Below are 55,815 nucleotides of genomic sequence, written 5' to 3'. Positions count from 1 at the left end.
CCGATGTCCACGCCGATCCGACCGACTGCCGACTTGGTCATCTCAACCCCTCGTCACCAACTTGCGCGACACCAACTTTGACGGGACGCGCTTGCGCGCGGCCCGGATGGCACAATGGCGGAATATCGCGGCGGCGTCACCGGTTTCGGCGCTTGAGAGTGCCCCGGCGGCGTGCCAAAATGACGCGCTATTGTTTCACATATTGGAACGCGCGCACGCCGCCGCGCGGCGAGGAGGCCCGCAGGATGACCGGCAAGCTGAAGATGGGCGTGAAGGAGATGCTGGAGGAGGCGCGCGCCGCCATCACCGAGGTCGAGCCGGCGGAGGCCATCGCGCTCTCGGCCGATCCGGACTGGCTGGTGGTGGACATCCGCGACGTGCGCGAGCGCCAGCGCGAGGGCTTCATCCCCGGCGCCTTCCACTGCCCGCGCGGCATGGTGGAGTTCTGGATCGATCCCGAAAGCCCCTATTTCAAGAAGGAGTTCGGGCAGGGCAGGAAGCTGCTGTTCCACTGCGCACTCGACTGGCGCTCGGCGCTCACCGTGCACCTGCTCCAGCGCATGGGGGTGGAAGACGTGGCCCACATCAAGGGCGGCTTCAAGGCCTGGAAGGAGGCCGGCGGCGCGGTCGCGACCGATCCGCCGCGCTGAGCCTGCCCCACCGCGCGCTCGCTAATTTATTGGTAGAGAACGCGTTGTCCGGCCAGCTTCCATTGCAAGCTGGCCGGCGCGTGCTCTAAAGAGCCGGCGGATTCCCTCCACCACGGACCTTGAGATGCTGAACGAGATCGATCACGTCACCATCGGCGCCGCCGATCTGGCGAGCGGCGCCGAAGACATGCGCCGCCTCGTCGGCATCGACATGCCGCTCGGCGGCAAGCACGCCGACATGAGCACCCACAACCGGGTGATGCGCACCACGGACGGCGAGTTCCTGGAGTTGATCGCCATCGACCCCGAGGCGCCCACGCCCGGCCGGCCGCGCTGGTTCGGGCTCGATCTGCCCGCGCGCCGCGCCCGCCTCGCGCAGGGGCCGGCGCCGGTCGGCTGGGTGATCCGCACCGACGACCTCGACGGCGTGGTGGCGCGGAGCCCGGTGGACCTCGGCCCGGTGAAGGCCATGTCGCGCGGCACCCGCTCCTGGCGCCTCACGGTGCCGGACGACGGCGTCGGCGCGCTCGGCGGCATCGTGCCGGGCTTCATCGAATGGGACGGGCCGCCCCATCCCTCAGCCGGCATGCAGCCCTCCGGCCTGGTGCTTGAGGCGGTGATCGTGCGCCATCCCGACCCCGCGGCGGTGGCGGATTTCCTGGCCGCCGTAGGCATCGCGCCGCTCGCGGCGGTGGAGGAAGCAGCCGCCCCCGGCCTTGCCTTCATCCTGCGCCGGCCCGACGGCACCCGCCGCGTCCTCGCCTGAGGCTCACCGGGCGACGACGGCCAAGAGCGCGGCGAGCGCGATCAGCGCCGTCGCCGCCACCGGCCAGCGGCGCAATCGGGCGTCCGCCGCCACCGCGAGATCCAGCGTGTGCCGCCAGAGCGCGGCAAGCGGGCCCATGGCGTGCAGGATGTCGCCCGCCGGCACCTCCGGCAGCGGCCAGCGCCGCCAGGCGAGGAGCCCGGCGAGCGCGAGGCCGAGCGCCACCGGCCACACCCCCTTGGCGAGCGCATCGCCCGAGAAGGCGGCGGCGAGCGGCAGCCCCGTGACCGGCGCGAACAGCGCGAACGGCACGGCGAGCGCCAGCGCCGCAAGCGCCAGCGCGGGCAGGAGGATGCCGCCGGGCGGCGTCTGCCTTTCCTTGCCGCTGGCCGTCACCAGCACCGCATAGCGCGCCATCAGCAGCGCCGAGCCGACGGCCGACAGGGTCAGAAGAAACCCGGCGATGCCGTCCGGCACCACGATCTTGATGGCGTATTTCGCCAGCGCGCCGCCGGTGAAGGGCAGCCCGGCGAGGGAGAGGCCGAGCACGCCGGCGATCAGCGCCGCCTGCCGCGCCCGCGCCGGCGCCGAAGCCATGGCGAGGCCGGCGACCAGGAACATGGCGCCCTTCAGCAGCATGTGGTTCACCGCATAGAAGGCGGCGATGGGGAAGGCGCCGGGCAGGCCGGAGGCCAGAGCCGCGCCGATCACCGCGCCCACCACGCCCATCTGGCTCACGGTGGAATAAGCGAGCGCGCGCTTGGGGTGGGTCTGCGTCACGCCGAGTGCGACGCCGTAGAAGGCGGTGAAGATGCCCACGGCGGTCAGCGCCTCGCCCCAGCCCGGCAGCGCGACACCGTCCGGCAGGAAGCGCAGGAGGCCGATCACGCCCGCCTTCACCACCACGCCGGACAGCGCCGCCGAGCCCGGCACCGGCGCCACCGCGTGGGCGAGCGGCATCCACACATGCAGCGGGAACAGGCCCATCTTCAGGGTGAAGCCGGCGAGCAGCAGGAGCACGATTGCGCTCCGGAAGGGCGAAGTGGGCAGCGCCGCAACCGCGTCGCGGATCAGCGGATTCGCCTCACTTGTGCCCGACGCCAGCATGACGAAGGCGGCGATCAGGAACGCCTCGCCCAGCACCGTCAGCGCCAGATAGAGGTTGCCGGCGCGCCGCGCCTCCGGCGTGTCGTCGTGGGTCACGAGGCCGAAGGCGGAGAAGCTGACAAGGGCATAAGCGAGGTAGAAGCTCGCCACGTCCGCCACCAGGAATACCGCGAACGATCCCGCCATGGTGAGCGCCCACCACGTGGCGAAGGCGCCGCGCGCCGGGTCCTTGCGCATGTAGGCGCAGGCATAGGCGCCGGCCGCCATCCACAAGAGCGCCGCTCCGCCCAGCAGCAGCGCGCCGGAGCCGTCGAGCGCCAGGGTGAAACGGAAGGGATAGGGCGCGACCAGCACCGACATGCCGCGCGGCACCGCCACCGCCGCCACCAGCGCGGGCAGCGGAGCGAGGATCAGCAGCCGCGGCACCAGGCGGCGCAGCCCCGGCGCCAGCATTGCGAGCGCCAAGGCGAGCGGCGCGGCGATGGCGAGCAGCAGCAGCGCCTCCGGCGCGACGGAGATGGGCAAAGGCGGCGTGGTCAGGAACCCGCTCATGGCGCGAGCCCCTCCCAGGCGATGGGCCGGCCGATGGAGAGGAAGCCGAGCGGCGCCAGCGGCAGGAAGCCCAGCGCCACCGCGCCGAAGGCCAAAGCGAGCGCGATGCCCGCGCGCCAGCCGCACTCCCGCGCCGCCGGAAGCGTCCCGTCCTCCGGCCGCTGGAGCGCCAGCACGAGGAGCCGCAGCACATAGCCGCCCGCCAGCAGTCCGCCCGCCAGCACCACCACGCCGATCCACCAGGCGCCCTGCTGGAGCGCGGAAGTCAGCAGCATCACCTTGGCCGTGAAGCCGCCGGAGGGCGGCAGCCCGAGCAGCGAGAGCCCGCCGATGCCGAAGGCGGCGATGGAGAGCGGCGCGACCCGCGCGGCCCCCTTCAGACCGGCGAGCCGGTCATGCCCGAACACTTCGGCAATGAGCCCGGCGGCCATGAACATGGCGGCCTTCGAGAAAGCGTGCGAGACGAGGTGCAGCGTGCCCCCGGTCCAGGCGAGCGCGCTCCAATAGGCGTCCGCGCCCGCCGCGAGCGGGAACATGAGGCCGAGATAGCCGATCTGCGCGGCGGTGGAATAGGCGATCAGCAGCTTCAGCCGCACCTGCGCCAGCGCCACCACGCCGCACACCAGGATCGCGCCCGCCCCGCAGATGGCCAGAACCGGCGCGGCCGCCTGCGCCATGGGCACGGGCGCGAGGTCGGCCCACAGGCGCACCAGCAGGAACAGCGGCGCCTTGATGACCACCGCCGAGAGCACCGCGCTCGCCGCGGGCGGCGCGCCGGCATGGGCCGGCGGCAGCCACAGATGCAGCGGGAACAGCGCCGCCTTCGCCATCAGCCCCGCGCTCATGAGCGCGAGCGCGGCGCCGAAGCTCCAGCCCGGCGGCGCCAGCGCCAGCGCGGCCGAGAGGCGGGCGAAATCGAGCGTGCCGAACTGGCCGTAGACCAGCACCACGCCGAGCAGATAGAGCACCGAGCCGAACAGGGCGAACATCAGGTAGGTCATCGCCGCTCGGAGCTGGCCCGGCTTGCCGTCGAGGCACACGAGCGGCACGGCGGCGAAGGTGAGCAGCTCCAGCGCCACGTAGAGCGTGAACAGGTCCTGCGCCAGGAAGGCGAGGTTCAGCGCGCTGGCGAGCGCCAGCAGCAGCATGAAGAAGGCGGGCGGCATGCGGGGCGCGCCGGCGCCCGGCGCGCGCATGGCGTAGAAGGCGGTCAGCGCCAGCACCAGCGCGCTCATGCCCATCATGGCCGCCGAGAAGCCGTCCGCCCGCAGGCCGATGCCGAGCGGCGGCGCGAGGCCGGCGACGAAATACTGGAGCGCCCGGCCGCTCAGGGCCACCGCGACGCCTACGGCGACGCAAAGGCCGGCGCCGATGGCGAGCACGGCGAGGGCCGCGCGCTCGCCCACGCGCGGCCCCGCGAGCAGCAAAGGCACGAGGCCGAGGAGCGGCACCGTCAAGGCGAGCACGAGGAGGGCGCTCACGGCTCCTCCTCCCCCGCGCCGTCCGCCGCCTTGAGGCGCAGCAGCAGGGCGACCGCGAGAGCGGTGGCGCAGAAGGCGACGACGATGCCGGTGATGACCAGCGCCTGCGGCACCGGGTCGGCCGCGAGCCCGGCGCCGGCGCCGCGCCGCGCCACCGCGCCGAAGATCAGGAACACGCCGCCGCCGAGGATGTTGAAGCCGAGAATGCGGCCGAGCGCCCCGCCGGCGGTCAGGAGGCCATAGGTGCCGCAGCCGGCCAGCATGGCTCCGGCGAGGGCGTAGAGCATGGCGTCGCTCATGAGGGGGCTCCGCGCCGCGCCATCAGGGGCGCTCCTCGCCCGCGGGCGGGCCGAGCACCACCAGGATCAGCGTCAGCGCGATGGAGGCGGTGATGGCGATTTCCACGATCTTGATGACCGGCTTCTCGAAGCCGGGCGGGAAGGCGAGGAAGGCGCCCGCCGTCGCCCAGCCGAGGAAGCCGGCCGCCAGTAGGCCGAACGGCCCGGCGAGCAGCACCAGGCGCAGCCGGCGGTCGTCCGCCCGCGGCAGCGGCGCGAGACCGGCCATGAGCGCCAGGAGGCCCATGGCGGCGAGCGTCGCCCCGCTCTGGAAAGCGCCGCCCGGCGCATCGGCGCCGGCCCACAGGAGATAGGCGCCCACCAGGACGCCGATGGGCACCAGCACGCGGGCGAGGAAGGCGGAGGGGGCAGGGGCGGCGCCTGCGAACAGCGGCTCCGGCCGCCCGCGCCACAGCGGATCGCGCGCCAGCGCCCACACGCCCACCAGCGCCAGCAGGAGCACGATCTTCTCCAAAAGCGTGTCGAGCGCGCGGAACGCCAGCAGCACGCCGGTGACGGGATTGCCGAGCCCGGTGGCCGGCAGCGCGGCGGCGGCATCGGCGGCGCGCGAGGGCGCCGGCTCCGGCAAGGCGAGCACGAGCGCGGCGAGGCCCAAGGCGACGGCGACGGAGATTGCGGCGGCGAGCGCCCGGTTCGCTGCGGGCGGGACAGCGGGCAGGCCCGCCGCCGCGCGCAGCAGCACGATGCCGGAGATGCCGCTGCCGATGGCGATCTCGGTGAGCGCCACGTCCGGCGCCGCGAGCCGCGCCCAGGCGAGGCCCAGGAGCACGCCATAGCCCATGAAGGCGATCACCGCCGCGCGCGGCGCCGCTGCGGTGACGGCCGCCAGCGCGGCGCCGGCGACCAGCAGGCCGGCGAGGGCGTCGAAGACGAGGCTCACGGCCGTTTCTCCCGCGCCGTTGCCTCGATCTGCGCCTCAAGCGTCGCCGCCTCGGCCAGCACCTGCGAGACTGCGCCGGAGGCGATCTGGGCGAGCGCCCAGACGGCGATCATCTTCACGCCCGCCATCACGCTTCCCGCCTGCGGGAGAAGGCCGAGCACGATCAAGGCGAGGCCCACATTGTCGGCCTTGGTGAGGGCATGAATGCGCGTCAGCGGGTCCGGCAGGCGCAGGAGGCCGAGGGTTCCGGCGGCGAAGAACAGGACGCCGGCGGAGACGAGGAGGAGCGTCACGGCATCGAGCAGAAGGCTCATGGCTGCCGCTCCGGCGCGTCGGGGGCGGGCGGCGTCCGGCCGCCCAGGGCCGCGCGATAGGCGCAGGCGGCCAGCGCCGCGAGCAGCGCCGTCAGCAGCGCCGCATCGAGCAGCGCGGGCTCGCTCATGGCGGGGGCGATGAGCAGCAGCACGGCGATGGCGCCCGATCCCAGGAGCTGGAAGGCCAGCATGCGGTCGATATCGCCTTCGCCGCGCCAAAGCGCCGCGAGACCGGCGCCGCAGATGAGAAGCACCAGCGCGCCGGCGGCGAACAGGAGGTCAGCCATGGTGGCGCCCGTCGGTCGCCAAGGGGGTGTCGAAGGCGGGCGCGCGCATGGCGAGAAAGGCGGCGGCGTCGGCTTCCACCGCCTGCGCCACCGGGGCGGTCACGTCGAGGCAGTGGAGCGTGAGACCGGCGCCGGGCGCGACCAGCGGCAGCGTGCCCGGCTGGAGGCTGGCGAGCGCCCGGAAGGCATCGCGCGGCACGCCCTCCGGCACCGCGCAGGGAACCGTGAGGATGCCGGGCGCGATCCGCGGCGGCGTGGCTGTGACCCGGCGCGCCACGTCCCAGCCGGCGATCAGCGCGCCGGCGGAAAACCGCGCGCCGTAGGCGATCACGCCGGCGGGGCGCCAGCGCCCGGGGGCAGGCGGCAGCAGCCGCAGGCTGAGGAGCGCGGCAAGGGCGGCGATAAGGATGCCGGCGGCAAGGTCGGACGGGCCGACGCGGCCGAGCATGACCCAGCCGGCGAAGAAAGCGAGCCATCGCGCCGAACCGTGCGCCGTGAAGAGTTGCCCCATTGCTTCCTTGTCCGCAGCTCCTTGCCCGCGTGAGGCGTCGGCGCGCGTTCGGCCGCGACGCGCCTCATCTTAGCCGCCGGACGGGGCCGGCGAAAGCTTCAGCCGAACGGTCGGGGCAGGAGGGCCGGGCGCCGCCCGGCCCCTGTGTCAACGGTTGGGCGCCGGCCGGGCCCGCTGGGCCGGCCGGACGTTCTGCTGCGGTCGCGCCCGCTGCTGGGGGCGCACGTTCTGCCGCTGCTGCGGACGTACCTGCTGGGGCCGCGCCCGCTGCTGCGGCCGCACCTGGCGGTTCGGCTGCACCTGCCGGTTGGGCCGCGTCTGCTGGGGGCGGACATTGCGCTGCGGCTGCACGTTGCGCTGCGGCCGCTGGCGCGCTCCCTCCCGGTTGCCCTGGCCGGGCCGCGCGGCCGGGCGATCCGGACGCGTCGCCGGACGATCCGGACGGGCGGCCGGGCGATCGGGCCGGGCGCCGGGACGGTCGGGACGATCCGGACGCGCCCCCGGACGGTCGGGACGCCCCGGACGGTCGGGACCAGCGCCGGGACGATCGGGACGACCGGGACGATCCGGCCGCACGCCGGGACGGTCCGGGCGCATCCCGGGTCGATCGGGATTTAGACCGGGTCGTCCGGGACCAACGCCCGGTCTACCGGGACCGATGCCCGGTCGGTCGGGACCGAGGCCCGGACGTCCTGGACGGTTCGGCGGCGGCACGTTGGGGCGGCCCGGACGCCAGGGTCCCGGCCCCCAGGCCGGCGGCCGCGTTCCCGGACCCCAGCCCCAGTGGGGCGGACGGCGCCAGGCCGGCGGCACCACCCAGACGGTGTTCCAGCCACGGTTGTTCCAGCCCCAGCGGTTGTTCCAGTAGGAGCCGACCGCCACCCCGGTGCCGAACAGCAGCGCCCCGGTGGCGAAGGTGGTGAAGGCGCTGGAGCTGTCATAGACCGGCACATAGATGCGCTCGGGATTGGCGGGGGCGATGTAGATCACCTCCCGCCCGCCGCTCTGCCGGGTCGACACCACCTGCTGCTCGTTGGTCTTCAGGTTCCCCACCTTCTCCGCCTTGGCGCGCAGCATCTGGATGACGTTGGAGACGTCCTGCGGCTGGTTCACGAAGGCGAAGCCGATGGATTCGGCCCACTCCATGTGATCGGCGAGCTGGGCGATGACGTCCGGAAACCGCGCCAGCGCCTTCACCGACGAATCCCAGGGCTTCTTGTCGACCGCCGCGAAGTTGCCCGCCGCCACCGTCCGCGGATTGCCTTCGATCCACTTGTCGGCGGCGACGATCTGGTCGGGGAAGGCGGCGGCCGGCATCAGGATCGCCAGCAGCGGATCGGGATAAAGCGCGATCGGCGCGAAGATGTATTCGAGGTCGGTCATGGAATAGAGCTGGGCATTGGCCGCCGCCTCGGGCGGCTGCGGCGGCACCGGTGCGCTCGGCGGCGGGGGCGGCGGCGCGGGAGGTTGCGCCTGCGGCTCGGCCGGCGGCGTCTGCGCCCCGGCGGCGATGGGGAAGGCGGCCGTGGACCAGGCGAACACGCTCGCCATGAGGACCCGGCCGAACTTGCCCGCACGAATCGGCGAGCAGCGCTTATTGCCTGTGACGGCCACGATTACCTCCAGACTTCCAGTCCCGGCCACCGAGCACGGCGGGCAGGAGACACAACGCTTGGGACGGCAAAAGGTGCCCAGCGCCGTGCAGGCCACGGCGAAGTCTCGCCATGGCAACGGCTCGGACAGGTCCTGCCGGAGCGCCCGCGGGGGATCGGGCGCCCCGGCAGGCGCCGCCTCATTTGGCGGGCGGCGTGGTATCCGGGTCGGGAATTTCGCCCGGCTTGTAGTCCGGAAGGCGCCCGGCCGGAATGATCGAGAGCAATGCGATGCCGGCCATGAGCAGCAGGCCGATCTTCAGCGCCCTGAGGCGGGCTTCGGCGTTCACCGCCACCGCCGCCGTCACCTGCTCCTGCGTGGCGCCGGCGGTCTCCAGCGTCGTCCGCAGGCGGTCGTTGGAGACGAAGTTGATGCTGTCGAGGTTCACCATGGCCTGCACCTCGGGGGTGAGGGTCGGCGTCGCCGCCACCCGCCCGAGGACGATGGTGGAGAGCAGCCCCACCAGCAGCGCCCCGGCCACCGCCGTGCCCACCGCCGCGGCGAGGTTGTTGGTGGTGCCGCGCAGCGAGCCGACATCGCCCGCCAGTTCCTTGGGCGAGGCCGTGACCAGCACGTTGAACACCAGCGTCACCAGCGAGCCCTGGCCGATGCCGAACAGGACGAGGCCGATCAGCACCGGCCCGGCGCTCCAGTCGTTGCGCACCACGAAGGCGAGCCACACCAGCGCCACCGTGCACAGCATGAAGCCGTAGCGGCCGATCTGGCGCGGGGTGAGCCGGTCGTAGAAGCGCACGATCAGCATCGCCGAGAAGAAGACCGTGAGGTTGAACGGCATCATGGCGATGGCGGTCGCGAGCGGCGAGCGGCCCTGGACGATCTGGATGTAGAGAGGCACCGAGAAGTTCAGCATCGCCTCCAGCGCCACCACGGCGAACATCGCCATCACCGCGGCCCGCTCCTTGGCCGAGGTGATGACCTCGAGCGCCAGCAGCGGCGTCTTGCCCGCCTCCTGGCGCCGCTTGGTCCAGCGCACGAACAGCTGGCCGAGCACGATGCCCACCACGATGAACACCGGCGCGGGCGAAAGGCCGGCGATGTTGAACGGGGCGGCCGGCGTCGCCACCGCGAGGCCCCAGCGGTTGAGATTGTTGAAGCCGAACGAGATCAGCACGATGGCGGCGGCGGCGAGCACCACGCCCACGAGGTCGATCTGCACCTCCGGGCGGCCGTGGTCCTGCTTCAGGCGGAAGCTGAGCACGAACACGATCGCCGAGAGCGCGATCAGGATGCCGAAGGCCGGACGCCAGCCGATGAAGGTGCCGAGCACGCCGCCGATCAGGAAGGCGGCGACGCCCGCCGCAGCGCGCGCCGAGCCGAGCGCGCCGAGCGCGGTCGCCTGCTGGGTGCCGCGATAATTCTCGGCGATCAGCGCCACCAGCGAGGGCACGATGGCCGCCGCAGCGGCGCCGGACAGGCCCTGGGCGGTGATCATGAACGTGGCGCTGGGGGCGAAGGTCATCAGCACCTGCGCACCGCCGAACAGCAGCACCGTGGCGCGGAACACCCGGACCGCGCCGAAGCGCTGGTTGAGCTTGGCGCCCAGCATGACGAAGCCGGCCACCAGCATGGAATACATGACGATGCCGGTGGCGATGGTGGTGGGCGGAACGTTGAAGCTCTTCACCATGCCGCCGAGCGCCACCGGCAGCGAGGCGACGTTGAACGACATGAGCACCTGGCCGAGCGCGATGGCGATCATCGGCACCCAGGAATCCTTGACCTCCTGGCCCGTGTGCGGGCCGGCCGCCGTGGTGTTGGACATTGGCGTTTTCCTTCTGAAATCAAGTTCTTGTTGTGCTGGAAAGGCGCCGTCGGCGGTCAGTCCTCGGGGCGGGAGACGAACAGGTCCATGCCGAGGTGCTGGGAGAGGTAGCGCGCGGCGAGCTGGCCCTTGACGCTGTTGCCGGCGCCATCGAGCGGCGGCGCGAAGGTGCCGAGGCCGCCCTTCCCCGGCGAGACGGTGACGATGCCGCCGCCGATGCCGCTCTTGCCCGGCAGGCCGATCTCGTAGAGCCAGTCGCCGGAGGTCTCGTAGAGGCCGGCGGTGGCCATCACGGCGAGCGCGTAATGGCACACGTCCGGCTCCACCACGCGCTCGCGCGTCACCGGGTTCACGCCGCCGTCCGCGAGCGTCGCGCCCATCACCGCGAGGTCGCGGGCGCTGACGTTGAGCGAGCACTGGCGCGTGTAGAGCTCGGTCGCCTCCTCGGGGTCGCAATAGATGGCGCCGACGCTCTGGAGCATGCGCGAGATGGCGCGGTTGCGGAAATTGGTGGCGATGGCGGAGGCGTAGACCTCCTCGTTCAGCGGCAGTGAGCGGCCGGCGAAGCGCGAGAGCCCGCCATGGATGAACGCCCACTTCTCGTCGGAATCGGCGCCCGGAACGAGGCTGGTGGTGGCGATGGCGCCGGGATTGACCATGGGGTTGGTGACGCCGCCGGGCATCGCCTCGATGGCGGCGAGCGAGTTGAAGGCCCGCCCGGTGGCGTTGGCGCCGAGCTTCGCGCGCGCCTCGGCAGGGCCGATCAGGCCGCACACAAGCGCGAAGATGAAGGGCTTCGACACACTCATGATGGAGAATTCGTAGTCCACGTCCCCGGCGGCGTAGATGCGCCCGCTGGTGCCGGCGACGCAGATGCCGAACAGGTCGCGCGGAACGCGCTCCATGGCCGGATAGACCTTCGAGTTCTCGCCCTCCTGGTGATCCTTGAACCGCGCATAGGCGCGCTGGATCAGCCGGTCGATCTCCGCCGGGTCCGGCAGGCGGCCCGTGGAGATGTAGGCGGGGGAGGGCAGATCCTCGTCTCGGAACATGGGCGGCTTCCTGCTCTTGCGTCTCACATTCGGAGGAGACTTGCGTTACGCGACTATCTGTCCTGCTGGGCGCGGGCCGCTGAGGGCGCCCAACATATTGCGCACAAGCCTAAGGCTTGAGGCGCCAAGTCTCAAGAAAATCATCGGGTGAAATCTTGGGCCATTCGCGGTTTATGCTGCAGTGCAATAGAATATCCGGTAAGGCACGAAATTGGCTGGGACGACGGCAAGTCGAAAGCGCGCTTACATCCAATTTATACTATGATACCGCCATGCGCCTCGCCGCCCAGACGTCCGGTTCGCGGGTTCGGTCCCCCACGTTCCATCGCCCGGTTCTCTCTCCCGGCGCGCCGCCCGGGAGGGCAGCGGTTAGAGGGTTGCTAAAATGGACGAATCGGCTGGAGCGCCGCGCCGTCCGTGTTTCGCTCGCGGCCGAAAGATGCCAATGTGAAGCTGAGCCGTAAACGCTGAATTTGCCTCAGCTCGGCGATGAATTCCAATCATAGGCCGTCGGCATGTCGCTGAAGCGAGTTGATCTGAACTTGTTCCGTGTATTCGAGGCGATCATGCAGTCCCGTAGCGTCAGCGGCGCCAGCAAGGACCTTGGCGTGACGGCGTCGGCGGTCAGCCATGCGCTGGCGCGGTTGCGCCTCGCGGTGGGAGACGATCTGTTCGTCTATGGCGAAGACGGCATGGTGCCGACGCCGCGGGCGCTGGCGATCGCTCCCGCCATCCGCGAGGGGCTGGGACGGATCGAGGACGCCATCGTCGCGCGGCCGTTCGTGCCCGCCGAGGCGGCGCGCACGTTCCGAATCGCCGCCAGCGAGTACGGCACGAGCGAGGTGCTCACCGGCCTCATCGCGCGCCTGGCGCGCAGCGCGCCGCAGATCGAATTGTGCATCTTCCCCTACAGCCGCCTCGACGTGGTGCAGCAGCTCGACGAGGGCCGGCTCGACCTCGTGGTGGGATGGTTCGCCGATCTGCCGGAGCGGGTGCGGCGCATGCCCCTTCTCACCGACCACGAGGCCCTGGTGGTGCGCCGCGGACATCCGCTCGCGGGCCGGCCGGTGACGCGCGAGGCGCTGTTCGCCTATCCCTTCGTGGTGGTCGAGCTGCTCGGCGCCGGGGACCAGGCCTTGGGCGGCTTCGTCGACGATCGCGGCGTCTGGCGCCGGGTCTGGATCGACCGCCTGCTCATGGAGGCGGACGCCGACGGCGCGCCGGTGGCGCACGTGGCGGTGTCGCTGCCCCATTATGCTTCGGTCGGGGACATTCTCGCGCGCACGGACATGGTGGCCACGCTGCCGGAGCGCGTGGCGCGGCGCCTCGTGGCCGCGGGCGCGCACGCGGCGCTGGATATGCCGCATGCGCCGCTAGAGGCGACGGTGGAGGCGATCTGGCACCAGCGTGCCGAGCGCGATGGCGGCCTTCAGTGGCTGCTCGGCGAACTGGCCGAGACAGTCAGGGCCGAGGCCAAGGCCTGAGCGCGGCGCGCCGTCAGTCGGCGCAGGATTGCGGCGCGTCGAGGCGCGCGCGCATCTCGTCCACCCGCGCCTGGAGCCGGGCGACCTCGACCACGCCGCGCTGGTGGGCGACCGTGCCGATGATGGCGCCTTCCGTCCGCACCACCGCCTCGAACGAAACCCGCCGCCCGTCGACGCCGGTGATCTCCGCCTCCACGTCGACTTCGGCGCCCATCAAAGCGGGGCCGGAATGGACCAGGCGGACCTGGGCACCGACGCTGTCATGTCCGGTTTCGAGCATGGGCAGCAGCATGTCGCGGCACACCATCTCCACGTCGTAGAGCATGTTGGGGGTGCCGTAGACCCGCAGTGTGGGACCCATGAAGGTGATTGCGCGCGCATCGTCCACCACGACGCGGCGCCGGGTGCGGGCGCCTACCACGATCATTCCGCATGCCTCCGGAGCGTCAGCCTGCCGTGAGGATGGCAATTTCAGTTCACTAATGCAAGTAAGTCTTCGCGCGCGGCTGCCGGTCCATTTGTACCGCACTGCCTTGACGTCGCGGGAAGCGGAGCCCTAGTCTGCCCGCGAGCAATGACGCGCCCCCATCGCCATGCCCCGTGAGGGCTGGTCTTCTGCAGTGGAAACCTGCAGGCGTCACAGGCGGCCGTCGGCTCCTTATCCCATTGATAGAACGACAGAAGCGGAACCGTGCGCGGCGCCCCTGCGGGCCCGTGCCGACTGCGGGACGGAAGGTCATGGCCGAGCGCGATGGGCGCGCCGATCGTTTCGGCGCGAGCGACGAGTGGGACGCCGCCGACATGGGCTGCGGCGAGCTGGTCATCTTCCTGCGGCAGCGCCTCAAGGCCATGCCGGGCGCGGTGCTGCGCCTCACCGCCCGCGATTCCGGCGCCCCGGAGGACCTGCCGGCCTGGTGCCGCATGACCCGCAACCCTTTGATTCATCACGATCCTGACACCCACCAATTCTGGATCCGCTCCCGCACCGACTGGAGCTGACGCCACCCAAAGAGGGAGAGAAGAAAGATGCCCGGAAAGTTCGTCGTCTCCATCAGCTGCGCCAAGAACGATACCGACAAGGCGACCGTCGGCTTCGTCATCGCCAACGCCGCCGTCGCCTCCGACAAGGAGACCGTGGTGTTCCTCTCCATCGAGGGGACCCGCTTGTCGCAAAAGGGTTATTCCGACGACATCCACGAGGAGGGGTTCGCCGCGCTGAAGGATCTCATGAGCGCCTTCGCCGAGGCCGGCGGCACCATCTATGTCTGCTCGCCCTGCTTCAAGAAGCGGGGGCTCGACGAGAACAACCTGGTGGCGGGCGCCAAGATCGTCGGCGGCGCGAAGCTGGTGGAGTTCATGGGCGAGGGCGCCCCCTCCATCTCCTACTGACTCGCCGCGGCGGGACGGACCGGCCTGATCCCGCCGCTTCCGCGCCGGTCGTCCCGGCGTGATCCCGGCCTGGTCCCGGGACGTCCCGCTTAATCCCGCGCAATCTCCCCGGTCCCGGCCTGGTCCCGGTGCCGGGTGTCGCGAACGGAGCTCCGCCGCATGATTCCCTACCGCACCATGATCGCGGTCTTCCTCGCCGCCGCCCTCGGCTACGTGGCGCTGAGCTACGCTGTGTTCGAGATGCCGCAGACCGCGGCGGCGGCGGAGGAGTGCGGCTTCCTTGCCGACGAATTCGTCTCCGCCGGCACCCTGACCTATGAGCGCAGCCAGGCGTTCGCGGTCAGCTTCATGCGCAAGCAGGAATACTTCACCGCCGCGACGGTCGGCCTCGCCTTCGCCTTCCTCGCCTTCGCGCTCGTCGCCGGGCGCCGGGGCGGGGCGGCGGGGGCCGGCATGGCGGCGGGCGGCGGGGTGCTGGCGCTCTCCGCTTTGTGCATCTCGTGCCTTGCCCCCGTGCTCTCGCTGGTGGGGCTCGGCATCGCCGGCAGCGTCCTGGCGGACGTGCCGAAATGGCTGCTGACGCTCAATACCGCGCTGCTCACCTTCTGGGGCACGCTCTACCTCTCGCGGCGCCTTGCCACCTGCCCGCTGCCGGCGCGGCGGGCGGACGGGGCGCTCGCCCATAACCAAAGCTAGATCCGGAGGAACACCCTTATGCCCCGTTTGCTCCCGACCCTGTTATGCGGCGCCGCGCTCGCCGTCGCCCTCGCCTCTCCCGCGGCCGCCGACGACGCGGCGCTGCTCACGCCGGCCAAGCCCGGCTGGCCGCTCGCCCATCCGATCGCCGACAAGGACATCCCCCCGCCGCCCTTCTCGCTGCTGGCGGACCGGCCGGTGAAGCCGGCCTATGTGCCGGGCCTGCCCGGCCTGCCCCAGGCGCGCGTTGTGACCGACGATTTCGGCCGCAAGCCGCCGAAGTTCGACGCCGTCTTCATCCGCAAGAGCCGGGTGGAGAACGGCGAGGTGGTGATCCCCGCCGGCGGCCTCGTCTTCATGGAGGACACCTGGGGCGGCGAGGTGGCGCTGCGCGGCGAGCCGCTGCCCGTGCTCTCGCGCCTGCCGACCTATGTCGACTACGACATGACCATCGTGGTGAAGAAGGACGTGACCATCCCCGCCGGCGGCAGCGTCGCGGTGGGCGGGCAGGTCTACAATTACTACGCCACGGTCGGCCACGAGAAGATGGCCAACCACACCGTCCATGTGCGCACCATCGCCGGCACGGACTGGGAATGGGCGTTCGGCGCCCCGGCCTTCTCCGCCACCGAGACCGGCTGGTTCGGCGACCGCTTCGCCCAGCTCTACAACCAGGGCAAGGCGCGCGAGATCACGCCGAAGCAGATCACCTTCGACTGGCTGAGCGGGGTGCGCATGGACCGTATCCTGCTGGCGCAGGACAAGGTGTTTGCCGGCCTCGCCGGCGCCGGCGAGAGCTGGAAGGTGGGCAACCGCACGGTGCGCGTCGCCGCGGTCGATCCCTCCGCCGGAACGGTGACGCTCGAACTGCTCTCCGGCGACACGGTGACGGGCACCCGCACCCTCGGCCCGGTGAAGAACGAACTGCTGATCGAGGACACCGCCGCCCGCAAGGCGCTGGTGTTCGAGGACGCGGACATGGTGGCGTTCCTGTCGCCCTGGCCCAGCGCCTTCGAGGGCGACAAGGCGAACCTCAAGGTCTATGGCGGCGCCTACAGCCTGAAGTACGGCGACGACTTCGCCGGCGACCCGCGCTTCGCGGTCTATCCCGTGGGCTGCCCCACCGGGCACAATTTCGGGTTCATGCTGGTCAACAAGGAGGAGATCCGCCTCAAGCCCGGCACCAAGGTGGATGGCCCGGAGGGCTATTTCCGCGTGGTGGTGGACAAGGTGGAGGGCGACAACGTCCTCTCCTGGCGCATCGAGGATGCCAAGGGCAACCGCTCGGTGGACCTCGGCGGGCCGAGCGTGACCAATGTCGACCTCGTGCTCGGCCAGGGCCGCGTCGCCGGCCAGGCGATCCTGAAGGACGTGGGCCGCGCCATGCTGGCGCGCAACTACGACGCCATGGTGCGGATGGAAACCGCCGCTGCCGCCGCCGCGCCGAAGGACGGCGCCCCGGCCCAGCCGGCCGCCGCCGCGCCGGCCCCGGCCCCTGCCCCGCATCCGCCGGTGGCGGCGGTGGCGAAGCCCGCCGAGGCGTCGTTCTCGCCGACCCTGATCCTGGCCGTTGGTGTCATGGCCATCGGCGCCGGCGCCATCGGCTTCGAGATCGGCCGCCGCCGCAAGGCCGGCTGAGCGCGGCTTGGGGAAGGGGGTTCGGGACCGCCCCAAGCCGTCCCGAACCCTGGTGCAAAGGCCACCCCTCCCCCTTGAGGGGAGGGGCAGGGGTGGGGGTGTTCGGACCGTGCGGGCGTGCTTCCGCGACCATCTCCAAGGGGACGCGGCCCCCGCCCCCTCACCCTTCCCCACAAGGGGGAGGGGAGCCGGTCCGGGCCTCTGGCGGGCCGGCGCGTGGACACAGGAGGGAAGCTGTTCCCGGCCTTTGGGCGGGGCCGGCGCGCGCCTCCCTGCCTCGGGGAGGCCGGACGCACGGCGGGCAGTCGCGCCGCCATCAACCGCCCGATCGGGCCAATGCCAAAGGGGAGGGGACCATGAGCCAGACACGCCGCACCTTCATCGCCGCCGGAACCGGCCTTATCGCCACGACGCTGTTCACGCCCGCCATCGCCCAGCCGAAGAAGACGCTGCGCTTCGGGGTCGGGCCGCTGCTGCCCAATCCCACCGACACCAAGAAGGCCTACATGCCGCTGTTCGCCCATCTCGCGAAGGAGCTGGGCGCCGATTTCGACCTGGTGGCGACCACCGACTGGGCCGGCATGGCGGTGGCCATGGGCTCCGACCAGCTCGACCTCGCCTGGATGGGCCCGTGGGGCTACGTGATCGCCAACAACGCCACCAACTGCCAGGCGGTGGCCACGGTGAAGTATGACGACAAACCGATCTATTACGGCATCATCGTCGGCCGCCCGGACCTGAAGGTCACGAAGTTCCCGGACGACACGAAGGGCCTGTCCATGTCGTTCGCCGATGTGGGCTCCACCTCCGGCTGGCTGATCCCGAGCTATTACGCGAAGGAGGTCTGGAAGATCGATCCCAAGACCTTCTGGAAGTATTCGGAGGGCGCGACCCACGCCGCCAACGAGGTGGCGGTGGCGAGCGGCCAGGTGGACATGGCCACCGACTTCGACCGCAACCGCAACGCCATGATCGCCGCCGGGCGGATGAAGGAGGATGCCAACAAGATCATCTGGACCTCCGACCCGCTGCCGAACGATGCCATCGCCGTCGCGGCCAGCGCGCCGAAGGAGTTCGGCGCCAGGGTGCAGCAGATCCTCACCGCCATCACCCAGGAACAGGCGAAGTCCCTGCTGCCGGCCCGCTATACCGGCTTCGTTCCCGCCACCCACGCCTCCTACGACATGATCGAGAAGGCCGGCATCGCCGTCGGCAAGATCAAGCCGAAGGCATGACGCGCGCCGCCGCCACCGCGAGCCCCGCGGAGCGGACGCTCGACCAGATGGACGCCATGCGGCGGGGCTTCTCGCTCCGCCGCATGCGGCTGTGGCTGTTCTGCGCGCTGATCCTCGCCTTCTACGCGGTGTCGTGGAACCTCGCCGGGATCGATCTCTCCAAGCTCGCGACTGGGCTGCCGAAGCTCGGCCGCTGGATCGCCAGCGCCTGGCCGCCCGATCTCACCGAGCTGCCGCTGTTCGCCCTGCGCACGGCGGAAACGGTGGCCATGGCGGCGCTCGGCACCACCTTCGCCACTCTGCTCGCCATCCCCATGGCGATCCTCGCCAGCCGCAACATCACGCCCTGGCCGGCGCTCTATTATCCCGTGCGCTGGTTCCTCAACGCGCTGCGCGGCATCGATTCCTTCGTGTTCGCGCTGCTGTTCGTGGCGGCGGTGGGCCTCGGCCCGTTCGCCGGCGTTCTCGGCATCGCGCTGCACACCTGGGGCAGCATGGCGAAGTTCTTCGCCGATCACATGGAGAACGTCCATCTCGGCCCGTTCGACGCGGTGCGCACCACCGGGGCGGGGCGCTTCACCACCATCGCCTACGCCCTGGTGCCGGACGTGCTGCCGGTGATGCTCTCCACCACCCTGTTCTGGTGGGAGTTCAACGTGCGCGCCTCCACCGTGCTGGGCGTGGTTGGTGCCGGCGGCATCGGCCAGGAATTGAAGAACAGCATGGACCTGCTGGATTTCCCGCGCCTGTTCACGATCATCGCCATGATCCTGGTGGTGGTGATGGCGCTCGACCAGCTGTCCGGCTGGCTGCGCAAGAAGCTGGTGTGAGCGGCATGAACCAGCAGCCCCACATCCCGCCGGCGCCGCTCGCGGTGCGCATGACCGCCAGCGGCGTGACCAAGCGCTTCGACGGCCGCGCCGCCATCGAGGATGTCAGCTTCAGCGTCGATGCGGGGGAGTTCGTCGCGGTGCTCGGCCCGAGCGGAGCCGGCAAGACCACGCTGTTCCGCTGCCTCACCGGCCTGCTCGCGCCCGATGCCGGCGCGGTGCGCATCGGCGGCGTGGACATCGCCGCCGTGAAGGGGCGGGCGCGCCGGCGGGTGGCGGTGGTGTTCCAGCAGTTCAACCTCGTGAGCCGCCTGACCGCGCTCGACAATGTGCTCGCCGGGCGGCTCGGCCATGTGCCCGCCTGGCGCGGCCTGCTGCGCCGCTTCTCGCGCGCCGACCGCCTGCTGGCGCTGGAGTGCCTCGACCGGGTCGGCCTGCTGGACAAGGCGCTGCAGCGGGCCGATACGCTGTCCGGCGGCCAGCAGCAGCGCTGCGCCATCGCCCGCGCCTTGGCGCAGCGGCCCGACCTCATCGTCGCCGACGAGCCGGTGGCGAGCCTCGACCCCGCCGCCTCGGCCGGGGTGCTGGAGCTCCTGCGCGGCATCGCCCGCAGCGAGGGCGTGGGCATCGTCTGCAGCCTGCACCAGGTGCCCTATGCCCGCGCCTATGCGGACCGCATCGTCGGCCTCTCCCACGGCCGCCTCGTGACCGATGTGCCGGCGGCGCGGTTCGACGAGGCGGCGTTCGCGGCTCTCTACGGCGCCGAGGCCGGCGCCGGCAAATTCTGAAGGCAGGACCCATGGACCAGACCGCTTCCCACCCGCACGCCCCCGACGTCGCCTTCGATGGCGGCGACCTTGATTGCGGCAACGGGCTGCTGCTGCTCATCCGCCGGCACATCGACCCGCTGCCGCGCGGCGGGCTGCTGGAGATCCGCTCCACCGAGATTTCCGTCGACGACGACCTGCCCGCCTGGTGCCGGCTCACCGGCAATGAGCTGGTGTCGTTCCTGAAGGAGGGGAAGCAGCGCTCCTTCCTGGTCTGCAAGGGCCGGCTGGAGGAGCGCGCCCCGGCGCCGCCGCCGGTCGCCGCGCCGGCCATGAGCGTGCCCGCCGCGCCGCGCCCGGCGCGCGTGCCGGTGGCGGCGCCCGCCATTCCCGCGCTGGCGGTGATGGGCATCGGCTCCTGGCCGCGCCCGCGCTGGATGATCGACGCCATGCACGCTTACGTGGAGGGCCGCCTGCCGGAGGCCGCGTTCCAAGAGACCGCGGACGACGCGGTGCGCCTCGCCATCGCCGCCCAGGAGAAGGCCGGCGTCGACGTGGTGACCGACGGCGAGCAGCGCCGCGACAGCTATGCCAGCTTCGTCGCCAGCCGGCTGGACAATTGCCAGCTCATTCCGCTCACCGACCTGCTGCCGCTGGTGGACCATCCGGAGGAGTTCGAGGCCGAGCTGCGCGCCCTCGACATCCCGGCCGGGGATGTGCGCCACCCGGCGGTGTTCGGCCGCCTCGCGCGCTCGCGGCCGCTGGTGGCGCACGAGGTGGACTTCGCCCGCACCGTGACGCAAAAGCCGGTGAAGGTGGCGCTGCCCGGCCCCTATCTCCTCACCCGCACCATGTGGATGGAGTGCATCTCCGACCGCGCCTATGACAGCCGGGAAGAGCTCTCCGCCGACATCGTCCGCGTGCTGCGCGAGGAGCTGGCCGAGCTGATGGATGCCGGCGCGGCCCTGGTGCAGCTCGACGAGCCTGTGCTGTCCGAAGTGGTATTCTCCGGCGCCAAGAGCAAGCGCTCCTTCATGTGCGGCGCGCTCTCCGAATCGCTCGCGCCGGAACAGGAACTGGCGTTCGCCCGCGACCTGCTGAACGCGGTGCTCGACGGCTTTCCGCGCGAACGCACGGCGCTCCACGTGTGCCGCGGCAACTGGACGCCGGACGAGAGCGTCGCGCTCTCCGGCTCCTACGCGCCGCTGGTGGCGACGCTCGCGCAGGTGAGGGTCGGCGCCTATCTGCTGGAGATGTGCACCCCGCGCGCAGGCGAGATGGAGATATTGAAAGCGCTGCCGGACGACGCCCGCATCGGCGTCGGCGTGGTCAACCAGAAGGACCCGCACGTGGAAGAGGTGGACGCGGTCTCGGCCCGCATCGCCCACGCCATCGACCTGTTCGGGCGCGAGCGGGTGCTGCTGCACCCCGATTGCGGGTTCGCCACCTTCGCCGACAATCCCATCTGCTGCACCGGCTCAGCCACCGACAAGCTCGGCGCCATCGCCGCCGCGGTGGCGCGGGTGCGGTAGGGGGCCCGGAGCTCCCGCAGATCCTTGAGCCACGTCATGGCCGGGCTTGTCCCGGCCATGACGCCCAATCGCTCGGGGCGCCGGGCGAAAGCCATTCCCGGCTCCACCGCGTGGATGCCCGGGACAAGCCCGGGCATGCCGGCGGTGGCCGCGGCCCTGCCCCTTTCGGATCGCCCGACGGGCTCTCAGGCCTCGCTCTGGGTGGCGCGCCAGCGCGTCGGCGTGGTGCCGGTCCAGCGCTGGAAGGCGTGATCGAAGGCGCTGTGGGTGGTGTAGTCCAGCGCCTCGGCCACCCGGCCGACGGGCAGTTCGGTGAGCGCCAGAAGCTCGCGCGCCACGGTGCCGCGCACCTGGTCCTTGATGTCCTCGAAGGTGGTGCCGCGGGCGGCGAGCTGGCGCGCCAGGGTGCGCGTGCTGACCGCCAGCTCGCGCGCCACCTGGTCGCGTCCGGCCTCGCCGGTCATCAGCCGCGGCCGCAGGGCATGGCGCACCCGCGCCGAGAGGTCGTCGAGGTCGCCGCGCGCGGCAGCGCGGGCGAGGTCGCGCAGGCGCGTGCGCTCGGCGGCGTGGGCGGTGGGCAAGGGCAGGGCCAAGTCGGCGGCGGCGAGAATGACGCAGGTCTGCTCCTGGTCGAACTGCACCCCCACCCGAAGCACGGCGGAATGGGCCGACCCGTCTCGCGGCGGCCGGCAGCATTGCAGCACCCGCACCGGCTGCGCCTTGCCCGCGGTCAGAGCGCGGATCATGTTGCAGCCGACGGCCGTGACGAGGTCGTAGATCTGCCGCCCGCCCGGCGAGGGGCCGTCATAGATGCCGTAGCCGATGGCCACATGGTCACCGAGCCGCTGGAGATAGACCGTGGCGCTGCGGGAATAGCCGATCTGCAGGCCCACATAGTCGCGCAGCGCGTCGCCCAGCGTCGGCGCGCGCGTCATCATCTCGCCCACCAGGCCCAGCATGCGGTGGTCTGCGCGCTCGCCGAGCCTCAGGCCGAGATCGCCGCGTCCGGAAAGCCGGGCGGCGCGCTCCAGCAGGCCGACCAGAGCGGGCATGGGCAGCCGCGCGTCGGGGACGAGGTCCTGCGGCGCGATCCCGGCGTCCGTGAACACCGCGTCGAGCGGGACGCCCCATTCGCTCAGTACCGCCGGCAGGAGCGCGAGCGGACCCACCCGCTGCAAGGGCGTGCGCAGCACTTTCGGGCCCCCCTGTCCTCGAATGGCAAGCTTTGATCTGCGTCATAGGCTAACCAAAGCGGGCGGGGCAAGAGCAGGTTGCGGGATACGGGTTGCGGCGTCAGGGCGCCGCGGCGCGGCACCGGGTCCGTCAGGGCGGAAGCCGGTGCCGCGCCATCCGTGCTGCGCGGCCGGCCCCCAAGGCGACGTGATGAGGCCGGCCCTTCTCCCACGGCCGGGCTTCAGGCATTGTCCCCGCGTTCCCCCCAGCGGCCCGCCTCGCGGTGCCCGCTCATCCGAGGCAGATCCCGATGACCGAAAAGACCTCAATCGCGGCCCGGTTCCAAACCTCGGCGCTTGGGCTGGCGGCGGCGCTGGCCATGCTCGCGTGCGGCACCGCCGAGGCGCAGCAGCAGCCCCAGCCGGCACAGCACGTTCCGCTGCAGAAGGCGATCGGCGTGCCGCACATCGACAGGCCGATTCCCTCGCTCGCGGTGCTCAATGCCGCCGGCGCGAAGCTCGAAGGCACCAAGCTCACCCTCACCGGCGTCGCGTCCAACACCATCGTGTTCGCCGACCGCCCGGTGCGCGCCGCCGGCCACGAGACGCTCAAGCAGTTCCTGATGCAGTGGGACGAGGGCAAGGACTCGTTCGCGGCCGATCCGCCCAACGCCACCGTCTCGGTGCTCGGCGCCAATCCCGGCGAGGTGTCGGACGTGGTGGTGGTGCTGAAGGCGCCGAAGCTCGATGGCACGACGCTGACCTTCGACGTCAAGGTGCTGGAAGGCACGCTCACCGCCGGCGGCCCGGTGGCGGTGTTCATCGACGCATGGGCGGTGCGCGGCCCCTATGGTGGCGGCGCGGTCCATGTGGGCGGCTACTACCATGCGCCGGTCTATCACGGCGCCTGGTATGCCCATCCCGTCTATCCGGCGGCCGGCGCCGCCGCGGCGGGCTTCGTGGCCGGGGCGGCGGTGGCCGGGACGGCCGCGGCGGCGGCGGCCTCGGTGCCGCGCGCCTACCCGCCCTATTGCGGCTACTACCCCTATCCGCCCTGCTACTGAGCGGCGGATCTGGGAGGCGGGCGCTCGTAGCCCGCCTCACCCATGAGCGTGCGGCGCAAGCCGGCGGTAGGCGCCGCTGAAATAGAGCAGCGGCTCCGCCTCGGCGGCGCGTACCGCGATGACCTCGCCGATGAAGATGGTGTGGGTGCCGGCGTCGTGGCGCTCGTGCAGCCGGCATTCCAGGCTCGCCGCCGCCCGGTCCAAGAGCGCGCACCCGGTCTCCCCCTGCGCGTAGGCGAGGCCCTCGAACGGGCGCTCCAGGCGCTGCGCGAAGCGGGCGGCAACGTGGTCCTGGTCGTGCGCCAGGATGTTCACCGCGAACGCCGCGCCGCGCTCGATCAGGCCGTGCGACGCGGCCTCCCGGTTCACCACCGCCAGAAGCCGCGGCGGGCTGGCGCTGACGCTGCACACGGCGGTGGCGGTCATGCCGTTGAGTCGCCCGTCGGCGCAGGAGGTGATGACCGTCACCCCCGACGCCAGCGCCCGCATGCCGGCCTTGAAGGCGGCCGCGTCCACCGCCGGGGTGTGGACCGCGAACGGCCGCGCGGCGGCGTTCATTGCGCGCCCCCCTTCACCATGTCGCGCAGCATGCCGCCCGCATAGTTCGAGCGCAGGTAGCCGCGCGCCTGGAGGATCGGCACCACGGCGCCGACGAAGCTCTCGAACGTGTCGGGCAGGAAGGCGGGCGACACCACGAACCCGTCCGCCGCGCCGCTGTCGATGATGGCGATCAGCTCGTCCGCCACGTCCTCGGCCGTGCCCACGAGGCGCGGGCACATCACGCCGCGCGCATAGACGCCGCCCGCCTCGGCGATGGTCATGGAGCCATCCGGCGTGATGGAGCGCAGAGCGGCGATGTTGCCCTGGCTGCCGGAGGCGGCGATCTCGTTCACCGTCGCGTCCATGGGCAGGCCGGAGAAGTCCATGTTGGCGTGGGCGGCGAGCGTCGAGAGGCCGGCCACCGGATCGGCGAGGCTGTCGTGCAGCGCCAAAAGTTCGTTCGCCTCCGCGCGGGTGGTGCCGATGAAGGGCATCACCGCCATGAGCACCTTGCTGCCGCCGGGCCGGCCGGCGTCGACGAGCGCGGCGTCCACGTCGGTCTTGAACACCTTCATACGCTCGATATTGGGCTGGAGCGCGAAGATGATGTCGGACCAGCGCGCCGCGAAGCGCTTGCCGCGCCCGGAGGAGCCGGCCTGCACGATCACCGGCCGGCCCTGCGGGCTCCTCGGGATGTTGAGCGGCCCGCGCGACTGGAACCAGCGGCCCTCGTGCTTCACGTAGTGCACCTTGTCGGGGTCGGCATAGAGACCGGCGGCGCGGTCGAGGATCAGTGCGTCCTCGTCCCAGCTGTCCCAGAGCTTGAAGGCCAGTTCCATGAACTCGTCGGCGCGGTCGTAGCGCTCGTCGTGGCCGAGATGGGGCACCGAGCCGTAGTTCAGCGCCTCGCCGTCATTCATGGAGGTGACGACGTTCCAGGCCGCGCGCCCGCCGGAGATGTGGTCCAGCGTCGCGAACTCGCGGGCGATGTTGTAGGGCGCGTCATAGGTGGTGGAGCGCGTGCCGCCGAGGCCGATGTGCCGCGTCACCGCCGCCATGGCCCCTAGGATCGGCAGCGGGTCCATGCGGGTGGAATCCTGGTCGCCGTGGCGGATGCCCGCCACATGGCTGTCGGCATAGCGGTCGGCGATGGCGAGCCGGTCGGCGAAGAACAGGAAGTCGAAGCACCCCTGCTCCAGCAACTGGGCGATGCGGGCATAGTGGGCAAGGCTGAGGAACGGCGTCTCGTGCGCCGGGTTGCGCCAGATGGCGTGGCTGTGCACCACCGGGCCGGCGATCAGAAATCCGCACAGATGCATGTGTTTGGGCGAAGTTGATTTGGGCATGGCTGGTCCTCCCTCGTCCCGATGCGGGCAAGGCTTTTCGGTTCACGCCCGGGAGGCCCGGGCGCGCTGGTGTGAAAGTCATTCTGCTTCGCTCGTCATGCCCCGGCTTGTCCGGGGCATCCACGGAGCCGCTCACCCTGCTTCCGGAAGCCGAAGCGCCGGCCCGGTCGCGCAGTGGATCCCCCGGACAAGCCGGGGGATGACGGCTGTCTTGTGGACGTCAGTCGGTCAGGAGATGACGCCGACCATCTCGTTCTTCCCGTTCTTGACCACCTGGACCAGGAAGGAGCGGTTGATCTGGTCGCCCTTGGCGTCGAAGTCGCAGGTCGCGCCGGCGCCGACGAACTTGATCTTCTTGCCGGCGCGGATCATCTCCAGGCCCTTCACCACGTCGTCCACTTCCTCGCCGGGCGGGTTGCAGACCTCGAACACGGACTTCGCCCACACCTTCGCCTCGGAGGACTTGGCGTGCTCCATGGCGAGAGCGGTGGCGCAAATCTGGTCGTGGGCGTTGCCGGCGAACAGGAACACGGTTCCGGCCGGCGCCCCCATCTCCTTCACGAACTTCTTGTAGGCGGGCGAGTCCAGCGGCGGGGCGGGCTGGATATGGTAGATGCCGTTCGCCACTTCCGGCCCCACCGCCTGGAGGAACTTGCCCTCCGCATCGGCGCCGATGGAGAGCGAGACGATCTTCGACTTGAAGCCGCCGCGATAGACCTCCTTGGCGATCGAGACGAAGTCGGTGAGCAGCGACAGGCAGAACACCGCGTCCGGGTCGGCGCCGAACGCCTTCTCCACCTCGGAGCGGTAGGAGGGCTGGTCGGGATTGTACATCACCACCTGCGAGACCTTGCCGCCGAGCTTCTCCATCTCGGCCTTGAAGGGCTCGATCATCGCCACCACGAACGGGTTCTGCTGCGCCAGCACCACCACGTTCTTGGCGCCGATATCCTTCATGACCTTGGCGCCGGCCGGGCCCCAGGAGGTGCTCTTCGCCTGGAAGCGGAACACCATGCCCTTGTTGTCGCCGTCGGTGACGGCGTTGGCGGCGCAGGACACCATCTGCACCTTGTCGGCGGCGAGGATGATGGGCTTGGCGGCGAGCGCGATGGGGCTGCCCCAGAAGCCGCCCACCAGCTCCACCTTGTTCACCTCCAAGAGCTTCTTGGTGCCGGTGACGCCCACGGTGGGGTTGGTCTCGGAATCCTCGATGAACAGCTTCAGCTTGCGTCCGCCGAGGATGCCGCCGGCGTCGTTCACCTGCTTCACCACCAGTTCGGCGGCCTTCTTCATGTCCGGTCCGTAGGGGCCGGTGGCGCCGGAGAAGGGCAGCACCATGCCGAGCGGCACGTCCGCCGCCTGCGCGGCAGCGGGGGTGCGCAGCAAGGCGGCGGCGGGCAGAGCGGCAAGGCCTGCCATCACCTGGCGGCGGGAGGGCGCAAATTTCGGGCTCACGGCTGTTCTCCTCTGGATGGTTGGTCTTGTGTCGGGTGGAGATGGAGCAGGGCTTCCGCCGCGCCGTCGTCGATCTGGAGCGCGTCGTTGAAGCGGTTGAAGAAGCCGGCGAGCGCGCTGCGCAGCGTCAGCTCGACGATCTGGCTCTCGGAGAAGTGCGCGCGCAGGCGCTCGAACAAGGCGTCGCGGATGCCCCAGGCGCGCGTCGTGACGAGGCCGGCATAGTCGATCACCGCCCGGTCGGCGTCGTCGAAGGCGGGATGCGCGCTCGACGGCAGCGCCGCCACCGCTTCCGCCGGGATGCCCTCCACCGCCAGCAGAGGCGTGTGGTGCGAGACGCAATAGGGGCAGGCGTTGAGCTTGGAGACCGTGACCACCGCCAGCTCGATGTAGCGGAACGGCACGCTCTCCCGCGCCCGCAGCTCCATGAGCATGCGGTAGAGATGGTCGAGCGCGGGCGGCACGTGGGCGAGCACCGCCGCCTGGTCGCGGAAGTCGGCATAGCCGCCGGCGAAGGCCTCGAACACCGCGGCGCTGGCGGGCGGCAGGTCGGCCGCGGTGAGGGGGGTGACGCGGGGCATCAGGCCTTGCCTCCCTCGGCGAGGGCGCGGTTCGGCGCGGGGCCGGCGGCGTCCTTCGGGAAGAACTCGCCGTAGCGGCGCTTCGGCTCCGCCACGAGGCCCTGCGGGCGCAGGATCAGCATCAGGACGATGCCCACCCCGATCATGCCGAGCCGCAGCGCGGAGAGCTGCACCCCGTCGATCCAGGGGATGATGTCCTTCAGGAAGCGCGTCGCCTCCAGGATCAGCATGATCGAGCCGGCGCCGAGGATCAGCCCGAGGTTCGAGCCGCGCCCGCCGGCGATCACCGCCATGAAGGCATAGGCGGTGATGATGGGGGTGAACTGCGAGGGGTCGATATAGGTGAGGAAGAAGGCGTGCAGCGCCCCGGCGAGGCCCATGATCGCCCCGCCCACCGCGAAGGCGCGCACCCTGAGCGCCAGCACCGGCTTGCCGAGCGCTGCGGTGACCGTGGGATCATCGCGCACCGCGCGCAGCACCCGGCCGAAGGGCGAGCGCACCAGCGCCTCGCTGAAGGCGAACGCCGCCGTCACCAGCACCACCGCGAACACCAGGATCACCCCGTCGCCCCAGCCGGCCGGGGTCATGCCGGCGAACGGGCGCGGAATGCCCGAGATGCCGAGCGCGCCGCCGGTGAGCCAGCCCTCGTTCAGCAGCAGGATGCGCACGATCTCGCCGAAGCCGATGGTGACGATGGCGAGGTAGTTCTCCTCCAGCCTTATGGTGAGCAGCGACAGCAGCATGGACAGGCCGGCGCACATCAATGCGGCGAACGCCATGGCCGCGAGCCAGCCCACATGCGGGGCGGTGATGGCGACCGCATAGGCGCCGAGCGCGACGAAGCCGGAGACGCCGAAGTTCACGAGGCCCGCGAGGCCCCATTGCAGGTTGAGCGCGAGGCCCACCAGCGCCGCGATGGCGACGAAGATGACGACCGTGACGAGATAGGAGATCATGAGCGCGCCCTCACTTGCGCACGGCCTTGGCGCCGAACAGGCCGTTGGTGCGGAACAGGAGCAGCAGCAGGATCACGCTGAAGCTGACGATCTGGCGGTAGCTGGGCGGCAGAACGAGGGTGGACATCTCCTCCGCGATGCCGATCAGCAGCGCGCCCGCCACCGCCCCGAGCGGGCTGCCGAGCCCGCCGAGGATGGCGGCGGCGAAGATCGGGATCTGGTAGTTCCAGCCCATGAGCGGATCGATGGCGCGGTCGAGCCCGGCCAGCACGCCGGCGATGCCGATCAGCGCGCCGGTGAGCATCCAGGTGATGCGCGCCACCGTGCGCCGCTCCACCCCGCGCACCGCGGCGAGCGACGGGTTGTCCGCCACCGCCCGCATGGCGCGCCCGAGCGGCGAGGCGCTCAGCAGCAGGTGGAACAGGATGAGGGCGACGACGACCACGCCCGCCGTGGTCATCTGCTCGTAATTGATGCGGATGCCGTTCCAGCGGATCGGCCGCGCCACCGCGAGGTCGAAGCTGCGCGCCGCATTGCCGAAGGCGAAGCGGCAGATGTTCTCGATCACCAGCGACACGCCCATGGAGGCCACCAGCAGCGTGATGGAGCCGCGCTCGCGCAGGCGCTCGAACACCAGTTCGTCGCAGAGTACGCAGGCAAGCCCCACCACCAGCGCCGCGAACGCGGCGGCCATGGGAAGCGGCAGGCCGAAGGTCACGTTGGCGAGATAGCCCGCATAGGCGCCGAGGGTGAGGAGCGCGCCCACCGCGAAATTGGCGAAGCGCATGATGCCGAAGATCAGCGTCAGCGCCAGGGCCGGCAGCGCCAGCAGGAGGCCGGTGACGAGGCCGTTGAGGAAGAGCTGCGCGACCATCTCAGGCCTCCTTGCCGAAGAAGAGGCCGGCGAGGTCCGCCTGCTTCACGTCGCCCGCCTTGGCGCGCAGGCTGAGGCGGCCCGCCACCAGCACCACCACCTCGTCGGCGATGGCGAGGGCGGCGGCGACGTTCTGCTCGACCAGGAGCACGGTGACGCCGGCCTCGCGCACCCGCACCACCGCCTCCATGGTCTCGCCGACGATCTTCGGCGAGAGGCCGGCGGAGGGCTCGTCCAGCAGCAGCACTTCCGGATTGGCGAGCAAAGCGCAGGCGAAGGCCAGCATCTGCCTTTGGCCGCCGGAGAGGTTGCCGGCGAGCGTCTTCGGCCGCTGGCCGAGCTCGGGGAAGAGGGCGAGCACGCGCTCGCGCTGGCCCGGCCCGACGCCGGCGCGCCCGCGGATGAACTCGGTGGCGAGCTTGAGGTTCTCGGCGATGGTGAGGGAGGCGAACACGTTCGCCTCCTGCGGCACATAAGCAAGTCCGGCCGCCACCCGCCGCGCCGGCGACAGGGCGGTGATGTCGCGCCCCGTGACCTCGATGCGGCCGGCGCGGGCGGGCAGGAGGCCGGCCAGCGTCTTGATGAAGGAGGACTTGCCGGAGCCGTTCGGGCCGATGACGGTGACGATGGTCTCCGGCTTCTGGATCATGTCGATGCCGCAGACGATGTCGCCGCCGCGGCCGTAGCCGGCGCGCAGGCCGGCGACCGCGAGCGCGTGGTCGCGCGGATCGTCGAGGGCGGAAGCGGGGGGCGGGGCGGCGGCGTGCGCGTTCATGCGGCGACCCCGAGATAGGCGTCCACCACGCGCGGGTCGGCGGTGGCCTCGGCGAAGGTGCCCGACACCAGCGCGCGGCCCTGCGCCAGCACGTGCACCCGGTCGCACACCTCCTCCACGAGGTGCATGTCGTGCTCGACGATGCCGAAGGAGAGGCCCTCCGCCTTCAACTCGCGCACCAGGCGGATGATCTCCTCGCGCAAGGGGGGCGAGACGCCGGCGCCCGGCTCGTCCAGCAGGATGAGCTTGGGCTGCATGAGCAGCGCGCGCGCCACCTCCAGCAGCTTCTTCTGGCCGCCGGAGAGCATGCCGGACGGCTGGTCGGCGAGCTTGATGAGGCCGACGCGCTCCAGCAGGCGCCGGGCCTCGGCGGCGTTGGCGCGCTCCTGCGCCCACCATTTCGGCCGCGCCAGGAGCGCGCCGGCGAGCGTCTCGCCCGCCTGGTGCGGCGGGGCGATGAGCAGGGTCTCGAATACCGTGAGGCTGCCGAGTTCGCGCACGATCTGGAACGAGCGCACCACGCCCTTGGCCGCCATGCGGTGGGCGGCAAGGCCGGTCACGTCCTCGCCCTCGAAGGTGACGGTTCCGGCATCGGGCTTGGCGAGCCCGGTCAGGGCGTTGAGCAGGGTGGTCTTGCCCGCGCCGTTGGGGCCGATGAGGCCGGTCACCTGGCCACGCGCGAGATCCACGCTGCAATCGTCGAGGGCGGCGACGCCGCCATAGCGCCGGGTCAGTCCGCGGACATCGAGGAAGGGTTCCAAGGCGGCACGTCTCCCGCGGCGATGCCCCGGAAATGCCTCTTCCGTAGGCAGGGCGCCTTTTTGATATGCATCAAATCCGAAGAGTTTGATGAAGAATTGAACAGATGATCTGTTCACGATCCAAATTAGATCGAGTATGAGTGATGAAATCAAATTTATATTGCTTTGCACAAAGCCTAATTTTATTTATCAAGCCATGTCGAGAAGCCTGGAGATCGGCCTGCTGCGCACGTTCGTGCTGCTGGTTGAGGAAAAGAGCGTCACCAAGGTCGCGCGGCGGCTGAACCGGACCCAGCCCGCCATCAGCCTGCAGATCCGCCGGCTGGAGGAGGCGGCCGGGTTTCCGCTGTTCGAGGCGGACCTGAGGCATCTGCGCCTGTCGCGCCACGGCGAGATGCTGCTGCCCCACGCCCGCACCATGCTGCGGCTCGACGAGGAGGCGCGCCTGCGCCTCGCCGCCGACGAGGTGGAGGGGCGCGTGACGCTGGGCTGCCCGGACCTCTACGCCGCCTTCCTGCTGCCGGAGACGCTCGCGCGCTTCCGCGCCAGCTATCCGGCGGTGGAGGTGACGGTGCGCTGCGCCCTCTCGCGCCAGCTCGCCGAGGACATGTCCGACGGGCTGGTGGACGTCGCCATCGCAACCCGCATGCCCGGTGTGGCGCCGCGGGTGGGCATCGGCACGGTGCTGCGGCCGGAAGCCTTGGTCTGGCTCGGGGCGGAGGGCGGCACCGCACATCGCGCCGATCCGCTGCCGCTCGCCATGCTGCCGGACGGCAACCTCTATCGCGACTTCGCCCTCGCCGCGCTCGACCGCATCGGCCGGCGCTGGCGCATCGCCTGCATCTCGGAGAGCATCGCCGGGCTCCAGGCCATGGCGCTGGCGGACGCGGCGGTGTGCGTTCTGGCCCAGTCGGTGCGCACGCCGGGCCTTGCCGCTTTGCCGCCCTCGGGCGGCCTGCCGGCGCTGGAGAGCGTCGACCTGATCCTGTGGCAGCGCCATCCCGGCGGCTCGCCCGCCGCCGACCATCTCGCCGCCCACATCCGCCGCGACGTCTCCGCGGGGCGCTGAGGAATACGGTCGCTTCGAGATGGCCCATCGCGGCCTATCGCTGCGGTCGCAGTGCACGGTGTCTCACGCGCCGTCATGGCCCGGCTTGTCCGGGCCATCCACCGGGCCGCTTGCTCCACCGCGACACGGCGGGCGCCGGCCCGGCCGCAGAGTGGATCCCCCGCATGTGGCGGGGATGACGGTGGGGACAACGGCGGGGCGTGAGGTGCCGTCAGCGGCCCCGACCCGCCGTCATGACCCGGCTTGTCCGGGCCATCCACCGGGCCGGATGCTCCACCGCGACATGGCGGGCGCCGGCCTGGCCGCCGCGTAGATCCCCCGCACGAGGCGGGGGATGACCGTGGGGGAGTGGCGGGGGCCGGAGGTGCCGGCCCGCGCCGTGCGCCATATCGCTTGGGGCCGCGCCCCTATCGCTGCGGCCCGGGCGCTGCCAGGGCGCCGGGCAGGCGCAGCCGCACGAAGCGGGGGGCGAGGTCGACGCCGGCCCGCGAGAGCGCCGTGGCGAGCCGGGCGATGCCCTTGCGGATCGCCTCCGGGCTCAGCGCCGCATAGCCCAGCACCACCGCGCGGGGATAGCGGAACGGCACGATCTCGTGCGCGCCCGCCGCCTCCAGCGTGTAGATGCCGACCCCCGCGTCGGCGGCGATCTGCGCCACCTCGCGCACCGGCGGAAAATGGTCCGGCAGCGTCCACATCACGTGCATGCCGGCATCGGCGCCGCTGATGCGCGCCGGGCCGAAATGGGTGTTGAGGCTCTCCACCAGCGCCTGGCGCGCCTCGCTGTAGGTCTGGCGGATGCGCCGCACATGGCGCGCGAAGCGGCCCTGGTCGATGAAGTCGGCGAGCACGATCTGGTCGATCCAGGGGTGGCCGTAATTGGCGAGGCTCTTGGCCTGCCGGAGCGGCGTCACCAGCTGCTTCGGCACCACCATGTAGCCGGTGCGGATGCCCGCCCCGACCGACTTCGAGAAGGTGCCGAGATAAATCACCGAGGTGTTGGCATCGAGCCCGGCGAGCGCCGCCAGCGGGGCGCCGTCATAGCGGAAGTCGCTGTCATAATCGTCTTCCACCACATAGGCGCCGCTGCTGCGCGCCCAGGCCAGCAGCTCGCGCCGGCGGCCGAGCGACAGGGTGGCGCCGGTCGGGAACTGGTGGGAGGGGGTGACATAAGCGAGCGTCGCGCCGCAGCCGTCCAGATAGTCGGTGCACAGGCCGTGCCCGTCCACCGGCACCGGAACGAGCGCCCCGCCATAGCTCATGAAGACGTGCGCCGCCCCGGCATAGCAGGGGTCCTCGACCGCGATCCGCACCCCCGGCTGCACGAACAGGCGGCTGATGAGGTTGAAGCCCTCCTGCGCGCCGGCGGTGATGAACACCTGGTCAGGCTCGGCCGGGATGGCGCGGTTGGCGGAGACGTGGCGGGCGATGGCGCTGCGCAGCTCGATGGCGCCTTCCGGCGGCCCGTAGCCGGAGAGGTTGCCGGAGGCGCGCGAAAGATTCTCCACCAGCAATTGCCGCCATTCCCTCAGCGGAAAGTTGCGGCTGTCGGCGCTGCCATACCAGAAGTCCACCTGCATGCGGTTGGGGCCGGTCTGCACCATGCGCAGCGGCGCGGCACGCAGCAGCACCGGCGGATGCACCACCGCCGGCTCCGCCGGCCGGGGCGGGGGTGACGCCGAGGAAGGCTTGCCCGACAGGCCGACGCACTCTTCCGGCAGCACGTCGCACACGAAGGTGCCGGCGCCGGGACGCATGGAGAGGTAGCCCTCCTTCGCCAGGCGCTCGAATGCCAGGACCACGGTGTTGCGCGAGACCTTGAGCGTGCTGGAAAGCTCCCGCGTCGAGGGCAGCGCCGCGCCCGGCCCCAGCGTGTGGGCGAGGATCGCCGCGCGCACCTGGTCGTAGACCTGCTCCTGGAGCGTCGCGCCCGCGGACGGGTCGAGATGGAATGGAATCATGTGCCTGCCCGTTCCTTGCGCCCAAGGCTGAGCATAGCAATTCGCGTGCCACTTGGCTGGGATGGCGTATGCCTCAGGCGAGCCCCGACGCCACCTGCCGCACCAGCGGATCGGCGCGCGCTTCCGCGAGGCTGCCGCGAAAGATGATCTCCCCGCGCTCGATCACGCAGATGCGCGAGACGTAATCGGGGATGTGCTGGACGTTCGATTCCGCCATCAGGATCGCCTTGCCCGACGCGCGGATCGAGGCGATGCCGGCGGCGATGGTGGGGATGATGGCGGGCGAGAGGCCCTCGAAGGGCTCGTCGAGCAGCAGAAGCTCCGGGTCGAGCGCCAGCGCGCGGGCGATCGACACCATCTTGCGCTCGCCGCCGGACAGCTCGGCCCCGCCGCGCGCCATGTAGGTGGTGAGCTTGGGGAACACCTCGTAGGCGAAGGCGACGCGGGCCTGCGCGCGGGCGGCCGGCGCGGGGCGCGTCCAGGTGCCGAAGGCGATGTTCTGCGCCACGGAGAGGCTGGCGAACACCTCGCTCTCCTCCGGCGAGAAGCCGATGCCGCGGCGCGCCACCAGGTGCGGCGGCAGGCCGGTGAGCGCGGCGCCGCGCCACTTCACCGCGCCCGCGCGCGCGGCGAGCTGGCCCATGATGGCGCGCAGCAGCGTGGTCTTGCCGGCGCCGTTGCGGCCGACGAGGCACACGATCTCGCCCTCGTTCACGTCGAGCGTGATGTCGCGCAGGATCGAGGTGCCGGCGATGTCGACGCTGAGGCCTTCAACCGAGAGCATTGTGGGGCACCTTGCCGACGAGGGTGTCGATCACCTCGGGGTCGCGGAAGAAGGCGTCGGGCGGCATGTCGGCGACGAGGCTCCCCGCCTTTAGGCCGACGACGCGGGTGGCGTAGCGCGCGATCAGCTCCATGTCGTGCTCCACCAGCACCAGGCTTTCCACGCCGAGCCGCTCGGCGGCTGCAAGCAGGGTCTCCATGATGCGGTCCTTGTCGGCGCTGGAGATGCCGCTGGTGGGCTCGTCCAGGAGGATCAGGCGCGGGCGCAAAGTGAGGGCGCTGGCGATGTCCACCAGCTTCTTCTCGCCCTGCGAGAGCGAGGCGCAGGGGGTGGTGAGCCGGTGCGCGAGGCCGAAGGCCGCCGCCACCTCCCGCACCTCGTCGCGCTCGCGCCGGTAGACGCCGGCGGGCTTCAACAGGCGGAAGGTCTCGCCCGCGCGGGCAAAGGCGCCGACCGCGATCATCTCCTCCACCGTGAAGCTCGGATAGACCGTGACGAGCTGGAACGAGCGCGCGAGCCCGCGCAAGGCGAGCGCGCTCGGCCCGAGGCCCTTGACCGAGCGGCCCTCGAAGATCACGTCGCCTTCGTCCGGCAGGAACAGGCCGGAGAGCGTGTTGACCAGCGTGGTCTTGCCCGCCCCGTTGGGGCCGACCACCGCCACCACCTCGCCCTTGGTGATGTCGAACGACACCCCCGAGAGCGCCGTGAAGGCACCGTAGCGCTTGGTGACCTCGAAGGCGCGCAGCAGCATTTCCGTCATCGCCGCCTCCAGTCCAGAGCGCGCGTGATGAGGCCGAGGATGCCGCGCGGCGCGAAGATGATGATCAAGGCGAGGATGGCGCCGAGCGCGAACCGCCAGTACTGGGTGTTCGCCATCAGCGCGTCCTGGAGCAGCGTGAAGGACACCGCGCCGACCACCGGCCCGAACAACTGCCCGAGCCCGCCCAGGATGATGATGAAGATCATGTTGCCCGACTGGGTCCAGAACGACAGTTCCGGGTCCGCCGCGCCGATGCTCACCGCCAGCACCGCCCCGCCCACCGCGCAATAGATGCCCGACAGCACGAAGGCGACATAGCGGACCCAGAACACCGGCACGCCCAGGAAGGCGGTCTTGCGCTCGTTGTCGCGCGCCGCCTTCAGCGCGAGGCCGAACGGCGAGGCGACGACGAGCGCCATGACGAGGAACATCACCGCGAACAGGCCGAGCGCGTACCAGTAGAACGGACCCACCAGGAAGGCGGTCTTGCTCAGGCCCGCATGGCTCGCCCCGAACAGGCTCGGCCGCGGCACGGAGATGCCGGATTCGCCGCCCGTCAGGTCGTAGAACTTGAACAGGAAGGAGTGGAAGATCATGCCGAAGGCGAGCGTCAGCATGGAGAAGAAGATGGTGGTGTAGCGCAGGCACAGGAGGCCGATGAGCCCCGCCACCGTGCCGCTCGCGAGCATCGCCACGATGAGCTGCGCCTCGAACGAGCGCACCCCGAGCTTCGCCCCCATCACCGCGCTGGCATAGGCGCCGATAGCGAGGAACATGGCGTGGCCGAACGACAGCAGTCCGCCATAGCCGAACAGCAGGTTGAGGCCGATGAGGGCGATGGCATAGGCGAGGATCGGGATGATGAGGGTGGTGTAATAGGGCCCCAGCGCGAACGGCGCGGCCGCGAACGCCGCGAGCACGGCGAGGAAGGCGAGGGTGGTCTTCATGCCTCGGCCTTTCCGAACAGCCCGTAGGGCCGCACCACGAGGACGACGATCACCACCAGATAGATGGACATCACCTCCAGCTCCGGGAAGTAGGTCAGCGAGAGTGCCCGCAGCACGCCGACGATGATGGCGCCGAGGAAGGCGCCGCGGATGCTGCCGAGCCCGCCGATCACCACCACGGCGAAGGCCTCGACGATGAGCGCGATGGGCATCTCCAGCGAGGCGGCGGTGGTGGGGATGACGAGCGCCCCGCCCACCGTGCCGAGCATGGAGCCGAGCACGAACACCAGCGTATTGATGCGCCGCGTGTTGGCGCCCAGCGCCTCCGCCATGCGGCCGTTCTCGGCGGTGGCGCGCACCACGTGCCCGAGGCTGGTGCGCTCGATCAGCCAGTAGAGCAGGCCGGCCACCACCAGGGCGCTCAGCATGACCAGAAGGTTGTAGACCGGGAAGGTGAAGCCGCCCACGGCGAGCGTGCCATAGACCGAGGGCAGGTCGCCGAGGAGCCGAGGCTGCGCGCCCCAGACATAGCGCAGCACGTCCTGGAACATCAGCACGAAGGCGAACGTCATGAGCAGCTGGAAGGCCTCGTCGCGGCCGTAGACGGTGCGCAGCACCCGCTCGATGACGAAGCCCACCTGTCCGGCCAGGAGGCCGGACAGGATGAGCACCGGCAGGAGCAACGCGGGGGAGCCGCCCTGTGCCGAGAACCACTCGAACACCGAGGCGCCGAAATAGGCGCCGAGGGCATAGAGCGAGCCGGCGGTGAGATTGACGATGCGCTGCACGCCGAAGATGAGCTGCAGTCCCGCCGTGACGAGGAACAGGACCGCAGCGTTGAACAACGCGGCGAACAGGAGGTCGACCGTGGCCATGTCGCGTCAGTGCCCCCGGCCGGATCAGACCGGGAAATTGGCGGTTTCGAGCCAGCCCCAGAAATCGGCACCCGGCGGCTTCTGGAGCACCGAGGCGTCGTAGCTGTAGGTGTCCTTCAGCGTGCACACGTCATAGGGGTTGTCGTGGGTGGCGAAGCCGCCGTAGAACATCTCCTCGGCGATGTGGTCCTTGCGCATGCCGGCCGGGCCGCCGAAGGACTCCACCTTGATGCCTTCCATCGCTTGGGCGATCTCCTCGGGCTTCGGCCAGGATCCGCCTTTCGCGGCCATCGCCTTCTCCACGCCCGCCTTGTAGACGTTCATGGCGAAGAAGGCGCGGTCGCTCTCCCAGTGCGGATAGTCCTTGTACTTGTCCATGTAGTATTCGACGAATTCCTTCTGGGCCGGGGAGGGGTTCGGCCGGGCGAAATACATGGTGTTGTAGCACAAGAGCGTGCCGACCGGCGTGAAGGGCTTCTTGAGCTGGCCGTGCTGGTGGCCGGCCTGCACCAGCACCATGCGGGCGGTGTCGGTGAGGCCGGCGCTGGTGGCCGCGCGCATGAAGATGGGCAGGTCCGCATTGCCCAGCACGCAGTAGATGAGGTCGGGCTTGGCCGCCTTCAGCGCCGCGACGTTCGCGGTGAAATCGAGCTGGGAGAAGCTCGACCACTGCTCGGACACCACCTCGGCGTCGATGCCGAACTTCTTGTTGAGCGCCTTGAAGGCGGTCCACACGTTGCGACCGTAGGTGTAGTCCGGGCTGATGGCGGCAATGCGCTTGAACTGGCCCTTCAGGTGCTTGAGCGCGATCAGCGAGGCCATCACCGCCTCGCACTCGTTGTCGGTGCTCTTGAACACGTATTTCGGCGACGGCATGGTCTCCTTCACGCCGTCCTGGGTGGTGCCGTCCCAGAAGATGGTGAGCACCTGCATGTCCTCCAGCGTCGGCGCCATGGGCAGCGTGACGCCCGTGGAGTAGCCGCCCTGGATGCAGTCCACCTTCTCCTGGAGCACCAGGCGCCGGGCGCGCTCCAGCGTCTCCTTGGCGTTGGTCTCCTCCTCCACCACCAGCTCGACCTTGCGGCCGGCGATGCCGCCGGCGGCATTGATCTTCTCGATGGTCCATTCCACCGCGCGCAGGCCGTTGGCGCCGATATAGGCGGCGGTGCCGGCGCGCGGCGCGATGATGCCCACCTTGATGGGCGCGTTCTGGGCGATGGCGGGCATGGGGAAGGCGCCGACGGCGCTGGTCGCCGCGAGCCCCGCCATGCCCTTGAGAACGCCGCGGCGGTGGATACCTGATGTCTCGTCCATGTCGGTCTCCGGAAGGTTTGGAGAAGCGGCGCCTTTGGCGCTCTGAACTTTTTTCAACGCAAGCGGGTGTGGTTCGGCGCCTGTCCGCCGGTCTCAGGCGAACAGGTCGTCCATGGCCGCCTTCACCTCGGCGGCGGCGGCAGGCTCCAGCGGCAGCAGCGGCGGGCGCGGATAGCCGGCGCTCTTGCCCATCAGCGCGAGACCCTCGTGGGCGACGCGGATGATGCCGTAGCGCCCGCCGATCTCGCTCAGGGGGAAGAGCTTGGCCGCCGCGGCATAGGCCGCCGCCACGTCGCCGGCCTTGGCCGCGTTCCAGAAGGCGACGCACTCGGCGGGGCAGATGTTGGCAAGGCCGGTGAACCAGGCAGGGGCGATGGCGAGCGCCGGCTCCAGGATCAGCGTGTCCTGGCCGATGCCCACCTTCACCTTGCCGCCGGTGATCTTCGGCACCATGAAGGCGCGCGAGAGGTCGCCGGAGGAATCCTTCATGCCCACCAGGGTCGGGATGGACGAGAGCTTCTTCACCAGCGCCGGGGTAAGGTCGATGCCGGCGAGCGGCGGGTTGTTGTAGAGCCACATGGGCAGGTCGCTGGCGGCGCCGACCGCTTCATAATGGGTGATTATTTCCCGCTCGGTGGGCTTCCAGTAGTTCAGCGGCACCACCAGCACCGCGTCGGCACCGGCGCCAGCGGCGTGCTTGGCGAGGCGAACACTTTCCGCCGTGGTCATGGCGCCGATGCCGGTCATCACCGGCACCTTGCCGCCGAGATGGGTGGCGACCTCTTCCAGCGCCTTCATCTTCTCGGCTTCGGTGAAGTAGCCGTTGGCGCCCGTGCTGCCGAAGAGCGTGACGCTGTGGATCCCAGCGGCGAGCGCTTCGTCAAGATGTTTCTTCCACCGCGTGTAGTCGATGGAGCCGTCCGCCGCGATCGGCGTCACCGAAAACAGAACAACACCCTCGATATTCATCCTGGTCATGCCTCGGCTCTCCAACTTCACTTGAGAGCCTGCGGCCGGGCGGTTCGGTTCACAAGGCGTGGAATGGTTCCGCTTTGGGAAAAATCGATAGGACCAGCTTATGGAGCGCTTCGGCGACGGGGCGGGTTTCGCTTAGGTTTCCCTGGCGAGCCGGCCGCTGCGGACGGCGGCGAGCGCCCTTTCTTCCCCAATACGAGGCCGATGCGCCATGGCCGATGCGGACGTCATCAAGACCACCTGCCCGAGGGACTGCTACGATGCCTGCGGCGTCGTCGTGAGTCGGAAAGGCGGGACAATCCAGAAGGTCCTCGGCGATCCGGAGCACGCGATTACCCGCGGTGCGCTCTGCGGCAAGTGCGCCATCGCCTATAACGGCGCCTGGCGCGCCCCGGACCTGCGGCTCGCGACGCCCCTGAAGCGCGTCGGCGCCAAGGGGGAGGGCGCGTTCGCCCCGATCTCCTGGGACGAGGCCTTGGGGCTGATCGCGGACCGGTTCGGCGCGCTCGCCGCCGAGGGTGCGGTGCGCACCATCCTCCACACCCACTACACCGGCACGGTCGGCCTTGTCGGCGGCTGGTATCCCATCCGCTTCTTCAATCGCCTCGGCGCCACCGAGGTGGATCCCGACACGGTCTGCAACAAGGCCGGCCACGTGGCGCTGGAGATGACCTTCGGCAACTCGCTGGAAGGCTTCGACCCGCGCACCGCAAGCGCGGCCCGCACCATCGTGGTGTGGGGCGCCAACCCCTCCTTCTCCGCGCCGCACCAGAACAAGGGCTGGCTCAAGGCGGCGCAGGCGGCCGGCGCGCGCATCATCGCGGTCGACCCCATCGCCCACGACACCGCGCGCGCCGCCGACCTGCATCTGCAGCTTCGGCCCGGCAGCGACGCGGCGCTGGCCTTCGCCTTCATCCACGTGCTGAAGCGCGATGGGATGGTGGACGAGGCCTTCCTCGCCGCCCATGTGCTGGGCGCCGAGGCGCTTGCCCCCGCCATCGCCGACATGACGCCCGAGCGCGCGGAAGCGCTTTGCGGCGTGCCGGCGGCGCGCATCGAGGAGGCGGCGCGGGCCTACGGCGCCGGCCCCTCGCTGCTGTGGCTCGGCCAGGGCGTGCAGCGCCAGCCTTATGGCGGCAACGCGTTCCGCGCGCTGGCGGCGCTGGTGGCCTTCTCCGGCAATCTCGGCAGGCCCGGCGCCGGCTTCCTCTACATGAACGGCCCCGGCGGGCGCGGCATCGACATGGCGACGATCACCTGCCCCGAACTCGCGGCGGACGCCCCGCCCGCCATCAGCCACATGGACCTCGCCGCGACCCTGGAGGATGCCGGCCGCGCCCGCGCCTTCGTGAACTGGAACAACAACCCCGCCGCCTCCTCTCCCGAGCAGGCGCGGCTGCGCCAGGCGCTGAAGCGCGAGGACCTGTTCCACGTGGCGGTGGAGCTGTTCCACACCGACACCACCGCCTATGCGGACATCGTGCTGCCGGCGGCGAGCTTCCTCGAATGCGACGACCTGGTGCTGTCCTATTTCGACCTCACCGTCTCGGCGCAGGTGAAGGCGGGCGACCCGCCCGGCGCGGCGCTGCCCAATTCGGAGATCTTCCGCCGGCTCGCCGCCGCCATGGGCTTCACAGAGCCGGAGCTGTTCGAGAGCGACGCCGACCTGATCGCGCGTCTGCTCGCGCAGACGCCGTTCGCGGGCACGTTCGCGGACCTTTCCGCCATCGGCACGGCCACCGTCTTCCCCGAGCCGAAGGTGCAGTTCGAGGGCCTCGCCTTCGGCACGCCGTCCGGCCGCATCGAGCTTGCGAGCGCGCAGGCCGAAGCGCTTGGCCTGCCGCGCCTGCCGCTCGCCCATGCGGACGCGCCGCCGCAGGACGGGCTGGTGCGCATCCTCTCCCCTGCCTCGCAGTGGCAGATGAATTCGAGCTACGGCAACGATCCCATGATCCAGCGCCGGCTCGGCCCGCCCACCGTGGCGCTGCATCCGGACGATGCGGCGCGCCGGGGGCTCGCCGAGGGCGACCAGGTGCTGCTCGCCAATGGCGAGGGGCGCGTGCCGGTGAGCGTCACCATCTCCGACCGCACGCTTCCCGGTGTCGGGCTGATGCACAAGGGCCGCTGGCCGGGCCATTCGCCGGGCGACGCCAACGTCAATGCGCTGGTGCCGGGCCGCAAGAGCGACATCGCCGAGAGCACCACCGTCCACGGCACCGAGGCGCGCCTCGTGCGGCCGGAGGCGGCGGAATGAGCGGCTCCGCAAGGGCGGGGGCGATGCGCGACGTGGCGGTGATCGGGGCGGGTCCGGTGGGCCTGTTCACCGTCTTCGCGCTCGGCCAGGCCGGGCTCGACGCGCTGGTGGTGGACGCGCTCGACGCGCCCGGCGGCCAGTGCGCGGCGCTCTATGCGGAAAAGCCGATCTACGACATTCCCGGCCGCCCTTCCGTGACCGCGGCCGCGCTGGTGGCGGACCTCGTGCAGCAGGCGGCGCCCTATGCGCCGCTCTATCTGCTTAGCCGGCGCGCCGTGGGCCTGCGCCAGGACGGGGAGGGCTTCCGCATCGCCTTGTCGGACGGCAGCGAGGCGGCCGCCCGCGCGGTGGTGGTGGCGGCGGGGGCCGGCGCGTTCGGCCCCAACCGGCCGCCGCTGCCCGGCCTCGCCGCGTTCGAGGGCGAGAGCCTGTTCTACGCGGTGGACGACCCGGAGCGGTTCCGCGGCCAGCGGGTGGTGATCGCCGGTGGCGGCGATTCGGCCGCCGACTGGGCGGTGATCCTCGCCGCGCGCGCTGCGGAGGTGACGCTGGTGCACCGCCGGCCGGTGTTCCGCGCCGCGCCGGCGACGCTCGGCGAGATCGAGCGGCTGCAGAAAGCGGGCCGCATCCGCATCGCCGCGCCGCGCACGCTCGCCGGGCTTGCCGGCACCGGGGGGCGGATCGCGGCCGTGCGCCTCGGCGACGGGGCGGGCGGCGAGGAGGAGGTGGCGGCCGACGCGCTCCTGTGTTTCTACGGCCTCTCCAAGGACCTCTCGGCGCTCGCCGGCTTCGGCATCGACGCGGGCGCCTCCGGCATTCCGGTCGATCCGGCGAGCATGCAGACGCGGCGTGCCGGCGTGTTCGCCGTGGGCGACATCGCCGACTATCCCGGCAAGCTGAAATTGATCCTCACCGGCTTCGCCGAGGCGGCGCGCGCCGCCCACAGCGCGCTCGCTCTGCTGCGGCCGGAGGCGGCGCGCCACTTCGAGCATTCCACCAGCCGCGGCGATCCCGCCGCCCGTGCGGTCCAAGGCGGCGATCCCGCCGCCCGTGCGGTCCAAGGCGGCGATCCCGCCGCCCGTGTCCACGCCTGAGGAGCCCTCGCGCCATGACGCGTCTCATCGTCACCGCCGGCGACGGCACCCGCCACGAAGTGGAGGCCGCCGACGGCCTCTCGCTCATGGAGGCGCTGCGGCCACTCGACATCGGCATCGCCGGCGAGTGCGAGGGCTCGGCCGCCTGCGCCTCGTGCCACGTCTGGGTGGCCGACGCCTGGATCGCCCGCCTGCCGGAGCCGGAGGACGCGGAAGCCGACATGCTCGACTGCGCCTTCAACACCCGCGCCGGCTCGCGCCTGTCGTGCCAGCTCCGGGTCGGCCCCGAGCTGGAGGGCTTGGAGGTCACGGTTCCGCACGCCTGAGCCGGCCGGCCGCGATTCGCGGCGGCCTGACCGAAGCGATTGGCCCGCAACGGGTTTGCCAGCGCCTCGCCGCGCTGCCACCATGCGGCGCGCCCGACGCGATCGGGCGGCTCGGCACGACAGGCACCATGGCGCGCGCACCCGTTGAGTCACCCCGTTCGCGGATGGCGAGCCCGCGGGCGACCCTCGCCGACGTGGCGCAGACTGCTGGCGTCGACATGTCCACCGCCTCGCGCGTGCTGCGCGGCGACGTCTCCCAGCGGGTGCGGGAGGAGACGCGCGCGCGCATCCTGAAGGTCGCCGAGGACTTGGCCTATCGCCCCAATTCCCTGGCGCGCGGCCTGCGCACGGCGCGCACCGACACGCTGGGCATCGTCGTGCCGCAGCTCGACAATCCGGTGTTCGCCGCGGCCATCCGCGGCGCCGAGCAGGCGGCGGCGGAGCTGGGCTATTCGCTGCTGATCTCCCACCGCGAGCCCGGCACCACCGCCACCACCATCGCCAAGCTCTCCCAGACCAACCGGGTGGACGGGCTGTTGGTGGCGAGCCTCGACGACGACGAGGTGCTGCGCTCAGACCTTGCCGCCGCGCACGTGCCGTTTGTGCTGATGAACCGCATCCTGCCCGGCGCGCCGCTCTCGGTGGTGCTGGACAGCCGGGCGGCGGCGCGCCGGGGGGTCGAGCATCTCGTCGGGCTCGGCCACCGGCGCGTCGCCCACCTCTCCGGCCGGGCGCAGGGCTTCAACGCGGCGCAGCGCCTGGAGGGCTATCGCGAGGGTCTGGAGGCGGCCGGCATCGCCTTCGATCCGGTGCTGGTGGCCACCGCCGGCTACACCGCCGAGGGCGGCGCCCGCGCCATGGCCGAATTGCTGCCGCAGCGCCCCACGGCGGTGCTGGCGGCGACCCTGGTTTCCGCAGCCGGCGCCATGTCGGTGCTGCACGCGGCGGGCTGGCGCATCCCCCAGGACATTTCGGTCGCCGGCCTGCACGATGCGCCGGTGGCGCGCCTGCTCTATCCCAGCCTCACCACGGTGATGATGCCCACCGAGGAGATGGGCCGCGTCGCCGCCTCGCTGCTGGTGCGCAGCCTTGCGGGCGAGCACCCCGACCCGGTCCCGCCGCTGCCGCCCGGCGACCTCATCCCCCGCGCCTCGACCGGGCCGGCGCCTGGGTAGGGCGCAGCGGCTGGCTTCTGCCTGCTACATCCACCTGCCGCGCCGCTTGTTTGGTGGAGAACCCTCTGCCCGGCGGGAGAGGGCAGGGTGAGGGGATGGGGGCGTTGGGTTCGGGCGCGCCCGATGCCGGGCGCACCGGAGGCAGCGGGGAGTCCCTGCCGGGCGACGACCCCGCCGTTCGCGCCCCCTCTCCCGCTTGCGGGGGAGGGAGGGGAGGGGGCAGGTCCGGGAGGAAGCCCTCCAGCGTTCGCCTTTGCGGAAAGCGATTTCCCCCTCCCTGCCCTCCCCCGCAAGCGGGAGAGGGCTCCGCGTCGCTCCCGGCTTTCGCGTCCCGCGCCGCCTTCCAACATTCCCGCTTGACGGCTCCCGCCGGGTCTGACAGCTTTGAACAAACGATTGCTCAAGAAGAACGAGGGAGGACGCCACGATGGGACCCCGCAGCGCGGGGCCATAGGTGCGCGCCTCTTCCCGCAAGAGGTGCCCATGACCGGCCTGACCATCGCCGCCGCCAAGACCTCCGACGAAGTGGATGCCGACCTTGCCGCCGCGCTCGCGGCCATCGTCGGCGACGCCAACGTCCTCAGCGAGTTCGAGGCGCGGCGCGCTTATGCCCACGACCGGCTGCCGTTCGCCAATTTCCGCGAGCGCTTCGGCAAGCTCGCCGGCGTGGTGCCGCGCCTCGTGGTGCGGCCCGGCTCGGATGCCGAGGTGGCGGCCATCGTGAAGCTGGCGAACGCCCGCAAGGTGGAGCTGATCCCGTTCGGCAATGGTTCGGGCGTGCTCGGCGGCGCCATTCCGCTCCACCGCGAAGTGATGGTGGACCTGCGGCGCCTTGACCAGATCGTGTCCATCAACCCGCAGGACGCCATGGTCACGGTCCAGGCGGGCATGAACGGCATGGTGTTCGAGAACGCCCTCAATGCCGAGGGCTTCACCACCGGCCACCTGCCGCAGTCGATCGAGATTTCCACCGTGGGCGGCTGGGCCGCCTGCCGCGGCGGCGGCCAGGCCTCCAGCCGCTACGGCAAGATCGAGGACATCGTCATCGGCCTCAAGGCGGTGCTGCCGGACGGCACGCCGCTGGAGATCCGCCCCGTGGCGCGCCGCTCGGTCGGCCCCTCAATCCGCGACCTGCTGGTCGGCAGCGAGGGCGCCTTCGGCATCATCACCGAGCTGACGCTGCGCCTGTGGCGCCTGCCGGAGGAGGAGCGCGGCGTGGTGCTGGCGCTGCCCTCGCTGGAGGCAGCCTGGGAGGCGGCGCGGCGCATCATGCAGGCGGAGCTGCGCCCCACCGTGGTGCGCATCTATGACGAAGCGGAGAGCCGCGAGCGCACCGAGGGGCTCGACCAGTTCAAGGCGAAGCCCATCCTCGCCATCCTCGTCTTCTCCGGCGCCGAGCCGGTGCTGGGCGCCGAGCAGACGGCGGCGCTCGACATCGTCGCCAGCGTCGGCGGCGAGGTGGCCCCGGACGGTCCCTTCCGGCACTGGAAGGAGAACCGCTATGTCGCCTATTCCCAGAAATGGCAGGCGGCGGGCTACTACAACGACACGGTGGAAGTGACCGGCAACTGGTCCGCCATCCCCGGCATGTATGCGGCCATGAGCGCGGCGGTGCGGGAGATCTATCCCAAGATCCATTTCGGCGCCCACTGGTCGCACGTCTATCCCGAGGGCGCGTGCCAGTACATGACCATCCGCCTGCCGCCCATGGACGAGGCCGAGGCGCTGCCGCTGCATTCCAGGCTCTGGGAGGCGCTGCAGTCGCTGACCCTGGAGCATGGCGGCTCGATCGCCCACCATCACGGCGTCGGCCTGTTCCGCAATCCCTGGATCGAGAAGGAGCTGGGCGCCGGCCTCGGCGTGATCCAGAAGATCAAGGATGCGCTCGACCCGGACAACCTCATGAATCCCGGCAAGCTCGGCCTGCGCGGCGCCGCCGGCGCGGTGGACCTGCGCCGGGGAGAGGTGTGAGATGACGCAGCCGACAGGCCGAGGCGGGAGGCGCCCATCGTGACCGCCGACCTCCTCATCGGCATCGACCTCGGCGCCGGAGCGCTCAAGACCAGCATCGTCCGCATCGACGGGACGCTGGCGGGCGAGGCGTCGGCGCCTGTTGCCACGTCAGCGCCGCACCCCGGCTGGAGCGAGCAGGACCCCGCCGACTGGTGGCGCGCCATGTGCGAGACGCTCCCCCGTGCGCTCGCGCAGGCCGGCGGCGACGCAGCGCGCGTCGCCGCCGTCTCCTTCTCCGCCGGCGCGCACACGCAGGTGCTTGAGGACGCCGGCGGGCGCGTCATCCGCCCCGCCATCCTGTGGAACGACCAGCGCTCGGGCGCCGAGACCGCGTTCCTGCGGGAGAAGGCCGACGCGCGCATCCTTGAGATCGGCGCCAACCGCGCCAACCCCACCTGGACCCTGCCGCAGATGCTGTGGCTGGCGCGGCACGAGCCGCAGGCCTTCGCGCGGGTCAAGCGGCTCTACGTCGCCAAGGACTGGCTGCGCGCGCGCCTCACCGGCACGTGGGAGACCGACTTCATCGACGCGGTCGGCACCCTCATGGCGGATGTGGATACCGGCGGCTGGTCGCGCGACTTGTGCGACATGATCGGCTGGCCGATGGAGACGCTGCCGCCCATCGTCCCCACCACCGCCGTGGTCGGCGCCGTCACCGCCGAAGCGGCGCGGGCGACCGGGCTGAAGGAGGGCACGCCGGTGGTGTGCGGCACCTCCGACACGGCGGCGGAGACCTATGGCGCCGGCATGATCCGCGAGGGCCTCGGCGTGGTGAAGCTCGCCACCGCCGCCACCGTGAGCGCGCTGACCCGCGCGCCGCATCCCGATTTCACCGTCATCAACTATCCCCACGTGGTGCCGGATCACTGGTATGTCATCGCCGCCACCAATTCCTGCGCTTCGGCGCACAAATGGCTGCGCGACACCTTCTTCCGCCGCGACGGTGAGGACGGCGCGGCCGTGTTCTCCGCCATGGACGCCGCCGCCGCCGCCGTGGCGCCGGGGTCGGAAGGGCTGTTCTTCCACCCCTATCTCAACGGCGAGCGCTCGCCGCACTGGGACCCGCTGCTGCGCGCGGACTATGTGGGCATGGGCTTCAACCACGGCCCCGGCCACTTCGTGCGCGCGCTTTACGAGGGCATCGCCTATTCGCTGAAGGACTGCATGCTGGCGCTGAACGCCAAGGGGCTCTCCTTCACCACCGCGCGGCTCACCGGCGGCGGGGCGAAGAGCGCGCTGTGGCGGCAGATCGTGGCGGACGTGCTGAACGTCGAGGTGGAACTGCCGGCGGTGGCGGAGGCCTCGTTCGGCGCGGCGCTGATCGCCGGGGTGGGCGTCGGCATCTATCCGGATGCGCGTGCGGCAGCCCGTGCCATCGACATCGTCTGGCGCACCGCGCCCGACCCCGCGCGGGCGGCGCTCTATGCGCGCGGCCACCCGATCTATGCCGATACGCAGAAGGCGCTCGCGCCCATCAACCACCGCATCCACGATTTCGTCCGCGGCCGCTGAGCAAGCGGCAGGGAGCACGGCAGGAGAAGATGGCTCAGGTCACACTGAACAAGGTCCGCAAGGCCTACGGCTCCGTCGTGGCGGTCCATGGGGTGGATCTCCACATCCAGGACGGCGAGTTCGTCGTCTTCCTGGGGCCGTCGGGCTGCGGCAAGTCCACCACGCTGCGCATGATCGCGGGGCTGGAGGAGATCACCTCCGGCACCATCGAGATCGGCGCGCGCGATGTCACGCGCCTGGAGCCGAAGGACCGGAACATCGCCATGGTGTTCCAGAACTATGCGCTCTACCCGCACAAGACCATCTATGAGAACCTCGCCTTCGGCCTGCGCATGCGCAAGATGGAGCGCACGGAGATCGACCGCCGGGTGAAGGCGGCCTCCGCCATGCTCGGCCTCGACCCCTACCTGGAACGCAAGCCCAAGCAGCTGTCCGGCGGCCAGATGCAGCGCGTGGCGCTCGGCCGCGCTCTGGTGCGCGAGCCGGAGGTGTTCCTGCTCGACGAGCCGCTCTCCAACCTCGACGCCAAGCTGCGCGTGCGCATGCGCGAGGAGATCGCGCGTCTGCACCAGGAGGTCGGCACCTCTATGGTCTATGTCACCCACGACCAGGTGGAGGCGATGACGCTCGCCGACCGCATCGTCATCATGCGCGATGGCCATGTGCAGCAGGTGGGCCGGCCGCTGGAGGTCTACGACCGGCCGCAGAACCTGTTCGTCGCCGGCTTCATCGGCGCCCCCGAGATGAACCTGGTGGAGGGGCGCGCCGAGGGCGGACGGTTCGCCGCCGGCGGCCTCGCGCTCGATCTGCCGCCGGGTGTTTCGGCGCGCGAGGGCACCGCGCTGGTGGTGGGCGTGCGGCCCGAGCACATGCCGGCGGGTCAGGCGCCCGGCGCCCTGGCGCTGGAGGTCAGCGTGATCGAGCAACTGGGCGCGCAGACGCTCCTCATCGGCCGCATCGGCGCAACGCGCATGCGCGTGCTCGTGGAGCGCACGGACGCGGTGCGCCCCGGATCGGTGGTGCCGGTCTCGCTCAGGCCCGAGCGGCTGCACGTGTTCGACGCCGGGACCGGCATGCGGATCGAGAGTGGGAACGCACAGGCCGGCGCGCGACCGGCGGCCTGAACGTGGGATGGAAGAGTAGACGTCAAAACAAATACATAAGGGAGGATCGGCACATGGATGAGAAGGACCACAAGAGTGACCTCAGCCGCCGTTCGGTGCTGAAGGTGGCCGGCGCGCTCGCCGGCGGCGTGATGGCGGGCGGCCTTGCCGCCCCGGCCGTGCACGCCCAGGGCACCAAGACCATCCGCTTCCTGAACGCGGAGACCTCGATCGACAGCATCCGCGCGCTGAAGGTGGCGGCGGCGGAATACGAGCGCCAGTTCGGCACCAAGGTGGTGATCGATTCCGTGCCGCTAGACGGCGTTTTCACCAAGGTGACGACCTCGCTGCGCGGCGGCACGCCCTACGACATCGCCACCTTTGCCTTCGTCGGCCACGTGCTGATCCTCGCCAGCGAGGGGCATCTGGTGCCGCTGAACGAACTGACGGACAAGTACAAGTGGGGGCCGAACATCCTGTTCCCCATCGACGGCAAGGTCTACTGGTATCCCTACGACTACAATCTCGCCTGGATCTACTATCGCAAGGATCTCTACGAGAAGAACAAGCTTGAAGTGCCGAAGACCTGGGCGCAGTTCCTCAACAACGCCCAGGCGCTGAACGGCGACGGCCGGTCCGGCGCGCTCTACCCCATCGGCTCCAACGGCGCCACCAACTGGCTCTCGCCCGGCTTCATGTGGGCCGAGGGCGCCAAGATCTTCGACGACAAGTGGAACATCGTGTTCGACAGCGCCGAGATCGGCCCGAAGGTCGCCGCCTATCTCGACTTCTTCGGCGAGCTGTACAAGACCATGCCCTCCGGCGCGAGCCAGGCGAGCTTCGGCGAAGTGCTCTCGAACTTCACCTCCGACAAGGTGGCGCACACCGCCTATGCCGGCCGCCTGATCGAGGGCCTGGAGCGCAACAATCCCAAGCTCGCCGACCAGTACGGCATCATGCCCTACATGGATTCCACCGGGAAGCACCAGGCGGTGAACCACGGCTATGATGGCTGGGTGGTGCTCAAGACGCCGCAGTCGGACGAGGCCATGAAGTTCATGAGGTGGTTCACGGAGAACCAGTACATCAACTTCCTGCACACCGCCCCGCTGCACTTCCAGCCGCCGCGCCTCGACGTCTATGACGACGCCCGCTGGCGCGCGCACCCGCTGATCGAGAAGCACAATGCGGCGGTGGAGGAGATGCGGCGCTTCCTGACCGACAAGAACATCATCCTCACCTCGATCGACACCCAGGGGCCGACGCCGAGCCTGAAGCCGGGCAAGATCTTCGAGGCCTTCGTGTTCCCGGAGATGCTGCAGAACAAGTGCCTGAAGGGGATGGCCTCCGCTGAATGCGTGAAGGTGGCGGCCGACCGCATGCGCCAGGTGATCGCGTAAGGGTGCCGCAGGCGCGCACTCGTCCCCCGGCTTGTCCGGGGGATCCACCCTGCGGCCGGGCCGGCGATCGGGCTGGGGCCGCGGGGCGGCGGCCTGGTGGATGCCCCGGATAGACCGGGGCATGACGGCGTGGAGGATCAATCCCCTACGCCGAAGCATCGACGCAAACGCATCGCAAGGACATCGCCTTGAGCTCACGCGCCACCATCTATTCCTTCCTGGGCATCGGCCTCGCCGCGACGCTGCTGCTGATCGTGGCGCCGGTGGCCTATGCCATCTCGCTGAGCTTCTACCGGATGGACAGCTTCGTCGGCACGCCGCAATGGGCGGGGCTCGACAATTATGCCCGCGTGCTCTCGGACTGGACCTTCTGGCGCGCGCTCATCAACGGCTTCGTCTATTCGCTCGGCACCATCGTGCTGCAGGTGGTGCTGGGCATCGGCTTCGCTCTGGTGCTGAACCAGGTGTTCCCGTTCCGCAACATCGTGCGCGGCCTCTCCATCCTCCCGTACCTGTTGCCCACGGTCGTGGTGGTGCTCACCTTCAAGTGGATGGTGGACGGCTCCATCGGCGTGCTCACCGCCGTGATCGCCGCGCTCGGATTGCCGCCGGTGAGCTGGTTCGAGAGCCCGGCCGCGGCCATGACCTCGGTGATCCTGGTGAGCGTGTGGATGTGGACGCCGTTCGTCACCACCACCTTCCTCGCCGCGCTCCAGACCGTGCCGGCCTCGCTCTACGAGGCGGCGAAGGTGGACGGCACCAATGCGGTGCAGCGCTTCTTCCACATCACCCTGCCGATGCTGAAGCCGATACTCACCGTCATCGTGCTGCTGCGGGCGGTGTGGATGTTCAACAAGTTCGACGTGATCTGGCTGCTCACCCAGGGCGGTCCGGTGGGGGCGACGGAGCACCTCGCCATCCTGTCCTACAAGACCGCCTTCTCGCTGTTCGACATCGGCGGCGGCGCGGCCATCGCCACCATCTCGTTCCTCATCCTCTCGGTGGCGGTGTTCATCTATTTCCGCCTGTTCCCCCTCGATACGGACTGAGCCCATGTCGTCCGCGCTCGCCCCCCGCTCGCTTGCCTCGCGCCTCGGCCTCTATGCCGCCGCGATCGTGATCTCGGTCTATTCCGCCTTCCCGATCTACTGGATGGTGATCTCCTCCGTGCGGCCGCCGCAGGAGCTGATCTCCAGCACCGCGCTCGTGCCCGGCGCGGTGACGTGGGAATACTACTGGAACCTCCTGGAGCTGACCGACTATCCCGCCCAATTCCTGAACTCGGTGATCGTCGCGGCGGTGACGGTGGCGGTCACCATGGTGCTGTCGGTGATGATCGCCTATGCGGTCACGCGCCACCGCGTGCCGGGCAAGAAGCTGATCGTCGGAGCGATGCTCTACGCCTACATGTTCCCGCCGCTGCTGATCGCCATCCCCATGTTCACGGTGTTCGCGCGCATGGGCCTCGGCGATACGCTGCTCAGCGTCATCGTCTCGCACCTGACGCTCACGCTGCCGCTCGGCGTGTGGTTCCTGTGGGGCTTCTTCAAGTCCATGCCGTTCGAGCTGGAGGAGGCGGCCATGGTGGACGGCTGCACGCGGCTCGGCGCCTTCCTGCGGGTGGTGCTGCCGCTGTCGCTGCCGGGGCTGATCACGGTGGCGATCTTCTCGTTCCTGCTGTCGTGGACCGACTACACCTTCGCCCTCATCATGATCGGCTCGGACGCCAACAAGACCGTGCCGGTGGGCCTCGCCTCCATGATCGGCTCGTTCGATTTGCGCTGGGGCGAGATCATGGCGGGCTCGACCCTCATCGCGCTGCCGCTGTTCGGCGCCTTCGCGCTGCTCAGCCAGTATTTCATCCAGGGCCTCGGCGCCGGCGCCGTGAAGGGCTGAGGGAGACCATCATGACATTGCGCGCCTTCGGCGGACCCTCCCTCTACGTGCAAGGCGCCGGCGCCCTCGCCGACCTCGGCGCGCGCGTCGGAGCGCTCGGCCCGCGCCCGTTCGTGGTGGCGGATCAGGTGGTGGCCGAGCTCCTGGGCGAGCGCCTGCGTGCGGCGCTCGGGGCCGAGGCAACCTTCGCTACCTTCGGCGGCGAGTGCACGGCCGGCGAGATCGAACGCCTCACTGCTGCTGCGCGTCAGGCGGGAGCGGGCGTCGTGCTGGGCGTCGGCGGCGGCAAGGCCATCGACACCGCCAAGGGCGTGCGCATGGCGCTGGCGTGCCCGCTCGCCATCGTGCCCACCATCGCCTCCAACGACAGCCCCACCTCGCGCCTCGCCGTGCTCTACACCGACGACCACGTGCTGGCCGAGGTACGCCTCATGGCCACCAATCCGGACCTCGTTTTGGTGGACACGGCGGTGATCGCGAAGGCACCGGCGCGCTTCTTCGCCGCCGGCATCGGCGACGCGCTGTCGAAGGCGTTCGAGGTGGCGCAGTGCGCCGCCGCGGGCGGGCTGAACTTCTACAAGGGCGCCCCCACAGAGCTGGCGCTCGCCATCTCGGAGCGGTGCTACGCCATCGTGCGCGCGGACGGCGCGGCGGCCATGGCGGCGGTGCGCGCCCAGGCGCCGGACGCGGCCATGGAGAAGGTGGTGGAGGCGACGATCCTGCTCTCCGGCCTCGCCTTCGAGAGCGGCGGGCTCTCCATCGCCCATTCGCTCACGCGCGGCTTCTCGGCGGTGCCGGAGATCTCGCGCGCGCTGCACGGCGAACAGGTGGCGCTCGGCCTCCTGGCGCAACTGGTGGCGGAGGGGCGCGACGCCGCCTTCCTCGACGACCTCAAGCGCTTTTATGCCGCCATCGGCCTACCGGCCTCGCTGGCGGCGTTCGGCGTCACCGATCCCAAGGCGGTGGACGTGATCGTCGACGTGTCCTGGCGCACCGCGCCCTATATCCGCAACTTCCGGCCCGAGCTGTCGCAGGCGCAGCTTCACGCGGCTTTGGCTTCGCTCATGGCGTGAGGCCGGGCGGCGCCCGCCTCAGGCGAGCGCCTCCACGAAGCGGGCGAAGCCGCGCGCCGGCTCGCGCTCGGTGGGGAAGGTGTTTTCCGGCGCGTCGGGGTCGGGGTGGCCGAGGGCCATGCAGCACACCACCATCTCAGTGTCGGGCAGCGCGAGCCGCTCGGCCATCAGCCGCCCATAGCCGTTGAAGGCGGCCTGCGGGCAGGTGCCGAGGCCGAAGGCGCGCGCCGCGATCATGATGTTCTCAAGGAACATGCCGCAGTCGAGCCAGGAGCCGCGCTCCAGATCCCGGCCCATGGTGACGACGAGCCCGACGGGGGCATCGAAGAACAGGAAGTTGCGCGCGTGCTGCTGACGCATGCGCTCGGCGTCGCCCTTGGCGATGCCGAGGGCGCCGTAGAGGTCCCAGCCCACCTTGCGTCGGCGCGACAGATGCGGCTCGCGCCACTGGCGCGGATAATAGGCGTACTCCTCCGCGCCGAGGTCGCCCGCGAGGAACCGCCCGTGCAGCTCCTGCGTCAGGGCCGCGAGCGGGGCGCCGCGCAGCACCTGGACGCCCCAGGGCTGGATGTTGGAGCCGGAGGGCGCGCGGGCGGAAAGGTCGAGGATCGCCTCGACGGTCGCGTCGGGAACCGGTGTCGGCAGGAACGCCCGCACCGCCCGGCGCGAGCGGATCGCCTCCACGGCGGAAACCGGGGCGGCAGTGGTGTCGGGCGGAGGAACGGTCACAGTCATGTCTCGGCATACCACGGGTTGGGTCCTGCCGAGACTAGAGCACGCGCCGATCAGCTTGCAACGCAAGCTGATCGGATAACGCATTCTCTGCCAACAAATTAGCGGGCGCCGGGCAATTGAATCCCCTTGCGCGGCGCCCGTGCTTGACGGCCTATTCGTTGCGCAGGCCGATGACCTTGATGAGCTTGCCCCACTTGTCCATCTCGCGCTTCTGGAAGGCGGTGAACTGGGCCGGAGTGTTGCCCACCGCCTCGGCGCCCTGCTTCATCAGGAAGTCCGCGGTGTCGGGCTCGGCGAGGGCCTTGACCACCGCGGCATTGACCTTGTCGACGATCGGCGCGGGCGTGCCGGCGGGGGCGAACAGGCCGTACCAGGCGCTGGCGGCATAACCCTTCACGCCCGCCTCGTCGACGGTCGGGATGTCGGGGGCGGCGCGCGAGCGCTTGGTGCCGGCGAAGGCGAGGGCGCGCAGCCGCCCCTGCTGCACGTAGGGCAGCACCAAGGGCATGTCGCCGAACATGATCTGCACCTGCCCGCCCACCAGGTCGCCGATGGCATTGCCCGAGCCCTTGTAGGGGATGTGGGCCATCTCGGTACCCGTCATATTCTTGAACAGCTCCATGGCGAGGTGCTGGGAGGCGCCGTTGCCGCCGGAGGCATAATTGAGCTTGCCGGGATTTGCCTTGGCGTAGGCGATCAGCTCTTCCACGCTGTTCACCGGCACGCTCGGGTGCACCACGAGGAGCAGGCCCACCTCGGCCACCAGAGTGATGGGGGCGAAGTCCTTCACCGTGTCGTAGGGCATCGAGGCGTAGAGGCTGGCATTCACCGCATGGGTGCCGATGGAGCCCATGCCGAGCGTGTAGCCGTCGGGCGACGCCTTGGCCACCGCGTTGGCGCCCACATTGCCGCCGGCGCCGGTGCGGTTGTCCACCACCACCTGCTGGCCCCAGGCCTTGGTGAGCTTGTTGGCGAGCACGCGCGCCAGCACGTCGGTGGAGCCGCCGGGCGCGAACGGCACAATGATGGTGACCGGGCGGGTGGGATAGCCCTCGGCCTGCGCCGGCGCGGCGGTCTGGGCGTGCGCGGCGACTGCCGCCAGCCCGGCGAAGAGCGCGGCGGCGAGCGCCAGCGCGGCTTTGATCTTCCTCATGTGGCTTCTCCCCTAGGACCCGTCCGGCGGCCTGCGGCGCAGGCTTCCGGCGGGCTCTGTTTTGCGGCTTCTTGTCTTTTGGGGCGCCGGGCCGGCGGGAGCCCGCCCGGCGTCGTCGTCAGTGGGTGCCTTCGAGCACCGCCCCCTGCTCGCGCAGGGTGGCCTGCAGGCGGTCGAGCGGCAGCTTGCGGATGTCGGCGAGCTCGCCGCTCACCGCCATGGCGGCGGCGGTGCCGGCGGCATGTCCCATGCCGAGGCACTGGCCCATCATGCGCGTGGTGCCGTTGGCCTCGCGGGTGGAGGACATGCAGCGCCCGGCGACCACGAGGTTCTTCAGCCCCTGCGGGATCAGCGACTGCCACGGGATGTCGTAGGAGCCGCCATTCTCCACCGGGATGCGCACCTGCTTGATGCCTTCCTGGTGGATGTCGATGTGGTGCGCGCCCTTGGTGACGACGTCGCGCATCTTGCGCCCGGTGCGGCAATCCTCGCCGGTGAGCACGTATTCGCCCATGATGCGCCGGGTCTCGCGGATGCCGATGCGGGGGGCGACGCCGGCGAAGGCGGCGTTCTCGAAGCCGGGCACGTTCTCTTTCAGGAAGCGCGCGGCCTGCCACACCTGCTCGGTGAGCAGCGGCATGGCGGCCGAGACCGCCGCCGCGTCGGTGCCCATGATGTTCTCGGCGACGCGGGTGGCGTTGACGCACACTTCCTTGCGGGCCTCCGAGGTGGGCATGATCATGATGAGCGCGGTGGGGAACATGTCGCCGCGCTGGATCGCGCCGCCGAGGAACGGGCCGTTGCCCTTGAAGAACACGCTGGGCGCGCCCTGGGCGTGGATCGCCTGCGCCAGTTCCTCGTCGGAGCGGCCGCCGCGAACATAGTCGCTCTCGCCCACCGCCAGCGAGG

General features: G+C 70.7%; 55 protein-coding genes (2 of these 55 running past the window's edge). 24 read left to right on the top strand and 31 right to left on the bottom strand.

The features are described 5' to 3' along the window. Positions 1-41, bottom strand: the 5' end (the start) of a protein-coding gene (locus D9R14_RS17580) for a hydantoinase/oxoprolinase family protein (RefSeq protein ID WP_121624653.1). The gene continues 2,086 nt to the left of window position 1, outside the view; 41 of the gene's 2,127 nt are visible here — the first part of the coding sequence; its start codon is at positions 39-41; its stop codon lies off the left edge, out of view. 204 nt (positions 42-245) lie between these two features. On the opposite strand from D9R14_RS17580, the gene D9R14_RS17575 reads away from it, so the two are divergent. Then, on the top strand, positions 246-650 hold the full coding sequence (locus tag D9R14_RS17575; protein ID WP_184759695.1) for a rhodanese-like domain-containing protein: 405 nt from the start codon (positions 246-248) through the stop codon (positions 648-650). Positions 651-774: 124 nt separating this feature from the next. Further along, positions 775-1,416, top strand: coding sequence for a VOC family protein (locus D9R14_RS17570; protein WP_121624652.1), 642 nt, complete (start codon positions 775-777; stop codon positions 1,414-1,416). Between the two features lie 3 nt (positions 1,417-1,419). Here the strand turns inward: D9R14_RS17570 and D9R14_RS17565 are convergent, their stop codons facing one another. The 10 genes from D9R14_RS17565 to glsA all read right to left on the bottom strand — a co-directional run bounded on the left by D9R14_RS17565 (position 1,420) and on the right by glsA (position 11,395). Beyond that, positions 1,420-3,075, bottom strand: a complete 1,656-nt coding sequence (locus tag D9R14_RS17565) for a complex I subunit 5 family protein (protein ID WP_121624651.1) — start codon at positions 3,073-3,075, stop codon at positions 1,420-1,422. Continuing rightward, positions 3,072-4,556, bottom strand: a complete 1,485-nt coding sequence (locus D9R14_RS17560) for a complex I subunit 5 family protein (RefSeq protein WP_121624650.1) — start codon at positions 4,554-4,556, stop codon at positions 3,072-3,074. The genes D9R14_RS17565 and D9R14_RS17560 overlap by 4 nt, the downstream gene beginning before the upstream one ends. Further along, on the bottom strand, positions 4,553-4,855 hold the full coding sequence (locus D9R14_RS17555; RefSeq protein WP_121624649.1) for an NADH-quinone oxidoreductase subunit K: 303 nt from the start codon (positions 4,853-4,855) through the stop codon (positions 4,553-4,555). Before D9R14_RS17555 ends, D9R14_RS17560 begins: the two co-directional genes overlap by 4 nt. A gap of 22 nt (positions 4,856-4,877) precedes the next feature. After that, positions 4,878-5,795, bottom strand: coding sequence for a hydrogenase subunit MbhD domain-containing protein (locus tag D9R14_RS17550; RefSeq protein ID WP_184759693.1), 918 nt, complete (start codon positions 5,793-5,795; stop codon positions 4,878-4,880). Beyond that, on the bottom strand, positions 5,792-6,109 hold the full coding sequence (locus D9R14_RS23290; RefSeq protein WP_184759691.1) for a cation:proton antiporter: 318 nt from the start codon (positions 6,107-6,109) through the stop codon (positions 5,792-5,794). Before D9R14_RS23290 ends, D9R14_RS17550 begins: the two co-directional genes overlap by 4 nt. Further along, on the bottom strand, positions 6,106-6,396 hold the full coding sequence (locus tag D9R14_RS17545; RefSeq protein ID WP_121624648.1) for an MrpF/PhaF family protein: 291 nt from the start codon (positions 6,394-6,396) through the stop codon (positions 6,106-6,108). Before D9R14_RS17545 ends, D9R14_RS23290 begins: the two co-directional genes overlap by 4 nt. Then, complete coding sequence (locus D9R14_RS17540; protein WP_121624647.1) at positions 6,389-6,907, bottom strand: Na+/H+ antiporter subunit E; 519 nt, start codon at positions 6,905-6,907, stop codon at positions 6,389-6,391. Before D9R14_RS17540 ends, D9R14_RS17545 begins: the two co-directional genes overlap by 8 nt. 147 nt (positions 6,908-7,054) lie before the next feature. Then, positions 7,055-8,521, bottom strand: coding sequence for a DUF3300 domain-containing protein (locus D9R14_RS17535; protein WP_121624646.1), 1,467 nt, complete (start codon positions 8,519-8,521; stop codon positions 7,055-7,057). A gap of 178 nt (positions 8,522-8,699) precedes the next feature. Continuing rightward, complete coding sequence (locus tag D9R14_RS17530; protein WP_121624645.1) at positions 8,700-10,343, bottom strand: MFS transporter; 1,644 nt, start codon at positions 10,341-10,343, stop codon at positions 8,700-8,702. Positions 10,344-10,399: 56 nt separating this feature from the next. Next, entirely contained in the window at positions 10,400-11,395 is a 996-nt protein-coding gene (glsA, locus tag D9R14_RS17525) for a glutaminase A (protein WP_121624644.1), read from the bottom strand. 515 nt (positions 11,396-11,910) lie between these two features. Between glsA and D9R14_RS17520 the strand changes: the two genes are divergently transcribed. Beyond that, positions 11,911-12,879, top strand: coding sequence for a LysR family transcriptional regulator (locus tag D9R14_RS17520; RefSeq protein WP_121624643.1), 969 nt, complete (start codon positions 11,911-11,913; stop codon positions 12,877-12,879). A gap of 13 nt (positions 12,880-12,892) precedes the next feature. Here the strand turns inward: D9R14_RS17520 and D9R14_RS17515 are convergent, their stop codons facing one another. Further along, the gene (locus D9R14_RS17515) at positions 12,893-13,306 is read right to left on the bottom strand and encodes a thioesterase family protein (RefSeq protein WP_121624642.1); all 414 of its coding nucleotides are present in this window, start codon (positions 13,304-13,306) and stop codon (positions 12,893-12,895) included. Positions 13,307-13,617: 311 nt separating this feature from the next. Between D9R14_RS17515 and D9R14_RS17510 the strand changes: the two genes are divergently transcribed. The 8 genes from D9R14_RS17510 (at position 13,618) to D9R14_RS17480 (ending at position 20,966) form a co-directional block, all read left to right on the top strand. After that, positions 13,618-13,878 (top strand): sulfurtransferase TusA family protein, encoded by a 261-nt coding sequence (locus tag D9R14_RS17510; RefSeq protein WP_121624641.1) that lies wholly within the window; start codon positions 13,618-13,620, stop codon positions 13,876-13,878. Between the two features lie 27 nt (positions 13,879-13,905). Further along, positions 13,906-14,268 carry a DsrE family protein gene (locus D9R14_RS17505; protein WP_121624640.1) on the top strand — a complete coding sequence of 121 codons (363 nt, stop codon included), beginning with the start codon at positions 13,906-13,908 and terminating at the stop codon, positions 14,266-14,268. A 159-nt stretch (positions 14,269-14,427) separates the two neighbouring features. Beyond that, complete coding sequence (locus D9R14_RS23420; RefSeq protein ID WP_245420863.1) at positions 14,428-14,964, top strand: hypothetical protein; 537 nt, start codon at positions 14,428-14,430, stop codon at positions 14,962-14,964. A gap of 18 nt (positions 14,965-14,982) precedes the next feature. Further along, a complete protein-coding gene (locus tag D9R14_RS17500) occupies positions 14,983-16,602 on the top strand; it encodes a hypothetical protein (protein WP_245420862.1) in 1,620 nt (539 codons plus the stop codon). 356 nt (positions 16,603-16,958) lie between these two features. Beyond that, positions 16,959-17,837: a phosphate/phosphite/phosphonate ABC transporter substrate-binding protein gene (locus tag D9R14_RS17495; protein WP_121624639.1), complete on the top strand. Its 879-nt coding sequence runs from the start codon at positions 16,959-16,961 to the stop codon at positions 17,835-17,837. Next, the gene (gene phnE / locus D9R14_RS17490; RefSeq protein ID WP_121624638.1) at positions 17,834-18,667 is read left to right on the top strand and encodes a phosphonate ABC transporter, permease protein PhnE; all 834 of its coding nucleotides are present in this window, start codon (positions 17,834-17,836) and stop codon (positions 18,665-18,667) included. Before D9R14_RS17495 ends, phnE begins: the two co-directional genes overlap by 4 nt. A gap of 5 nt (positions 18,668-18,672) precedes the next feature. Beyond that, positions 18,673-19,455: a phosphonate ABC transporter ATP-binding protein gene (gene phnC, locus D9R14_RS17485; protein WP_121624658.1), complete on the top strand. Its 783-nt coding sequence runs from the start codon at positions 18,673-18,675 to the stop codon at positions 19,453-19,455. Positions 19,456-19,466: 11 nt separating this feature from the next. Next, a complete protein-coding gene (locus D9R14_RS17480; RefSeq protein ID WP_121624637.1) occupies positions 19,467-20,966 on the top strand; it encodes a 5-methyltetrahydropteroyltriglutamate--homocysteine methyltransferase in 1,500 nt (499 codons plus the stop codon). A 185-nt stretch (positions 20,967-21,151) separates the two neighbouring features. Here the strand turns inward: D9R14_RS17480 and D9R14_RS17475 are convergent, their stop codons facing one another. Beyond that, positions 21,152-22,159 carry an AraC family transcriptional regulator gene (locus tag D9R14_RS17475; protein ID WP_121624636.1) on the bottom strand — a complete coding sequence of 336 codons (1,008 nt, stop codon included), beginning with the start codon at positions 22,157-22,159 and terminating at the stop codon, positions 21,152-21,154. A gap of 290 nt (positions 22,160-22,449) precedes the next feature. On the opposite strand from D9R14_RS17475, the gene D9R14_RS17470 reads away from it, so the two are divergent. Next, complete coding sequence (locus D9R14_RS17470; RefSeq protein WP_121624635.1) at positions 22,450-23,202, top strand: hypothetical protein; 753 nt, start codon at positions 22,450-22,452, stop codon at positions 23,200-23,202. A 36-nt stretch (positions 23,203-23,238) separates the two neighbouring features. On the opposite strand, the gene D9R14_RS17465 is transcribed toward D9R14_RS17470, so the two are convergent. From D9R14_RS17465 to D9R14_RS17430, 8 genes are all read right to left on the bottom strand, one after another. Continuing rightward, positions 23,239-23,760 carry a flavin reductase family protein gene (locus D9R14_RS17465; protein ID WP_121624634.1) on the bottom strand — a complete coding sequence of 174 codons (522 nt, stop codon included), beginning with the start codon at positions 23,758-23,760 and terminating at the stop codon, positions 23,239-23,241. Next, on the bottom strand, positions 23,757-25,088 hold the full coding sequence (locus D9R14_RS17460) for an LLM class flavin-dependent oxidoreductase (protein WP_210210870.1): 1,332 nt from the start codon (positions 25,086-25,088) through the stop codon (positions 23,757-23,759). Before D9R14_RS17460 ends, D9R14_RS17465 begins: the two co-directional genes overlap by 4 nt. A gap of 228 nt (positions 25,089-25,316) precedes the next feature. Continuing rightward, on the bottom strand, positions 25,317-26,543 hold the full coding sequence (locus tag D9R14_RS17455; RefSeq protein ID WP_121624632.1) for an ABC transporter substrate-binding protein: 1,227 nt from the start codon (positions 26,541-26,543) through the stop codon (positions 25,317-25,319). Continuing rightward, a complete protein-coding gene (locus tag D9R14_RS17450; protein ID WP_121624631.1) occupies positions 26,540-27,124 on the bottom strand; it encodes a carboxymuconolactone decarboxylase family protein in 585 nt (194 codons plus the stop codon). The genes D9R14_RS17455 and D9R14_RS17450 overlap by 4 nt, the downstream gene beginning before the upstream one ends. Continuing rightward, positions 27,124-28,080, bottom strand: a complete 957-nt coding sequence (locus D9R14_RS17445; RefSeq protein ID WP_121624630.1) for a branched-chain amino acid ABC transporter permease — start codon at positions 28,078-28,080, stop codon at positions 27,124-27,126. Before D9R14_RS17445 ends, D9R14_RS17450 begins: the two co-directional genes overlap by 1 nt. 10 nt (positions 28,081-28,090) lie before the next feature. Beyond that, a complete protein-coding gene (locus tag D9R14_RS17440) occupies positions 28,091-28,954 on the bottom strand; it encodes a branched-chain amino acid ABC transporter permease (RefSeq protein ID WP_121624629.1) in 864 nt (287 codons plus the stop codon). 1 nt (position 28,955) lies between these two features. Further along, positions 28,956-29,729 (bottom strand): branched-chain amino acid ABC transporter ATP-binding protein, encoded by a 774-nt coding sequence (locus D9R14_RS17435; RefSeq protein WP_121624628.1) that lies wholly within the window; start codon positions 29,727-29,729, stop codon positions 28,956-28,958. Further along, positions 29,726-30,490: an ABC transporter ATP-binding protein gene (locus tag D9R14_RS17430; RefSeq protein WP_147453057.1), complete on the bottom strand. Its 765-nt coding sequence runs from the start codon at positions 30,488-30,490 to the stop codon at positions 29,726-29,728. The genes D9R14_RS17435 and D9R14_RS17430 overlap by 4 nt, the downstream gene beginning before the upstream one ends. A gap of 196 nt (positions 30,491-30,686) precedes the next feature. Between D9R14_RS17430 and D9R14_RS17425 the strand changes: the two genes are divergently transcribed. Continuing rightward, a complete protein-coding gene (locus D9R14_RS17425; RefSeq protein WP_170168660.1) occupies positions 30,687-31,559 on the top strand; it encodes a LysR substrate-binding domain-containing protein in 873 nt (290 codons plus the stop codon). Positions 31,560-31,966: 407 nt separating this feature from the next. On the opposite strand, the gene pdxR is transcribed toward D9R14_RS17425, so the two are convergent. From pdxR to D9R14_RS17390, 7 genes are all read right to left on the bottom strand, one after another. Further along, positions 31,967-33,517: a MocR-like pyridoxine biosynthesis transcription factor PdxR gene (pdxR, locus tag D9R14_RS17420; RefSeq protein WP_121624626.1), complete on the bottom strand. Its 1,551-nt coding sequence runs from the start codon at positions 33,515-33,517 to the stop codon at positions 31,967-31,969. A gap of 73 nt (positions 33,518-33,590) precedes the next feature. Further along, entirely contained in the window at positions 33,591-34,301 is a 711-nt protein-coding gene (locus tag D9R14_RS17415) for an ABC transporter ATP-binding protein (RefSeq protein ID WP_121624625.1), read from the bottom strand. Further along, entirely contained in the window at positions 34,288-35,061 is a 774-nt protein-coding gene (locus D9R14_RS17410) for an ABC transporter ATP-binding protein (protein WP_121624624.1), read from the bottom strand. The genes D9R14_RS17415 and D9R14_RS17410 overlap by 14 nt, the downstream gene beginning before the upstream one ends. Next, positions 35,058-36,008: a branched-chain amino acid ABC transporter permease gene (locus tag D9R14_RS17405; protein ID WP_121624623.1), complete on the bottom strand. Its 951-nt coding sequence runs from the start codon at positions 36,006-36,008 to the stop codon at positions 35,058-35,060. The genes D9R14_RS17410 and D9R14_RS17405 overlap by 4 nt, the downstream gene beginning before the upstream one ends. Beyond that, positions 36,005-36,883, bottom strand: coding sequence for a branched-chain amino acid ABC transporter permease (locus D9R14_RS17400; RefSeq protein ID WP_121624622.1), 879 nt, complete (start codon positions 36,881-36,883; stop codon positions 36,005-36,007). The genes D9R14_RS17405 and D9R14_RS17400 overlap by 4 nt, the downstream gene beginning before the upstream one ends. A gap of 24 nt (positions 36,884-36,907) precedes the next feature. After that, complete coding sequence (locus D9R14_RS17395; protein ID WP_121624621.1) at positions 36,908-38,197, bottom strand: ABC transporter substrate-binding protein; 1,290 nt, start codon at positions 38,195-38,197, stop codon at positions 36,908-36,910. Between the two features lie 93 nt (positions 38,198-38,290). After that, entirely contained in the window at positions 38,291-39,175 is an 885-nt protein-coding gene (locus D9R14_RS17390; protein WP_121624620.1) for a dihydrodipicolinate synthase family protein, read from the bottom strand. Positions 39,176-39,383: 208 nt separating this feature from the next. Here D9R14_RS17390 and D9R14_RS17385 point away from each other — a divergent pair, with 208 nt between their 5' ends. From D9R14_RS17385 to D9R14_RS17335, 11 genes are all read left to right on the top strand, one after another. Continuing rightward, complete coding sequence (locus tag D9R14_RS17385) at positions 39,384-41,426, top strand: molybdopterin-containing oxidoreductase family protein (RefSeq protein ID WP_121624619.1); 2,043 nt, start codon at positions 39,384-39,386, stop codon at positions 41,424-41,426. Then, positions 41,423-42,520 (top strand): NAD(P)/FAD-dependent oxidoreductase, encoded by a 1,098-nt coding sequence (locus tag D9R14_RS17380; protein WP_121624618.1) that lies wholly within the window; start codon positions 41,423-41,425, stop codon positions 42,518-42,520. The genes D9R14_RS17385 and D9R14_RS17380 overlap by 4 nt, the downstream gene beginning before the upstream one ends. A gap of 14 nt (positions 42,521-42,534) precedes the next feature. Beyond that, a complete protein-coding gene (locus tag D9R14_RS17375; RefSeq protein WP_121624617.1) occupies positions 42,535-42,846 on the top strand; it encodes a 2Fe-2S iron-sulfur cluster-binding protein in 312 nt (103 codons plus the stop codon). Between the two features lie 164 nt (positions 42,847-43,010). After that, complete coding sequence (locus D9R14_RS17370) at positions 43,011-44,021, top strand: LacI family DNA-binding transcriptional regulator (protein WP_121624616.1); 1,011 nt, start codon at positions 43,011-43,013, stop codon at positions 44,019-44,021. Between the two features lie 483 nt (positions 44,022-44,504). After that, positions 44,505-45,992, top strand: coding sequence for an FAD-binding oxidoreductase (locus D9R14_RS17365; protein ID WP_121624615.1), 1,488 nt, complete (start codon positions 44,505-44,507; stop codon positions 45,990-45,992). 39 nt (positions 45,993-46,031) lie between these two features. Further along, the gene (gene xylB, locus D9R14_RS17360; protein WP_245420861.1) at positions 46,032-47,546 is read left to right on the top strand and encodes a xylulokinase; all 1,515 of its coding nucleotides are present in this window, start codon (positions 46,032-46,034) and stop codon (positions 47,544-47,546) included. 29 nt (positions 47,547-47,575) lie between these two features. Next, positions 47,576-48,670 carry an ABC transporter ATP-binding protein gene (locus D9R14_RS17355; protein ID WP_121624613.1) on the top strand — a complete coding sequence of 365 codons (1,095 nt, stop codon included), beginning with the start codon at positions 47,576-47,578 and terminating at the stop codon, positions 48,668-48,670. A gap of 53 nt (positions 48,671-48,723) precedes the next feature. Beyond that, positions 48,724-50,049 (top strand): ABC transporter substrate-binding protein, encoded by a 1,326-nt coding sequence (locus D9R14_RS17350; RefSeq protein WP_121624612.1) that lies wholly within the window; start codon positions 48,724-48,726, stop codon positions 50,047-50,049. A 188-nt stretch (positions 50,050-50,237) separates the two neighbouring features. After that, complete coding sequence (locus tag D9R14_RS17345; protein WP_121624611.1) at positions 50,238-51,098, top strand: carbohydrate ABC transporter permease; 861 nt, start codon at positions 50,238-50,240, stop codon at positions 51,096-51,098. Between the two features lie 4 nt (positions 51,099-51,102). Beyond that, a complete protein-coding gene (locus tag D9R14_RS17340; protein WP_121624610.1) occupies positions 51,103-51,945 on the top strand; it encodes a carbohydrate ABC transporter permease in 843 nt (280 codons plus the stop codon). A gap of 11 nt (positions 51,946-51,956) precedes the next feature. Beyond that, positions 51,957-53,018 (top strand): glycerol dehydrogenase, encoded by a 1,062-nt coding sequence (locus tag D9R14_RS17335; RefSeq protein ID WP_121624609.1) that lies wholly within the window; start codon positions 51,957-51,959, stop codon positions 53,016-53,018. Between the two features lie 18 nt (positions 53,019-53,036). Here the strand turns inward: D9R14_RS17335 and D9R14_RS17330 are convergent, their stop codons facing one another. From D9R14_RS17330 to D9R14_RS17320, 3 genes are all read right to left on the bottom strand, one after another. Next, a complete protein-coding gene (locus D9R14_RS17330; protein WP_245420860.1) occupies positions 53,037-53,747 on the bottom strand; it encodes a nitroreductase in 711 nt (236 codons plus the stop codon). Positions 53,748-53,904: 157 nt separating this feature from the next. After that, positions 53,905-54,906, bottom strand: a complete 1,002-nt coding sequence (locus D9R14_RS17325) for a tripartite tricarboxylate transporter substrate binding protein (RefSeq protein WP_121624607.1) — start codon at positions 54,904-54,906, stop codon at positions 53,905-53,907. A gap of 118 nt (positions 54,907-55,024) precedes the next feature. Next, on the bottom strand, positions 55,025-55,815 hold the 3' portion of the coding sequence (locus D9R14_RS17320) for an FAD-dependent oxidoreductase (RefSeq protein WP_121624606.1). The gene runs 601 nt beyond the window's last position; the window shows 791 of its 1,392 coding nt (coding positions 602-1,392); the start codon falls outside the window, past its right edge — the gene reads right to left on this strand; its stop codon occupies positions 55,025-55,027.

It is taken from the genome of Xanthobacter tagetidis (assembly GCF_003667445.1).
Classification (GTDB): Bacteria; Pseudomonadota; Alphaproteobacteria; order Rhizobiales; family Xanthobacteraceae; genus Xanthobacter; species Xanthobacter tagetidis.
The sequence above is the reverse complement of the archived record's forward strand: the minus strand, read 5'-3'. Positions and strand labels throughout refer to the sequence as shown.

Bases quoted from the DNA above. Each gene is read 5' to 3' on its own strand.
- D9R14_RS17405 (WP_121624623.1), bottom strand. From the start codon at position 36,008: ATGAAGACCACCCTCGCCTTCCTCGCCGTGCTCGCGGCGTTCGCGGCC.
- D9R14_RS17450 (WP_121624631.1), bottom strand. From the start codon at position 27,124: ATGCCCCGCGTCACCCCCCTCACCGCGGCCGACCTGCCGCCCGCCAGC.
- D9R14_RS17350 (WP_121624612.1), top strand. From the start codon at position 48,724: ATGGATGAGAAGGACCACAAGAGTGACCTCAGCCGCCGTTCGGTGCTG.
- D9R14_RS17545 (WP_121624648.1), bottom strand. From the start codon at position 6,396: ATGGCTGACCTCCTGTTCGCCGCCGGCGCGCTGGTGCTTCTCATCTGC.
- glsA (WP_121624644.1), bottom strand. From the start codon at position 11,395: ATGTTCCGAGACGAGGATCTGCCCTCCCCCGCCTACATCTCCACGGGC.
- D9R14_RS17530 (WP_121624645.1), bottom strand. From the start codon at position 10,343: ATGTCCAACACCACGGCGGCCGGCCCGCACACGGGCCAGGAGGTCAAG.
- D9R14_RS17425 (WP_170168660.1), top strand. From the start codon at position 30,687: ATGTCGAGAAGCCTGGAGATCGGCCTGCTGCGCACGTTCGTGCTGCTG.
- D9R14_RS17555 (WP_121624649.1), bottom strand. From the start codon at position 4,855: ATGAGCGACGCCATGCTCTACGCCCTCGCCGGAGCCATGCTGGCCGGC.
- D9R14_RS17460 (WP_210210870.1), bottom strand. From the start codon at position 25,088: ATGCCCAAATCAACTTCGCCCAAACACATGCATCTGTGCGGATTTCTG.
- D9R14_RS17570 (WP_121624652.1), top strand. From the start codon at position 775: ATGCTGAACGAGATCGATCACGTCACCATCGGCGCCGCCGATCTGGCG.
- D9R14_RS17410 (WP_121624624.1), bottom strand. From the start codon at position 35,061: ATGACGGAAATGCTGCTGCGCGCCTTCGAGGTCACCAAGCGCTACGGT.
- D9R14_RS17575 (WP_184759695.1), top strand. From the start codon at position 246: ATGACCGGCAAGCTGAAGATGGGCGTGAAGGAGATGCTGGAGGAGGCG.
- D9R14_RS17515 (WP_121624642.1), bottom strand. From the start codon at position 13,306: ATGATCGTGGTAGGCGCCCGCACCCGGCGCCGCGTCGTGGTGGACGAT.
- D9R14_RS17495 (WP_121624639.1), top strand. From the start codon at position 16,959: ATGAGCCAGACACGCCGCACCTTCATCGCCGCCGGAACCGGCCTTATC.
- D9R14_RS23420 (WP_245420863.1), top strand. From the start codon at position 14,428: ATGATTCCCTACCGCACCATGATCGCGGTCTTCCTCGCCGCCGCCCTC.
- D9R14_RS17395 (WP_121624621.1), bottom strand. From the start codon at position 38,197: ATGGACGAGACATCAGGTATCCACCGCCGCGGCGTTCTCAAGGGCATG.
- D9R14_RS23290 (WP_184759691.1), bottom strand. From the start codon at position 6,109: ATGAGCCTTCTGCTCGATGCCGTGACGCTCCTCCTCGTCTCCGCCGGC.
- D9R14_RS17325 (WP_121624607.1), bottom strand. From the start codon at position 54,906: ATGAGGAAGATCAAAGCCGCGCTGGCGCTCGCCGCCGCGCTCTTCGCC.
- D9R14_RS17390 (WP_121624620.1), bottom strand. From the start codon at position 39,175: ATGACCAGGATGAATATCGAGGGTGTTGTTCTGTTTTCGGTGACGCCG.
- phnC (WP_121624658.1), top strand. From the start codon at position 18,673: ATGAACCAGCAGCCCCACATCCCGCCGGCGCCGCTCGCGGTGCGCATG.
- D9R14_RS17540 (WP_121624647.1), bottom strand. From the start codon at position 6,907: ATGGGGCAACTCTTCACGGCGCACGGTTCGGCGCGATGGCTCGCTTTC.
- D9R14_RS17520 (WP_121624643.1), top strand. From the start codon at position 11,911: ATGTCGCTGAAGCGAGTTGATCTGAACTTGTTCCGTGTATTCGAGGCG.
- D9R14_RS17480 (WP_121624637.1), top strand. From the start codon at position 19,467: ATGGACCAGACCGCTTCCCACCCGCACGCCCCCGACGTCGCCTTCGAT.
- D9R14_RS17510 (WP_121624641.1), top strand. From the start codon at position 13,618: ATGGCCGAGCGCGATGGGCGCGCCGATCGTTTCGGCGCGAGCGACGAG.
- D9R14_RS17385 (WP_121624619.1), top strand. From the start codon at position 39,384: ATGGCCGATGCGGACGTCATCAAGACCACCTGCCCGAGGGACTGCTAC.
- D9R14_RS17365 (WP_121624615.1), top strand. From the start codon at position 44,505: ATGACCGGCCTGACCATCGCCGCCGCCAAGACCTCCGACGAAGTGGAT.
- D9R14_RS17440 (WP_121624629.1), bottom strand. From the start codon at position 28,954: ATGGTCGCGCAGCTCTTCCTCAACGGCCTCGTCACCGGCCTCCTGCTG.
- D9R14_RS17340 (WP_121624610.1), top strand. From the start codon at position 51,103: ATGTCGTCCGCGCTCGCCCCCCGCTCGCTTGCCTCGCGCCTCGGCCTC.
- phnE (WP_121624638.1), top strand. From the start codon at position 17,834: ATGACGCGCGCCGCCGCCACCGCGAGCCCCGCGGAGCGGACGCTCGAC.
- D9R14_RS17565 (WP_121624651.1), bottom strand. From the start codon at position 3,075: ATGAGCGGGTTCCTGACCACGCCGCCTTTGCCCATCTCCGTCGCGCCG.
- D9R14_RS17370 (WP_121624616.1), top strand. From the start codon at position 43,011: ATGGCGAGCCCGCGGGCGACCCTCGCCGACGTGGCGCAGACTGCTGGC.
- D9R14_RS17505 (WP_121624640.1), top strand. From the start codon at position 13,906: ATGCCCGGAAAGTTCGTCGTCTCCATCAGCTGCGCCAAGAACGATACC.
- D9R14_RS17465 (WP_121624634.1), bottom strand. From the start codon at position 23,760: ATGAACGCCGCCGCGCGGCCGTTCGCGGTCCACACCCCGGCGGTGGAC.
- D9R14_RS17375 (WP_121624617.1), top strand. From the start codon at position 42,535: ATGACGCGTCTCATCGTCACCGCCGGCGACGGCACCCGCCACGAAGTG.
- D9R14_RS17335 (WP_121624609.1), top strand. From the start codon at position 51,957: ATGACATTGCGCGCCTTCGGCGGACCCTCCCTCTACGTGCAAGGCGCC.
- D9R14_RS17415 (WP_121624625.1), bottom strand. From the start codon at position 34,301: ATGCTCTCGGTTGAAGGCCTCAGCGTCGACATCGCCGGCACCTCGATC.
- D9R14_RS17435 (WP_121624628.1), bottom strand. From the start codon at position 29,729: ATGAACGCGCACGCCGCCGCCCCGCCCCCCGCTTCCGCCCTCGACGAT.
- pdxR (WP_121624626.1), bottom strand. From the start codon at position 33,517: ATGATTCCATTCCATCTCGACCCGTCCGCGGGCGCGACGCTCCAGGAG.
- D9R14_RS17500 (WP_245420862.1), top strand. From the start codon at position 14,983: ATGCCCCGTTTGCTCCCGACCCTGTTATGCGGCGCCGCGCTCGCCGTC.
- D9R14_RS17380 (WP_121624618.1), top strand. From the start codon at position 41,423: ATGAGCGGCTCCGCAAGGGCGGGGGCGATGCGCGACGTGGCGGTGATC.
- D9R14_RS17445 (WP_121624630.1), bottom strand. From the start codon at position 28,080: ATGATCTCCTATCTCGTCACGGTCGTCATCTTCGTCGCCATCGCGGCG.
- D9R14_RS17355 (WP_121624613.1), top strand. From the start codon at position 47,576: ATGGCTCAGGTCACACTGAACAAGGTCCGCAAGGCCTACGGCTCCGTC.
- D9R14_RS17400 (WP_121624622.1), bottom strand. From the start codon at position 36,883: ATGGCCACGGTCGACCTCCTGTTCGCCGCGTTGTTCAACGCTGCGGTC.
- D9R14_RS17470 (WP_121624635.1), top strand. From the start codon at position 22,450: ATGACCGAAAAGACCTCAATCGCGGCCCGGTTCCAAACCTCGGCGCTT.